We start from the raw sequence: 56216 nt of genomic DNA on the forward strand, positions 1-56216 counted from the left end.
ACGAAGGCCTCCGGGCGGTGACGTGGTTCCTAGACAGCTCCACTTCACATCCGGAGGCCTTCACCTGTCTGCACGACAGGCCGTCACCGGGTCACCTCAGCTCGGGACAACGTCCCTGAACATCACATCTAGACCAGCAGGGAGAGGGGGAGGATCAGGGCGATCGCCACCACCGAGATCAGCGTCTCCATCACCGACCAGCTCTTCAGGGTCTGGCCCACCGAGAGCCCGAAGTACTCCTTCACCAGCCAGAACCCGGCGTCGTTGACGTGCGAGAAGAACAGCGACCCGGCGCCGATCGCCAGGACGAGCAGTGCGCTCTGCGACGGGTCCATCCCCGCCGCCAGCGGGGCCACGATGCCCGCCGCCGAGACCGTCGCCACCGTGGCCGAGCCGGTGGCCAGGCGGATCGCCACCGCGACCAGCCAGCCGAGCAGGAGCGGCGAGAGGTTCGCGTCCTTGGCCAGGCCGGTGATGACGTCGCCGACGCCGGCGTCGACCAGGGTCTGCTTGAAGCCGCCGCCCGCGCCGACGATGAGGATGATGCCCGCGACCGGGCCGAGCGAGTCACCGACCACAGTGGACAGCTTGTCGCGGCCGAGCCCGGCCGGGCGGCCCAGCAGCACCATGCCGACCAGGACCGCCACCAGCAGCGCGATCAGCGGGTCGCCGACGAAGTCGAGGATCTTGCGGGCCTGGCTGTCCTTGGCCAGCAGGATGTCGGAGAGCGCTTTCGCCAGCATGAGCACGACCGGCAGCAGCACCGTCGTGAGCGTCGCGGCGAAGCTCGGGCGCGGCTTGCCGGTGTCCGCGCGCTCGGGGACCAGGCGCTCGGGCGGCGCGGCGTCCGGCACCAGCCGGGCGGCCAGCTTGCCGAACAGCGGGCCCGCGATGACCAGCGTCGGGATGCCGACGAGCAGGCCGAACGCCAGCGTGATCCCGACGTTCGCGTTCAGCGCGCCCGCCGCGGCGAGCGGGCCGGGGTGCGGCGGGACGAGGCCGTGCAGCACCGAAAGCCCGGCCACCGCGGGAATTCCCAGCAGCATCAACGGTTTCCCGGTGCGCTTGACCGCGAGCAGCACCACCGGGATCAGCATGACGAGCCCGATCTCGAAGAACATCGGCAGCCCGATCAGCGCGGCGACGAGCGCCATCGCCCACGGCAGGCTCTTGTCGCGGGCTTTGCCGAGCACGGTGTCGACGATCTGGTCGGCGCCGCCCGAGTCGGCCAGCAGCTTGCCGAGCATCGCGCCGAGCGCGATCAGGATGCCGACCGACGCGACCGTGCTGCCGACACCGGTCGTGAAGCTCTTGAGCAGCTTGTCGACCGGCATCCCGGCGGTCAGCCCGAGCACGAGCGAGCCGAGCACCAGCGACAGGAACGGGTGCAGTTTCACCTTGGTGATCAGCACGACGATGACGGCGATCGCGACGACGGTCGCGGCGATCAGGCGGGTGTCGTGGCCGGTCCAGGCGGCGGCGAGGGTGGTCATGAGTGCTCCTGGAAAGCGGTGAGGGCGGCGTCGGTGATGGCGGCGGGCGACTCGCGGATGTCGAAGATCGCGCCGGGCTCGTCCGGTTCGAGGGGTTCGAGGTCGGCGAGCTGGGAGTCCAGCAGCGACACCGGCATGAAGTGACCCGAGCGCGACTGCATGCGCTCGGCGAGGACCTCGCGGTCCCCGTGCAGGTGGGCGAACCAGACGTTCCCGCCGGTCCGCAGCACGTCCCGATACCGGCGCTTGAGCGCGGACGACGTCACGACACCCCCGGCGGCCTGGTGCTCCCGGATCCAGCCGGCGATGGCCTCGAGCCAGGGGGCGCGGTCCTCGTCGGTCAGCGGGTGCCCCGCGGTCATCTTGTCGATGTTGGCCTTCGGGTGGAACGTGTCCGCCTCGGCGTATTCGACGTCCAGCGCCCGCGCGAGCGCGGTCCCGATCGTCGTCTTCCCGGAGCCTGACACCCCCATCACCACGATGACGGTCATCCGCACCTCCCACGTCGTTGTGCCCAGGAGAGTCAAACTCAAAAGTACTACTTATTCAAGATGAAGTACTACTTAATCGAGTCAGATGACTAGGTTGGGTGAGGTGAGGCACGAGCAGGTACTGGACGAGCTGGGCGCGGCGATCGCGAACGGATCGCTGCCCCCGGGCACCGTGTTGCGCTCCGAAGAGCTGCAAGAGCGCTTCGGTGCTTCGCGGACGGTGGCCCGCGAGGTCGTCCGGGTCCTGGAGACGATGCGGCTGACGAGCAGCAAGCGCCGGGTCGGGGTGACCGTCCGCGAGACGGCGGAGTGGAACCACTACGACCCGCGGCTGATCCGCTGGCAACTCGACGGGCCGGGCCGCCCGGCGGCGCTGGCCACGCTGAACGAGCTCCGGTCGGCGATCGAACCCTGCGCGGCCCGGTACGCGGCTTTGCGGGCGACACCGGAGGAGCGGGGTCGGCTCGGGGCGTTGGGGGAGCGGCTGGCGCGGACTGCCCGGGCGCGGGACCTGCCGACTTTTCTCGAGTTCGACATCGCTTTTCACGACCTGTTGCTGAGCGCTTCGCGGAACCCGATGTTCGCGCAGCTGTCGGAGGTCGTGGCGGAGGTGCTGACGGGGCGGACGGGGCACGGGTTGATGCCCCCGGAGCCGCAGCCCGAGGCGGTGGCGCTGCACTTGGAGGTGGCGGCGGCGGTGGCGGCGGGGGAGGCGGACCGGGCCGAGCGGGCGATGCGGGACATCGTGGTGCAGGCGCGTGAGGAGATCGCGGCCCTGGTGGAGTAGTCCGAGGCCGGCGGCGGATGGGGTGGGCCGTCGTGCGAATGCCGGCCAGGCGGGCCCCAGATGGGGTGCTCGGGCGGTTGGTGGGAGTGGACCGTCGTGCGGATGCCGGAGAGGCGGGCGCTCGTGTCGCAGCCGGGCGGTCGGTCGTGCGGCGCCGATGAGGTGGGTCCCGCGGTCGTCGTGCGGTGCGTGAGCCGAGGCGGACATCGGCCGGGTGGCGGTCGCGCGCGAGGCGAGTGCAGGTGGTCGTCGTGCGAGCCGGTGGGGCAGGCGGACACGCCGCGAGGCGGGTTCCGGGGTCGAGTAGCCTCCTCAGGAACTGCAGTTTTCTTCCGCCGGGGGGCACGGGTGAGCGCGGCGCGCGCGATCGGACTGGTCTTGGGTGTGGCGGCCGACGGCGCCCTCGGCGACCCCCGCCGCCGTCCGCCGGTCACGGCTTTCCGGCGGCTCACCCCCGGCCGTGGCGCTCTCGTCGCGGGTGCCGCCGTCGTGGGTGGCGTGCTGCTGGAGCGGGCCGGTCGCGGGCGGCCGCTCGTCCAAGCCTCGGCGACGGCCGTCACGACGTGGGCGGTCCTCGGGGCCGCCGGGCTGGCCGTGCAGGGCACCGAACTCGCGCGTGACCTCGAAGAGTGCCGCTTCGAGCCGGCGCGCGCGACACTGTCCGAATTGGACCCGCGGGTCGCCGACGGCCTCGGGGCGATCGCGTTGTCCCGCGCCTCCGTCGAGACGCTGGCCGAAAACACCTCCGACGCCGTCGTCGCCCCGCTGGTGTGGGGCGCGCTCGCGGGCGTTCCCGGGCTGGCCGGGGCGCGCGCCGTGAGCCTGCTGCGCCGGGCCCGCGTCGGGCGGCGGGGGCACTGGGCGATCGATCGGCTCGACGAGCTTGTCCACCTGGTCCCGACCCGCGTGGCGGCGGCGTTGACCGTCCTGGCGGCCCCGGTCGTCGGCGGCTCGGCCGGTGGCGCGTGGCGCGCGTGGCGCCGTGACACGATCGCCCACCCGAGCCCGAACGCGGGGCGCGTCGAGGCGGCGTTCGCGGGTGCGCTGGAGGTCCGCGTCGGCGGCCGGACGGTGTACCCGCACGGCGTGGCCGAGCTGCCGGTCCTCGGCGTCGGGCGCAACCCGGACGCCGGGCACGTGACGCGGGCGGTCGAGCTGTCCCGGGTCGTCGGCTGGCTGGCCGCCGTGACCTCGGTGGTGCTGGCCGTCGCGGCGGGCTTGCGGCGCCGCTCGCGCTGAGCTGTCCACAGGGGCGGCCGGGTGTGGACAACCGGGCGGCTTCGCTTGCGCTGGGGCGGTTTTGTCCTGGGGCACCGATAGACTGGCCTAGGGGCCGCCCCCAGGGATAGGGCGGGGGCCGCTCGTGCTTGGCCGCCGTGGCACAGCCGACAGCGTCGGCAGCATGGGCACCTCGTGGACGCTCAAGTCCGAGCACGACGACGACGGCCCGGGCGGCTCGTTCGTCGTCGGCGAGGAGTTCGAGATCCACACGAACGTCGCCGGTCAGGTCTGGACGATCACCTTCGCCGACAACGGCCTGGTCTTCTTCACCGGCGACGACGTCTCGACGCCCACCGGCATCCGGGAGCAGCACCCGACCGCCAACCGGCCCGGCCGGGTCCAGCACATGACCGTGCACGCGCTGAACCACGCCACCGGCGAGACCATCGACGGCGACCTGGCCGTGCAGCCGGTCGCGGCCTGCGGAGGCTGAACGAAGCGCGGCTGAGGGGGAGTCCCCTCAGCCGCGGCGGCGCAGCTGCGTCACCGCCTCCGCGTCCAGCCGCCCGCCGCGCGCGGTCAGCCGGGCGCCGATCCGGTCCCGGTCCTCGGCCGTCTTGTTGCCGCCGAACTTGAACTTCGCCCGGACGCCGGTGATCGTGAACTCGATCCCGCGGATCCCCGGCAGCAGCCGCTTGTCCGGCGCCTCCGTGGCGCTGACCGCGGCCCGCGCGCCGTCGGGCTCGAAGTGCCGCAGCTGCTCGTCCAGCAGCGCCGCCTTCGCCGCCGGGTCGTCGACCAGCCGGACGTCGCCCTCGAGCTGCACGGTCGCGTAGTACGACGTCGGCACGCCGCGCGCCGGGTCCGCGGTCGTGTTCCAGTCCGCGCGGATGTAGGTGTAGTCGTCGACCACCGTCAGCAGCGCCCGCGGGTGCTCCTCCAGCAGCGGCCAGATCGGGTTGGGCCGCGCCAGGTGCGTGACGACCGTGCGGTCGCCGTCGAACGCGAAGTGCGCCGGGGCCACCACCGGCAGGTCGCGGCCGGTGCCGCCGGCGATCAGCTGGCCGAAGTCGTGCGAGGACAGCCACTCCCGCCATTCGGAGTCGTCGGCGGCGTCCCACGGGTGGATCAGCATGCCCGCAGTGTCACCCGGGCAAGTGGCCGCGCCGAAGGGCCATTTCCGGCTTACTTCTGATGGCCACTTTCGGCGAGTTCGTCCTCGGCCAGGATCTCCGCGACCGACTTGCGGCGCGCCGGCGTCGGCGACGAATCGAGCGCGCCGCCGGGCTTCAGCTCGCGCACGGTGAAGTACAGCCAGCCGAGCAGCGCCATCGCGCCGAACGCGATCCACTGCAGCGCGTACGAGAGGAACGGCCCGGAGTCCGTCTGCGGCAGCGGCAGCGCGCCGAGCACGCCGGGCTGGCCGGTGTCGAGCTGGAAGTAGCCCGGCCGGATGTCGAGCTTCGCCGCCCGCGCGACGACCCGCGAATCGACGACGTAGCTCTGCAGCCGCCCGCCGGTCGACGCGTCGGCGAACGCGTCACGGTTCTTCGGGTCCGTTTCGTCGGCGCGCGCCCGCGCGGTCACCGTCACGACGCCGGGTGGCGGCGGCGCGAACGGCAGCGCGCCGGACTTGCTGTCGAGCCGGACGTAGCCGCGGTCGACGAGCACGACGGTGCCGTCGGTGGTCTGCAACGGCGTCAGCACCTCGAAGGCGCCCTCGCCCTGCACCGTCCGCAGCCGCGCGACGACCTCCTTGTCCGGCAGGTACCGGCCGGTGATCGAGACGAGGTGCCATTCGGTCTGCGGGCCGATCACGCTCCCCGGCGGCAGCAGCTGCGTCAGCGGCAGCGGCGCGGCCGTGAACGACGTCTCCAGCGCGGAGTTCTGCTGCTCGCGTTCGGTGTTGCGGCTGAACTGCCACGGCGACAGGAGCGTGAAGCAGCAGACGGCGAAGGTGAACACCACCGCCGTCAGAGCCAGCCACCCGGGCTTGAGCAGGAACCGCAACCGCACCCCACCACGGTAGGCCGTGCCCCGGCCCGGCCGCGTCCCGGCCTCCGCCACCTGTGACGGAGGCCGGGACGAACGGGACTCAGCGGTCGAGCCGCCACTGCTGGCTCAGGTTCCCGGCGACGCAGGCGGCCGTGATCACCCGCGTGCCCGGGTCGTTGGAGCCCAGGTCGGCGCACAGGCCGTTGTGGTTGCGCAGCGTGCCGTCGCCCGGCGCGGTCCACTGCTGGCTGACCGCGCCCGCCCGGCACGCGACCATGATCACCCGCGTGCCGGGGGCGTCGGACCCGAGGTCGGCGCACAGGCGGTTGGTGTTGACGAGCGTGCCGCCGAGGAGGCCCCAGCGCTGGCTGACCAGGCCTTCGCCGCAGGTCACGACGGTGATCGGGGTCTTCTCGGCGTTGGAGCCCAGGTCGGCGCAGAGCCCGTTGTGGTTGCGCAGCGTGCCGTCGCCCTTGAGGAACCACTGCTGGCTCAGGTTGCCGGCGACGCAGCCGGTGACGAGCAGCGCCGCGCCCGCCGCGTTGCTGCCGATGTCGGCGCAGGCACCGCCCGCCGTCCGCAGCGTGCCGTCGCCGGGGAAGCGCCACTGCTGCTCCGGGACCCCCGTGCAGGCGGCGGTCCCGACCGACGTCCCGGTCACGGCGAGGCAGAGGCCGGCCGCGGTGCGGACCGTGCCGTCCCCGGGGAGCGTCCACCGCTGCCCGGTGTTGTCCGCCGCGCACGCCGCGGTGGTCACCTGGGTGCCGGCGCCGGTGCACAGGCCGTTGAAGTTGCGGATCGCGTACGGCGGGATCTGGGCGCGCACCCAGTCCGTGAGGTCGTCGAGCCGGGTTTCCGTGGTGCCGTTGCGCGTTTCGGTCTCGCCGATGCAGCCGTGCTGCCACGACGCGTTGTTGATCGCGACCAGTTCGGTCGCGCCGCCGGTCTCGCGCAGCGCCGGACCGCCCGCGTCACCCTTGCAGGTGGTGGCGTCGGCCGTGACGTTCAGCGTGGTCGCGGTGCTCGAGGCGACGGTGAACGTGGCGGTCGACAGCCGGTCCGGCACCCATTCGGTCGCGGTCCGGCCGTAGCCGGCGAGCCGCAGGGTTTCGCCGGTGCTGACGGGCGAGGTCCCGAGGGCGACCGGCGCGACGGTGAAGACGGGCGCGTCGAGCCGGGCCAGGACGAGGTTCCGGTCCGGCCGCGGCACGAGCGAGGCGACCGCGGTGGTCCGGCCCCCGACGGTCACGGTGGCCGCGGCCGGCGGCGGGCCCGCGGGCGTCGCGGCGTCGCCGAAGCAGGTCGTGGCGGTGAGCACCCACTGCGGCGCGACGAGCGCCCCGGTGCAGCCCCGCCCGGCGGTGTTCACCTTGGCGACGTACGAATAAGTTCCTTCGGCGGCTTGACTTCCCCCGGCGATCGCTCCGGCCGGACCGGCGGCCACGAACCCCGCCGCGGTCACGAGCGCCAGAACGCCCGAAATCCTTTTGAGCACGCGTTTTCCCCTCATCGACGACGATGCCGGAGGGCTTATCGGGCGCGGCCCGCTCAACCGTACGAAGATCGGCTGTGACGCCGGTCACCGCTCGGCGCGGACCCAGTCGAGCAAGCCGGGCACCGCGCGTTCGACCATGCCGAGGACGTCCTCGAAGCCGTCGTCACCGCCGTAGTAGGGGTCCGGGACCTCGGCGCCTTCGGGCGCGGACGGGTCGAACGAGCGCAGCAGCCGCACCTTGGCGGGATCCTCGACCCGCGACCGCAGGAACTCGGCGTGCCCTTCGTCGGCGGCCAGCAGCAGATCGGCGGCGAGGTCTTCGCCGGAGACTTCGGAGGCCACGTGAGAGGTGGGGTAGCCGTGCGCTTTCAGCGTCGCGCGAGCACGTTTGTCGGCGGGCTCCCCGGCGTGCCACGGCCCGGTACCGGCACTGGTGACGCGGACGGCATCGCCGAGGTGAGCTTCTTCGAGCTTGGCCCGGAACACCAGTTCGGCCATCGGGGAGCGGCAGATGTTGCCGGAGCAGACGAAGACGATGTGGGTCACGTCCGCGAGCGTAACCGTGACGGTCGGCGAAGCGATCGCGTAACACGACTGCCGGTCGGCGCGACCAGTGCGGCAACATCCTCGGCACCGCTGGAGAACCGCCATGACGCCTCGCACATTCGTCGCCGTCGCCGCTCTCGCCGTCGCCATCGGTGCGCTGATCCTGCTCGGGACCACCGTGAAGGCGACGGCCGCGGGCGGGCAGTCCGTCGTGTGCGGGAGCGGGTTCAAGACCGACATGAGCCAGACGGCGCACGACTCGAACGTCAACGCGCTGACGAACGCCTACGCGGCCGACGCCGGCGCCGGCTGGGCGCTACCCGATCGCACCGAGGGCTATCAGGTGGCGTGCGACGCCGCGTTGTCCCTGCGCCGCGGCTTCGGCTGGGGCCTGCTCGCGGTCGGCGGGCTCGTGTTCGTCGGCGCGCTGGTCGTGCGGCGGCCCGAACAGGCCGACCGCCCGCCGGCGGCGACCGCGTAGTCGGCGGGCCGCCCCCTTCGCCTGCGTAACCGGCTGGTTCACCCGGTCACCCGCTCACTCGGCGGTACCCGTGGCCCGCGACCGGCACTTAGCGTGATCACGCGAGGACGCGAACCGGAAGGAAAGCGATCATGCACGGATGCTGCTCGAAGTGCACCGGTCAGGGCTGCGGCTGCTGCGGCAACTGCAACTGACGCCCCACGCGGCGCTCACGGCGGCGGCGGCCAGACGCCGCCGGGGCGCCTCCCCCGGCCCGCACGAACAGCCGCTGCCGAGGGTCCCTCAGCCCAAGCAGGTAGCCGACGTCGCCGTGCCGAGGGCGCGGGTGTGCAGTGCGTCGAAGTGGTGGACGACGTCCGCCACCCCGGCGGCCACCAGCTGACGCGCCGGGCACGAATGCGCCGCCCGCACCGCCGAAGTCGCCGCCAGCTCCGTCAGCAACCCCGTGTTCAGCCGGTCGATCACCGGGCGGATCACCGCGAGATCCGGCCGGGGCGAAGGAACTTCCGCCGGGTGGGCGTCCCAGCGCGTGTAAAGCCCGCGCTGCACCACCTTGTTCGCCTCGATCTGCGCGCGGAAGAACCGCACCGCGTCCGCCGGGTCGAGGCCGAGACCCGGGGCGCGCGCCGAAACCGAGTCGTAGATCTGCTGTTCGCGCACCGGGTCGTCGATCGGTGACGGCGTTCCGTACTTCGCCGCCGCCACCTGATCGGCTAGTTCCACGCGCTGCGCGGCCAGGTCGGTGAGCCGCCACAGGCCAGGGGGAGAAGCCGACGCCGGGAGCGCCGCCACCAGGAGACCGGACACCACCGCGAAGAGCACAGCCAGTACTCGCATGGCGCACGACCGTACATGCGAAGATCCCCGGATGCCCGCACTCTCCGAAGTCATCACCGTGCTGGAGCAGGCCTACCCGCCCGCGCTCGCCGAGTCGTGGGACGCCGTCGGCCTCGTCTGCGGCGATCCGGCCGAGCCCGTCACACGCGTGCTCTTCTGCGTCGACCCGGTCGCCGAGACCGTCGACGAAGCCGCCGACCTCGGCGCGCAGCTGATCGTCGCGCACCACCCGCTGCTCCTGCGCGGAGTGCACGGCGTCCCGGCCGACACCGCCAAGGGTGCGCTCGTGCACCGGATGATCCGCGCCGGTATCGCCCTCTACTGCGCCCACACCAACGCCGATTCGGCCGATCCCGGTGTCTCCGACGCGCTCGCGCAGGCGATCGGGCTCCGCGTGACCGGCCCGCTCGCGCCCAACGCCGACGGCGTCACCGGCATCGGCCGCCTCGGCGAGCTGCCCGAGCCCGAGCCGTTCGCGATGTTCGTGCAGCGGGTCGCCGACGCGCTGCCCGAGACCGTGCCCGGGGTGCTCGGGGCGGGCGACGAGGACCGCTTGATCCGCACCGTCGCCGTCTCCGGCGGGGCCGGCGACTCCTACCTGAAGCAGGCCACCGCGGCCGGGGTCGACGCCTACGTCACCGCCGACCTGCGCCATCACCCCGCCGGTGAGCACCTCGCGGGGGCGCACCCGGTGCCCGCGCTGGTCGGGCTGACCCACTGGGCCAGCGAATGGCCGTGGTGCGGGCAAGCCTCGGCGGTCGTGGCGCGAGCGTTTGCGGGTAACGTCGACATCTGCGTCTCCACGCGGTGCACCGACCCGTGGAACGTCCGCGCCGAGCGCACATCGAATTAAGAGGAGCACCGTGAAGGCCGAACCCGCCGTGCAGCGCCAGTTGCTCGAGCTCGCCAAGGTGGACGCCGAGCTCTCGCGCACCGCGCACCGCCGCCGCACCCTGCCGGAGCTGGCCGAGATCGACGCGGGAGAGAAGCTCGCCCGCGAGCGCCGCGACGCGCTCGTCTCGGTGGAGACCGCCGCCTCCGACCTGGACCGCGAGGTCGCCCGGCAGGAGAAGGAGATCGAGTCGGTGCGCGCCCGGGAGGACCGCGACCGCAAGCTCCTCGCGTCCGGCTCGGTGAACTCGAAGCAGATGACCGACATCGAGCACGAACTGCAGACGCTCGAACGGCGCCAGCGCGCGCTCGAGGACGACCTGCTGGAGCTGATGGAGCAGCGCGAGGCGCTGGGCCTGGACGCGCAGCGCACCGGCGCCGAGGTCGACAAGGCCGAAGCCGAGGTCGCCGCCGCGATCGTCCGCCGCGACGAGGCGTTCAAGGACCTCGACACCATCCGCGCGCGCCGCGACGAGGACCGCGCGAAGCTGCTGCCGCGTTTCCCGGAGCCGCTGCTCAAGCTGTACGAGCGGGTCCGCGAGCACAAGGGCATCGGTGCCGCCCTGCTCCGCGCCCGCCGGTGCGGTGCCTGCCAGCTGGAGATGGACCGCAACACCGTCAACGAGATCAAGGGCTCGCCCGAGGACGAGGTCATCCAGTGCGAGAACTGCGGCGCGATCCTGGTCCGGACCGTGGAGTCGGGTCTGTGACCTCGCACGTCGTGATCGAGGCCGACGGCGGATCCCGGGGCAACCCGGGCCCGGCCGGCTACGGCGCCGTGGTCAAGGACGCCGACGGCGAGGTGCTCGCCGAGCGCAAGGAAGGCCTCGGCGTCGTCACCAACAACGTCGCCGAGTACCGCGGGCTGATCGCCGGGCTGGCCGCCGCGGCCGAGCTCGGTGCGTCCACTGTGGACGTCCGGATGGACTCGAAGCTCGTGGTGGAGCAGATGTCCGGGCGCTGGAAGATCAAGCACCCGGACATGCAGCCGCTGGCCGAGCGGGCCAAGGAGCTGGCCGCCGGGTTCACGCGCGTCAAGTACGAGTGGATCCCGCGCGCGCAGAACTCCCACGCCGACCGCCTGGCCAACGAGGCCATGGACGAAGCCGCCGGCAAGCCCGCCACGGCGAAGCCGCCGAAGCTGCCGACCCGCAAGCCGGACCGCGCGACGGTGGCCTGGACCGGTGCGAAGGGCACGCCGACCCGGCTGCTCCTGCTGCGCCACGGCCAGACGGAGATGTCGGCGCTGCGCCGCTACTCCGGCCGCGGCGACGTCCCGCTCACCGAACTGGGCCGCGCGCAGGCCGCGGCGGCGGCTAAGCGGCTGGCCGCGATGGACGGCCTGGTCGTCGACGGCGAGGCCGTCCCGATCATCTCCTCGCCGCTCACGCGCACGAAGCAGACCGCGCAGGCCGTCGCCGACGCGCTCGGCGGCCGCGTCGAGACCCACCCCGGCCTCATCGAGACCGACTTCGGCGACTGGGAAGGCCTGACGTTCGCCGAAGCCGCCGACCGCGACCCCGAGCTGCACGGTTCGTGGCTGGGCGACAGCGCGGTGCCGCCCCCGGGCGGCGAGAGCTTCGACGTCGTCCACCGGCGCGTCCGCAAGGCCCGCGACGAGCTGATCGCCGAGCACGGCGGCCGGACGTTGCTGCTGGTCAGCCACGTGACACCGATCAACACGCTGCTGCGGATGGGCCTCGACGCCGGCCCGCAGCTGCTGTTCCGGCTGCACCTGGACCTGGCGTCGCTGTCGATCGTCGAGTTCTACCCGGACGGCAACGCGTCGGTCCGCCTGGTCAACGACACCTCGCACTTGTCCTGACCGGTCGAATGTGGGGTGGATCACGCTCAATGCCGACGCGTGGCCGACCCCCGATGGGGTATTGGCTACAGTGTCTCGACCGCGTCGCCGCGGTGGCGGGTCTCCAGCTCGACCCACTTCAGGGGGCGCCGGCTCGCGCGTATCCCACCGGCAGAAGCCTGCGGGCGGAACAGTGACGAGGACATGACGGCTAGCGCACTCACCGAGACCTCTCCGAGCGACGTCCCCGAGGACCCCGTGCCCGCGACGACCGCGCGGAGCTGGGGCGCGCGGCTCGCGCCGGTGCTGGCCGTGCTCACCGGCGTCGCGGCGGTCGCCGCCCACGCCACGCGCTACGGCCACTGGATCGTCGACGACGCCGCCATCACGTTCTCCTACGCCCGCAGCTTCGCCGACGGCCTCGGCCCGGTGCTGCAGCCGGGCGCCCCGCCGGTCGAGGGCTTCTCCGACCCGACGTGGATGGTGCTGCTCGGCCTCGGCAAGCTCGTCGGCCTCTTCGACCACGGCTCCCTCTTCGGGCTGCCCGACTACGTGCTGTTCCCGAAGGTGCTGGGCCTGCTGTTCACCGGCGGCATCCTGACCGCGTGCCACTTCGCCGCGAAGCAGATCTTCACCCGCTTCGCGTGGCTGGCCACGCTGATCGCCGGCCTGACGCTGGCGACGATCCCGTCGTTCGTCATCTGGGTCGTGTCCGGCCTGGAGAACTCGCTGTTCGCGTTCGCGGTGGTCACGCTGGGCGTGACGCTGTTCATCGCGGTGCGCAACGACCGCCTGCTGACCCCGAAGGTCGCGATCTGGGCGGGCGTCATGGTGGCGTTCGCCGCGCTGACCCGGCCGGAAGGCCTGATCTACGCGGGCGCGTACCCGCTGGCGGCGCTGTTCCTGCTGCGCGGCGGCCTGTTCTGGAAGAGCTTCCGCCTGGCCCTGCTGTCGGTGGCGGCGTTCGCGGTGCCGTTCGGCGCGTACGTCGTCTGGCGCCACGCCGAGTTCGGGCGGCTGCTGGCCAACCCGTCGGTGGCGAAGCAGCAGGGCCTGCCGGGCTTCGACGCCGTGAAGCGCCCCTTCGAGCTGGTCGGCTACGCGGGCTGGGCCGGCGTGGCCGTGCTGGCGCTCGTGCTCGCGTTCGCGCTGGTCAAGGCCCCGTGGCGGCGTTCGCTGATCGCGCTGCTGGTGCCGCTGGGGCTCGGGATCGTCGCGTACGGCGTGATGGTCCCGGACTGGATGTACCAGCACCGCTTCGCCAGCCCGATCTGGCCGCTGGCGGTCATCGCGGGCACGCTGTCGGCTGGTGAGCTGCTGCGCCACCGCCAGGCCCTGCTGCGCGTCGGCGTGGTCGTGGTCCTGGTGGGCGCGTTCATCCCGTCGGCGATCGGCTTCGCGTCGGCGGCGGACAAGTTCGCGAAGAACCCCAACATCACGGCGTGCCTGGTGGCGGACCGCTTCGGCCGCGGCTTCAACACGTACGCGGACATCCTGGGCATCCAGAAGGCGTCGCTGCTGCTGCCGGACCTCGGTGGTTCGTCGATGACCAGCCGCCTGGAGCTGGTCGACATGGCGGGCCTGGTCAACAAGCCGATCGCGGACCTGGTCCACGACAACGACCTGGCGGGCCTGCGCAACTACGTGTTCGACACGGTGAAGCCGACGTTCATCCACTCGTGGGGCCCCTGGGCGGCGGGGAACGGCATCGCTCTGGACCCGCGCTTGGACCGCGACTACGTGCTGATCTACAGCTCGCCGATCGAAGGCCTGCGCAACGGCGACTGGGTCCGCCGCGACGCGGTGACGGACCCGGCGAAGCTGAAGGCGGCGCAGGACTACGCGGCGAAGACGATCCCGGCGGTGGCGGCGGACCGCTTCGGCGGGCCTTTGGACGACTGCGGGGCGACGATGAAGCCGGGCCAGACGATCACGATGCCCAGCTGATTCAGGGGTTGTGCGCGGCGCGGAAGGCGTCGATCTGCCGCTGGACGCTCTCCAACCGGCGGGACCTTCAGCAGGGCGACGAGCAGGTCACCGGGGTGGAAGTCGCCTTCGGCGAGCGGATCCCGCTCCAGGAGGTCGAGCGCGAGGGGCACCAGCAGCTCGGCGCTCGTGCGCGGTCCGGACCAGCCGGGTCGCGTCGGCGGGCGGAGCGTCCCAGGTGTGGCCCTCGAGCTGTTCGAGGCTCAGCGACATGTCGACCACGGCTCAGCTCGCCAGGCCCAGGCTCAGCCACAACGCCCCGGTCGCCGCGGCCAGGCACAACGGCGTCGTGATGATCCCCAGCGCGTGGAACGTCTTCGCCGACGGGGGTGCCGGGAGCGTCCGGCGCCACAGCAGCGTCGCCAGTGAGCCCAGATAGGTCGCGTTCGGGCCGATGTTCACGCCCAGCAGGACCGCCAGCAGCACGCCCGGGGCCGGGTGCGGGCCGAGGACCGACAGCAGGATCAGCGTCGCCGGCAGGTTGTTGACCAGGTTGGCCAGCAGCGCCGCCACCCCGGCCGCGATCAGGAGGTCCAGCAGGCCGGTCGACGTCGGCAAGAGGTCGCCGAGGAGGCCGCCCAGGACGTGCTCCGACACCGCCTCCACCACGACCGCCAGGCCCAGCACGAACAGGCACAGCTGCGGCGACGCCTCGGTGACCAGCTGCCACGGCCGGATCTTGCCCCTCGCCAGTGCCCGCACGCCCAGGATCAGCGCCGCGAGCGCCGCGATCCACACCGGCTCGACGTGGCCGAGCTGGCCGACGCCGAAGCCCGCCAGCGTCAGGACGAGGACGACGAGTGCGAACGTCGGCGTTTCGAGGTGCTGCTTCGGTTCGGCGGTCTCGCGGGGCCGCAGGTCGGCGGCGAAGAACCGCAGGAAAACCGCCAGTTCGATGGCGATCGTGACCAGCCACGGCAACGCCATCAGCGCGGTGAACCCGGCGAACGTCAGCCCCGACGCGGCGAACGCCAGGAGGTTCGTCAGGTTGGACACCGGCAGCAGCGTCGACGCGGAGTTGGCCAGGTGCGCGCACGCGTAGACGTGCGGGCGGGGCGGGAGTTCGAGGCTCTTCGCCGTCGCGAGGACGACCGGGGTGAGCAGGACGACGGTGGCGTCCAGGCTGAGGATCGCGGTCACCCCGGCCGCGGCGGCGAAGGTGAGCACCAGCAGGCGCCGCGGTTTGCCGTGGCACGCCTCGGCCAGGCGGTTGCCGAGCCAGCTGAAGACGCCGTCGACACTGGCCAAAAAGGACAACAGGAGAATGGCGGCCAGAAAGCCCAGCGTCGGGAGGATCTCGACGGCCCGGTCGCCGGCCGCTTCGGGTCGCACGAGCCCGAGCAGCAGGGCGAGCCCCGCGGCCGGCACCGCGGCGACGGCTTCGGGCCACCCGCGCGGCCGGACGATGGCGAAGACCAGCACGACGGCCAGCAGCGCGAGGCTGCCCGCCCCTGCCCAGAAGTTCACGTGCTCACGCTAATCGACGCCCGCCGACGCGCCCCGCCTGACCACGGCGGCGGCCGGAGTGGTGGCGGCGCGATTCTGTCGGTGCTCCCGGGTAGCGTGGAAAACGGGGGCGCCCCCGCGGGCGCTCAGACCCCCAGCGGCTCCGGCGTCGCCGCACCTCGCGCCAGGTCCTGCTCCTTGGCCCGGATCACCGGCAGCACCTCCTTGCCGAAGTGCTCGACGTCCTCGAGGTAGTGCAGGAACCCGAGCAGCAGCAGGTTCGCCCCGCGCTTCTTGTACTCGATCGCCCGGTCGGCGATCTGCTCCGGGGTCCCGATCAGCTTCGTCCGGAACCCGTCATTGTACTGCACCAGGTCCTCGAACTCCGAGTCCGCCCACATCCCCTTCGAGTCCGAAGTGGACTTCCCCGCCTGCGCCACGGCCGACCGGAACCCTTCGACCGCCTCGACGTTGGCCTTGGCGACGATCTCCTTCAAGACCGCGCGGGCCTCGCTCTCGGAAGAACGGGCGATCACGAACCCGTTCAGTCCGAACCGGACAGTCCGGCCCGCGGAAGCCGCGTAGCCGCGAACCTCGGAAACCTGCTCGCTGAACCCGTCGAAGTCCTTGCCGTTGCTGAAGTACCAGTCCGACACGCTCCCGGCGAGCTTCCGCGCCGCCGTCGAATTTCCGCCCTGGAAGATCTCCGGGTGCGGGGCCGCCACCGGCTTCGGCTTGATGTCGAAGTCGTGGATGCGGTAGAAGTCCCCGCGGAACTCCGCGTGGTCGTTGGTCCAAAGTTCGCGCAGGACGCGGATGAACTCCTCCGACCGCCGGTAGCGCTCGTCGTGCTCCAGCCACGGTTCGCCGAGGCCGGTGAACTCGCCCTTGAACCAGCCGCTGACCACGTTGACCGCCGCGCGGCCGCCGGAAATCACGTCGGCGCTGGCGATGAACTTCGCCAGCACGCCCGGGTGCCACAGTCCCGGGTGGACGGCCGCGATCACCTTCAGGCGCTGCGTCGCGAGCAGCAGGGCCAGGCTGAACCCGGTCGATTCGTGCTGGTAGGAGGCACCGTAGCTGGCGGTGTAGCGAACTTGGGAAAGCGCGTACTCGAAGCCGCTGTTCTCGGCCAGCACGGCCAGCTGCCGGTTGTACTCGTAACCCCAGTCCGTCCGCTGCTCGATGTCGGACGTGACGAGGCCACCGCTCACGTTCGGGACCCAGTAGGCGAATTTCAACGGCTCTTCGTACGACATGGCCCGAGTAGAGCAACGACCCGGAGACGGGTCAACGCGCGTCCGCACGGTGGGACTTGGCCAGCGCGCCACCGAGTTCCGCGCGGCCGGGGATGCCGAGCTTGCGGTACGCGCCCGACAGGTGCAGCTCCACCGTGCGCCGGGTCAGGTGCAGCGCCGTCGCGATTTCGCGGTTGGTCAGGCCCTGCGCGGCCATCACCGCGATGCGGTTTTCCTGCCGCGTCAACCCGTGTTCGTTGTCCTTGGCCGGGGTGAGCGCACGCCGGGACGAGCGCAGCTCCTCCGCCGCGCGCCGGGCGAGCGGGCGGGCGCCGCAGTGCTCGCTCAGCTCCACCGCCTGCCGCAGGGTTTCGATGGCCTTTTCGGACTGGCCGTGCCGCGCCTGCAGGCTGCCGAGCTCCGTCAACGCCGTCGCCAGCTGCAGCCGCGCCGGGGACGTCCGCAACGTCGTGATCGCCTTGGTCAGCGCGCGCTCGGCTTCGTCGTCCTCGCGCACGAGCCCCAACGTCGTCAGCGCCGTGCCCAGCGGCCGCGCCGCGCCCCAGCGGGCCGCCGCCGTGCTGTCCTCTTCCGCCAGCCGCGCCGCGTCGTCGGCCTGGCCGAGCGCCAGCGCCGCCCGCGCGGCGTGCGCGCGCCACGGCACGAACCCAGGGAACCGCATGCCGTGGTGGGCCAGCCGGCGCCCGCAGCTGAGCAGGTCCTCGAACCCGAACCGGGTGTACCCGGTGGCGACGCGCAGGCGGCCTCGCGCGTACAGCAAGTAGGTGTGGGTGAACAGGCCCTGGCTGGCGACGAAGTCCATCCGGTCCAGCAGCGACGTCGCCGCCTCGAACCGGCCGAGGTCCACCCAGCACTCGACGAGCTTCGCCGCGCACAGCACGCCGACCGGGCACGTCGTCGTGCCGCCGCGCTCGTCGAACCGGCGCAGCAGCGATTCGAAGTGGACGCTCGCGCGCTGCAGGTCGCCGCTGGCCTGCAGCGCGATCCCGCGGGCCAGGGTGGGCAGCGCGCCGTGCGGCACGTGCACGTCCCACGGCTCGCGCTCGACGTCGAGGGCGCGGCACAGCCGGTCGACGTGCGCGGGCTCGTCCGCGAGCACCGCGGTCGCCAGCGTGAAGAAGTAGTGCTGCTCGAAGAGTTCGCTGTCGTCGCCCGACAGCGCGTCCGCGAAGTGGCCGAGGGCGTCTTGCGCCGACTCGCCGCTGCGGACGGCGTCGAGCGCCAGCAACGCCGAGCGGCTGCGCTGCGCCGCCGGGTCGGTCAGCGGCGCCCACTGCTCCTCGAAGTCGCGGAACTCCGGGGGCGGGCCCAGCCGGCTGCCCGCTTCGGCGAGGTAGGTCACGCACAGCAGCGGCCACACGGCGTCCGGGCCGCCGGCGTCGAGCCGCGCCGCGATCTGGCCCGCCGCGCTGATCCCGAGCCGGGCGTCCTGCCCGCCGCAGAGCGACAGCAGCATCGCCGTGGCGATGACCGCGGCGGTCTCGCGGTTGCCGATCGTGTCGACGGCTTCCCGCACCCGCTTCGCCGCGGCCGGCGGGTCGACCTGGAACTCCGCGTGCGCCAGCTGCAGCAGCACGGCGACCCGGCGCCCGGACGACAGCCGTTCGGCCAGCGCCCGCCGCAGGTGCCGCGCGGCCAGCTCGGGCCGTCCGGAGAACACGGCGTCGCGCGCGCTCAGCCGCAGCACGTCCACGCCCCACGGGATTCGGATCGACGTCGCTTCCAGCAGGTGCGCGGCGACGCGCTCGACCGGCGCGCCCGTCTCCGACAGCAGCTTCGCCGCCCGCCCGTGGTTGACCGCGCGGGTCGTCTGCGGCATGTCCTTGAGCAGGGAGTTGCGGACGAACGAATAGGTCAGCACCGGCTGGTTGCTGTTGGTGAGCACGTGCAGCCGGACCATCGTGTCGATCGCCTGCAGCGCGTCGAGCTCGTCGACGCCGGCGAGCTGGGCCAGCAGGTCGAACCCGGCGTCCTCGCCGAGGATGGCCGCCGCGTGCAGGATCTCCGCCGCGTGCGGGAACTCCTGCATCCGCGTGTGCAGCACCTGGCCGATCAGCGACGAGCCGAGCTCGTGCGGGTCCGCGCCGGGCAGCAGCCGCGGGCGCAGGGCCTGCAGCAGGTACGGGTTGCCGCCGGTCGCCTCGCGGCAGGCGGTGGCGAGCTCGCCGGGGGCGAGACCGAGGATTTCGGCCGCGGCGGCGTCGCCGAGGCCGTTCAGGGTGATCGACGCCGGCGTGCAGCCCGCCATCTCCAGCAGCGCGACGTCGTGGTGCGGCGGGTGCCCGGTCAGCGCGGTCAGGACGATCAGCACCGGCAGGTCGAGCACGCGGTTGCGGATGTAGGCGAGGCACCGCATGGACCAGGCGTCGGCGAGGTGGACGTTGTCGATGCCGAGGAACAGCGGGCCGCGGCCGGCGGCCTCGCGGACGAGCCCGAAGAAGAGTTCGAGCGCTTCGCTCTCCCCGGCCGGTCCGCACAGCTCGGTGGCGCTCGGGCGCGGCGTGCCCGGGGCGCTCAGCGCGTCCGCGAGCTGGCGGGCGAGCCCGCCCGGCAGGTGGCTCTCCAGCCGCGACCCGGTGGCGATCGCGACGGTGAAGCCCGCGTCCGCGGCCAGCGTCGCGACGGTGTGGAGGGTGGCGCTCTTGCCCATGCCGAACTCGCCGACCAGGACCGCGCTGGCCGCGCGGCCGCCGAGTGCGGCCGGGAAAAGGCTGGTCAGGCGGCTGAGCTCGGGTTCGCGGCCGGGGAGCCGCGGGGCGGGACGCTTCGGTACCGAAGCCCCGCTGACGGGGTGCTCGGGATTTACTTCGGTATCCACCGTAAGGACTTTCATGTTGGGTTGGGGCAGACTACTGGAATCCGGCCGACCAGGGGAGATCCCGCGGAGCGCGGCCGGACCCGCCCACGACACGAGCAGGGGAGCCGATGGACGCAGCCGATGCGAACCGGTCCTCCCCGCCGGCACTTCCGTCGGGCAGCGGGTAGCCGGCTCCGGCCGGTCGCTCCGGAACGCCGGCCGCCGGTGCGCCGCCGCGGGGGAGGTACCCGAGCCGGACCGCCTCCGCCAGCGCTTCGCCCACCGACCGGAACTCGGTGACCCGGACCCGGCAGCGGGCACAGCCCCGCAGGTGCGTTTCGAACTCCGCCGGGTCGTCGAGGACGCCGAGCCCGTGCGCCGCGGCGTCCCGGTGCTTCCCCGTCATCGCACCGCCACTTCACCGAGCGTCTTCCGCAATTGCCGCATCGCCGTGTACAACCGCGATTTCACGGTTCCTTCCGGAATTCCCAGAATTTCCGCCGCCCGCCGAACGGTGTTTCCGGCGAGGTAGGTCTCGTAGATGACGGACTGGTATTTCGCGTCCAGTTCCCCCAATGCCCGAGTAATCGTTAGTGCGGCTAACGAACTGTCCGCGCGATCGGCGGACTCGGCGTTTTCCGGGATGTCCAGAGCAACCTCCTGCGGGCGGACCCGGCGATTTCTCCAGCCGTCGATGACGATCCGGCGGGCCACCGTGAGCAGCCAGCCGCGCAGCATTCCGGGCTCGCGTTCGAGGGTGTCCGAGTGTTGCCACGCGCGGATCATGGTCTCCTGCACCACATCCTCGGTCCACTGCCGGTCGTGGTTGGTCAGGGACAACACCTGTGCGAACAGGGTGGCGCGGAAGTCCTTGTACAGCAACGGGACGAGATCGTCCGCCGGGTCGACCGCGGTGGTGGACGAGGCGTAACCGACGTGGCCGCGACTTTCTCTGCCCAGTGCTTCCATAAAGCTCGCAACCTCACCTGACTGGCGGACCGTGGGGCCATCGGAGCGTAGCGCAAAACAACTTAATAGGCCATATGCATTAGTTTCGGTGCCCCATTAGCGACGGCCGCAAACGACACCCGTTCAAGATCGGTTCAGAATGTGTCTTGTGATGCACATCACAGGTCACTAAAAGGTGACGGCGAGAACCGGATCGCACCTTTCTCCCGTAGCTCACTGTGAAGCCTCCTTCGCGAAGGGACACCGGGATGCCGCTCCGATTCGTGGCGCTGCTGGCCGCCGCGGCCGCGCTCGTGCTCGGCTGCGCCCTTCCGGCGTCGGCCGGCGAACTGCAGCAGACCGACCGCGCGCTGCTGACCCGGCTGAAGCAGCACACGCTGTGGGCCGGGCCGTCGAGCAGGCTGGCCGCCGAGCGGGCCACCAACCGCCGCGTCCGCGCCGTCGCCGTCCGCATCACCGACGACCAGGCCCGCCTCGACGTCGCACTGGGCGCGGTGGCCGACCGGCTCGCGATCACCCTCCCGGGGGAGCCGACCGAGCAGGAGCGCACCTGGGCGGACGAACTCGCCGCGGCCGGCGGCGACGCGTTCGACCGCGCCTACGTCAACCGGCTCCGCGCCGAGTACGGCAGCCTCTTCGCGCTCGCCTCCGACGTCCGCGCCGGCACCCGCGACGACGACGTCCGCGCGTTCGCCCAGACCGCCGTCGACACCGCGCTCGGGCACCTGACGCTCCTGGAGAGCACCGGGCTCGCCGAAACCACGTCCCTGCTCGTCTCCGCCACCGAGGACGACACCCTCGGCGGCGGGGACCTCGCCGCCGCCGCCGTCCTCGTGGCCCTCGCCACCGTCGCCACGTTCGGCCTGCTCCGCCTGCTCGGAACTCCCGGCAGGACCCCGCCGCGCACCCGGAGGTAAGCCGCTCCATGTCCCCCTCAGCCGCGCTGATCCCGGTGTCGCCGCACGACACCGGGATCGCCGAGGCGGCCGCGCTCTCCGGCCGCCTCACCTACCTCTGCATGTGCCTCACCCTGTGCTGGGGCGTGCTCGCCGCCACCGGCTGGGTCCGCCGGTTCAGCGGCCGGGACGCGCTGCGCACCGGCCACACCCTGCTCGCCGCGTTCACCCTCGCCACCGGCACGCTGCACGGGCTGACCTTCCTCTTCCTCGAGGACGACCCGTTCGGCGTCGCCGACCTCCTGCTCCCCTTCTACGACGGCACCCCGCGCCACGCGCTCGGCATCGCCGGCCTGGAGCTGGTGATCGCCGTGTCCGTGACGGCGGGCCTGCGCCGCGCGAGGGAAGGGCGGTGGCTGCGCTTCCACCAGGCCGGCTACCTCGCCATCGGCCTGCTCGCCGTGCACGCCTGGCTCGGCGCCGTCTCGAGCGGGCACCTGGCCGTCGTCTGGCTGGCCGGGATCACGCTGCTCGTCCCGCCGGTGCTGCTGTCGGTCCTGCGGGTGCTGCCGCCCGCGTTGCTCGCCCGCGCCGGGCTGGTCACGCCGCCCGAGCCGGAGCCGGCCGCCCTGCGCGTCGACGTCGACAGCCGGCGCTGCCACGCCTACGGCGTCTGCCAGAGCGAGGCGCCGCAGGTGTTCCAGCTCGGCCAGGACGGCCGGCTCGAGTACGAGAAACGCCCCGAAGCGGAGGAAGTCCCGAACGTCCGCGCGGCCGCGCGCGCCTGTCCCATGCGAGCCATCCACCTGCTGGGAGCGATCTGATGACCGAACGCATCGTCATCGCCGGAGCCGGACTGGCCGGCCTGCGCGCCGCCGAACGGCTGCGCGAACTCGGGTTCGACGGCGAAGTCGTCGTCCTCGGCGCCGAACCCGGCATCGCCTACCACCGGCCGGCGCTGTCCAAGCAGCTCCTCACCGGCGCGGTCAGCCGCGCCGACACCCTCCTCGCCGACCCCCTCGAAGTCGACGCCGAATGGCGGTTCGACACGCCGGTCACCGCGCTGTCGCCGCACCGGCAGGTCGTCCACCTGCGCGACGAGGAACTCCGCTACGACGGCCTGGTCATCGCCACCGGCGTCGAACCCCGCCGCATGCCGGGCGCGCCGCACGGCCACCAGCGCGTGGTCGTCGTCCGCACCCTTTCCGACACCGTCGCGCTCCAGCGGGCGCTGACCGGCAACCCCGGCCCGGTCGCGGTGATCGGCGACGGCTTCATCGGCTGCGAAGTCGCTTCCAGCCTCCGCGAAACCGGCCGCGGGGTCGTCCTCTTCGGACGGTCGCGCCCGCTGCTGGCCGACGTCCTCGGCCCCGACATCGGCGACTGGCTCACGGCGTTGCACGCGGCCCGCGGCGTCCACCTCGAACTCGGCACCACGATCCGCCGCTGGCGTCCCGGGCCGACGTCGGTCGGGCTCGAATTCGCCGACGGCCGCGCGCTCGACGTCGCGTGCGTGGTGGTCGCCGTCGGCAGCGTCCCGGCGGTGTCCTGGCTGCGCGGCGCCAAGCTGCCCCTCGACGACGGCGTCGTCTGCGAACCCACCTGCCACGTCGTCGGCTCGTCGACGATCGTCGCGGCGGGCGACGTCGCCCGCTGGCCCAACCTCCGCTACGACGTCACGCCGCGGCGCGACGAGCACTGGCTCAACGCCGTCGAAATGAGCCGCGCGGCCGCCGAGAACCTCCTCGCCGGCCCGCGGGGCTCGCGGCCGTACACGCCGGTGCCGCGCTACTGGTCCGAGCAGCACGGCGTCCGCATCCAGGTCGCCGGCCGCCCCGCACTCGGTGCCGACACCGTCCTCCTGGAGAGCCCGGTGGCCGGCACGCGGCCCATCACGGGGTTCGTCCGCCACGGCAAGCTGGTCGGGCTGATCGGCCTGGACAGCCCCGCCGCGGTGCTGCACTGGACGGCCGAACTCGCCCGCCAGCACCCCGCGCCGGCGGTGGTCCGGCCACGCCACCACAGCGAGGCGGCGGCCGGCTGCTGAGCTACGATTCGGCCTGCGGACGAGCTGGCAGGGCGGTCGCGGGCCGGGGTGACCCGGCCCGAGGAAAGTCCGGACTCCACGGGGCAGGGTGGTTGCTAACGGCAACCCGGGGCGACCCGCGGGAAAGTGCCACAGAAAACAGACCGCCCCCGCTTTCGGGCGGGGGTAAGGGTGAAACGGTGGTGTAAGAGACCACCAGCGTCCCGGGTGACCGGGACGGCTAGGTAAACCCCACCCGGAGCAAGGCCAAGAGGGAGCTCTCGAGCTCCTGCGCAGGCGTTCGAGGACGGCCCGTCCGAGTCTGCGGGTAGGCCGCTGGAGCCTGCCGGCGACGGCAGGCCGAGATGGATGGCCGCCGCCCCGGAAGCCGCAAGGCGACCGGGGAACAGGATCCGGCTTACATGCCGGCTCGTCCGCCCCACTGCCCGCCGTGAGTGTCCAGGGCGGTTCCAACCGCCCTGAACACTCACGACCGAGGGGTGCCGGCAGTGGTTACCCGGTAGTAGGGTGCCGCTATGGCGGGTGACGAGAAGCGGTTCAAGTCGGCGTTCGATTCCCTGCACGCCCTGGCGTACTTCGCTCCCGAGGTGGACGAAGCGCTCACCGGTGCCGGGCTCCGGCCCGGGCGGATGCCGTACTTCGCCGGGCGGTCCGCCGCGATGGGCGCGGTCGGGCCCGAGGTCGTCGCGGCCACCTTCTACAACTTCAACCCCGAGGTCGTCGCGCGCGTGATCCCGCGCGCCTGGACCCTCGCGACGCCGGAACAGGTCCTCGAAGCCCGCGTCGACGGGGTCGACAAAGCACTGACCCGGCTGCTCGGCGACCACGTCAAGAGCGACGAGGTCGCCGAAGCCGCGGAGCTCGCGCGTGAAGCCGCCGCCGGGTGCACCGCCGAGGGCCGGCCGCTCTACGCCGCGCACGCGGGGCTCGGCTGGCCGGGGGAGCCGCACCTCGTGCTCTGGCACGCCGTCACCCTGATCCGCGAGTACCGCGGCGACGGCCACATCGCCGCGCTCGTCCTCAACGGCCTCAGCGGCGTCGAAGCGCTCGTCACGCACGTGGCCACCGGCCGCGGCTTCCTCACCGCCACCGCCAAGCTGACCCGCGGCTGGAGCGACGAGCAGTGGGCCGCCGCCGAAGCCCGCCTCGTCGAGCGCGGGCTCTTGGACGCCGAGAGCCTGCTGACCGACGAAGGGGCCGCCGTCCGCGACCGCGTCGAGGTCGCCACCGAGGCCGCCGCGCGGGGGCCGTGGGAGCACCTCGGGGCCGAGCGGACCGCCCGGCTCGAAGAGCTGTGCCGCGGGCTCAGCCGGCTCGTCGTGGAGGCCGGTGCCTTCCCGGACGGGGTCTTCGCCAAGCGTCGCCCTTAGCACATCAAGATCACGCTATGTAGTGAAAAACTTGTGAAGTTCTGAGCCGCCTGTGACGGACAGCGCAGGGGTTCAAGATCGATATGGCCGCCGACCGGCCGAGGGGCCGTCACGGAACGGACTCGTGCGACGCGGCCGTTCGGGTCATGTCACACTGTTCCAGGCCTCACGAAGGCCACGGCGCCAGTACCCACAGTGAGCAAATCCCGGGCATAGGGGTGAGTTCGTCAGCACACTGAGAAGTATGGGTGGCCGGGGTTCAACCCGAGGGCCCTTGCCGCGATGATGGTGGGCGTGGAGTTTTCGTGTACCCCGCGCACCGCGCCGGTTGAAGAGGCAGCCGGTATTCACGCAGCGCGCTTTGACCACTACCCCTCGTAGCCCCCATGATGTTGTTCGAAGCACCGCCTGAGCCAGAACCGCGCGGCCCCCACCGCGCACCGGGAGTATCGCGATGACGACCTTGACCACCCTCGACACCCTGGCCGCCGGCGAGCTGGGCACGGGAAACGTGCGCACCTGGCTGATCGACAACATCATTCCCCTGGTGCTGCTGGCCGTAGCGCTCCTCCTGCTCTGGCTCGGTGGCGGCAAGGGCGACAACGCCGGTGTCATGCGCCGCCTCGCCGGTGTGGTCATCGCGCTCGCCATCATCGGACTCGCGGTCAGCGGCGTCGGCGTCAACGTCGGTCAGTGGATCGCCGGCCTGTTCACCGGCTGAGGCGGGGCCCGCGTGCGCATCAGGACGGATGACGAGGTCTACCGGGTCGACGCCGTGTGGCTCGGCCCCCCGAAAGCGACTTTTCCCTGGAGAGCCCGGTACGTCGCCTGGCTCATCGGCATCCCGACGTTCTTCGTCGTGCTCGGCGTCGAACGCTGGGCCGGCTGGAGCTTCGGGTTCTTTTCGACGGCGTGGGCGTTCGTCGCCACCATCGTCGTCACCCGGCTGCTGACCGCCAAGATCAGCCACGAGCGCCCGCTGGGCACCGTGGTCGCGATGGCGGGCCGCGAGCTCAACACCCCGAGAGAACTGACCACGGGCACGGGCGGCGCGGTGAGCGCCAGCCGGGTCCGGGTGCGGGCCGAACGCCCGTTGCCGAAGCACCGCCGGAGGCGGCAGTACCAGCACCACGGCGGCCAGCCGGGTGCCGCGCCGCCCACGCCACCCTCGACGGGGGCGCGCCGCGCCGCCGCGCCGGTTCACCAGGGAGCACCACGAGCGCGCCGGGGCCGCGGCAACGCGGCCCGGGCCGGGAGGTAGTCGTTGTTCGGTCGCGGCGATAGCCGAGGAAAACGGGGTCGGGACGCACACTCGGGCGCGTGGCAACCGCCCGAGCAGGTCCGCGCGTCGCGGAACGGCTCGGGCGGCAAGGCCCGGCGCCTCACCGGGGAGCAGGCGATCCCCGCGTACACCCCGTCGATCGCGGTGCGAAGCATCGACGGGCACCTGGTCCGCACCGGGTTCGAGGTCTACGCCTGGTACCGGCTCGCGCCGCAGCGCTGGTCTTTTCGCTCGGACTCGCAGCGGCGCGACCTGATCGCGGCCATCGCCGGCCAGTACGCCGAGCTGCAGGGCCGCTGGCTGCACCTGCGCGTGACGAACCGGCCGTACCCGATCCGGATGTGGGCCGAGGCGCACGTCTACAACGCGCACGGCCGCCCCGCCGACGTCCCGGGCGCGATGTCGTTCGACGACTACCTGATCGGCGAGCAGCAGCAGCTGATGGGCCGCTCGATGGCGGAAAAAGAGGTCTACATCGGGGTCCAGGTGCAGACCCGCCGGATGGTCGACCGCGCGGTCGAGCGCGCCGCGCCGGTGCTGCGCAAGATCCTGCCCGAGGCCGTCGACGCCGAGCTGACCGCGCTGGACTCCGAGGTCGAGCACCTCGACCAGGTCATCGGCAGCGCCGGGCTGGAAGGCCGCCCGGTGCACGCCGAGGAGATGTCCTGGCTGATGCACCGCTCGTGCTCCCTGGGCCTGCCCGCGCCGCGGAACATGCCCGCCGTGCCGGGCGCGGCCTGGGAGCCCGAAGACCTGGCCAGCTTCACCGACGCCGCCGACTTCTACGCCGAGCCGTACGCGCCGACGGTGACCGTCCGCGGTCGCACCGGTTCCAACGCCGGCGTCTCGCGGCACCTGGCGGTCCTCACCGTCGGGCAGATGCACGGCCTGCAGATCCCCGAGGTCGACGACCCGTGGATCCAGCACGCCGACCGCCTGCCCGCGGCCGTCGAGGTGTCCGCGCGGATCTACGTCCGGCGCCCCGAAGAGGTGGCCGGCGAGCTGCAGCGCCAGATGAACAAGGTGCGCTCGCAGGTCAAGCACTACACCGACGAGCACGAGCTCGAGCCGCCGCAGTCGCTGTCCCGGCAGGCCGGGCGCGTGCTGGAGATCGACGACGAGATGACGTCGGGCTTCACCGCGCTCGCCACCCGCGTCCGCTCCTGGTGGCGGCTGGCGGTGTCCGGCCCGACCGAGCGCGACGCGCTGCGCCTGGCCCAGCAGCTGCTCGACCTGTACAAGCCGAAGATCGCCATCGAGCACCCCGAAGCCCAGTACGCGCTGGCCAGGGAGTTCATCCCGGGCGAGCCACTGGCCTCGGCGGCGTACATGCGCCGCGGCTCGGTCGTCTGGAGCGCTTCGGCGGTCCCGACGGCGACGGCGGAGGTCGGCGACCGCCGCGGCATCCTGCTCGGCGAGACGTGCACGGCGACGCGCCGCCCGGTGGCCTGGGACCCGTGGATGGCCCAGGAGATCCGCGACGGTTCCGGCCTGACGGCGATGGTCGCGGGCCTGGGTGGCGGCAAGTCGTTCCTCGGCGGCGGCATCGTCTACAAGACGTTGCGGGCCGGCGCGAGCTGGACGATCCTCGACCCGTCCGGCCCGCTGTCGCGGCTGTGCGACCTGCCGGAACTGCGGCCGTACGCGCGCCCGATCAACCTGCTCAACGCCCAGCCGGGGATCTTGAACCCGTACCGGGTGGTCGCCGAGCCGCTGATCGAGCACTTCATGGACGAGGACGACCCCGAGCGCTCCTGGCGCCGCGAGAAAGCCCTCGCGGGCGCGACGCGGCGCCGTCTGGTGCTGGACGTCCTGTCCGGTGTGCTGCCGTACGAGGTGTCGCGGATGGCGCAGACGCGGATCGTGCTGCTGCGCGCGGTCCGCACGGTCGGCGGCCGCTTCGACGCGGATCCCGGCCAGGTGATCGACGCGCTCAGGCGGGATTCGAGCGAGCACCACGAGCACGCGGGCGTCGTCGCGGACTTCCTGGACGAGATGCGCGAGCGGATGGCGCTGCTCATCCCGGAGACCGACGCGGACCCGTACTCGGAAACCCGTGACGACCGCTTGACGGTCCTGACGATGGCGGGCCTGACCCTGCCGAAGGACGGCGTCCCCCGCGAGTACTGGACGGACGCGGAGTCCCTCGGCGTCGAGATGCTGAACCTGGCGGCGTGGCTGACCCAGCGGTCGGTGTACGAGAAGCCCAAGGAGATGCGCAAGGGCGTCTGGATCGACGAGGCGTTCTTCCTGTCCGAGGTCCCGACCGGGCGGGTGCTGATGAACCGCTTCGCGCGTGACTCGCGCAAGTGGAACGTCCGCGTGCTGCTGTCGTCCCAGATCCCGGCGGACTTCCTGAAGATCCAGGGTTTCGTGACCCTGCTGGACTCGGTGTTCGTCGGGCGGCTGGACGACGACGACGCCCAGGCCGACGCCCTGCGGCTGCTGAAGGTGCCGGTCGGAGTGGGCTACGAGCAGGTCGTCGCGGCCCTGGGCCGCCGTCCCGGCGCGCAGCAGCGCGGCCTGGAGCGGGACGTGGAGCCCCGCCAGTTCATCTTCGGCGACGGCGCAGGCGGAGTGGAGCGCATCCGCGTCGACTTCTCCGGCCCGCACCTCGACCACCTGCGAGCGGTCATGGACACGACCCCGGGTTCGAAGGACGCGGCGCCCTCGCGGCGACCGGGCAACGAGCTGGCGCTGCCGGCGGACGAGAAGAAGCCGTACGTGGCGGTCCCGCCGGAGGACGACATCGAGCTGGAGCAGGACTTCGAGCTGGCGGCGGAACTGGAGGTCGGCCTGGCCGACGAGAACCTCCTGGGCGCGCCCGACCCATTGGCCGCGGAGACCGGCGAGGTGGAGGGCGGGGTCCAGCCGTCCAACGGGCAGCAGCAACACGCCCGCACGGGTGGAAAGGGCGGCACCGGCCGGGACGCCGCATGAACACCGTGCTGACGCTCGCGGTCCTGCTGACGGTGGCCGCGGGGTGGCACGCGCTCAAACGGCGGATCAAGGAAGGCCCGCGACCGGGCCGGCGCACGCCCGGGCGCAAGGCGACGATGTTCGCCGTGATGCTCGTCCTCGGCCTGCAGGCGATCGCAACCGCCCCGGCAGCAAGCGCGGCGGCCTGCGGCGAAGCACCGAACCCGGAACGCCCCGGCGCGGGCATGGTCGGCGCGATCGACCCGCCGGAGAGCTCCCACGGTGAGGGCTTCAGCCCTTATCGGGCTTACGGGTACGCCGGCATGGTCTGGGACACGTTCCAGACCGACTGCGGCCCGCTGGCGGGACTGGGGTCGCCGAGCGCTTCGATCGACACGTGGGCCGGCAACCAGCTGTTCAACCTCGGCAAGAACGTCGTCGGTGCCACCAATTCACTGCACTACACCGTGTTGCAGGGCAGTCTGCTGAGTCCGCTGTACAACGCGGTCAAGTCGGGCGCGGACAAGATCTACAACAACATCTACGCCCAGTTGTTCGGCCTGGTCGCGTTGCTCATGTCAATCATGATGTTCCGCAACATCTGGCGCGGTGACCTGGCAGCGGTCAGCAAACGCGCCCTCTACGGGCTCGCCGCGATCTGGCTGGCGGCCTCATCGTTGGCGTTGTTGCGCTATCTGGACCCCATCGACAACGCGATCGTGAAGACCACGACCAACATCCAGGCCGGTTTCGTCGACGCCGGAGCGCCGGCGGCGCCGCCGGCTCAGAGCCCGACCCCGGCCCAGATCACGTGCAAGAACAAGGGAACCACGGCGGGCCGGCCGACCTGGGACATCCTGCCTACGGATCTGCACTGCCAGATCGTCTACGAGAACTGGCTTCGCGGCGAGTTCGGATCCTCGACAGCCCCTCAGGCACAACAGTTCGGTGCGCCGTTGCTGGACGCGCGTGCGTTCACCTGGGAGCAGATCCAGCAGGGCGGGGACGCCGACGCGGGGCTGGTCGACTCGAAAAAGGCCGCGTTCAAAGACATCTCCACCAAGCTCGGCCCTGCCACCGGCTACTTCACGGGTGAGGCCGGTGGGCGCACCGGTGCCGGGTTCCTGTCGCTCGGCCAAGCGCTGGTGTACTCGTTGTTCCAGCTGCTGGCGAAGGCATCGATCCTGCTCGCGCAGGTGCTGATCCGGCTGCTCGCCCTGACCGCACCGTTGATCGGCCTGGTCGCGCTGCTCCAGCCCCAGATCCTCCACCGGGTGCTGAAGGTCGCGGGCGGAATCGCGTTCAACCTGATCGTCCTGTCGGTCCTCGCCGGTGTGCACATGTTGTTGCTGCAGGCGATCTTCGCGGCAGGTGACTCGCTGAACATGCTCACGCAGATGGTCCTCGCCGGGCTCATCACCGTGCTGCTGTTCATGGTCGGGCGGCCCGTGCGCCGCCTTTGGCAGATGGTCGAGATGTCGGTCAGCATGGTCGGCGCCGCCGTGCCGTCGCCCGGGGGCGGGATCTTCTCCCGCTTCAAGCGCAACCGCAACGGGCCGACGCCGCAGGACGAGTTCTGGCAGAACGTGCGGGACACCGACGACGTCGTCGACGGTGAGCAGCGCGGGCCGCTCGGGGCGACCGCCGGGGGTGGGCGGTTCCGGCCGGAGGCCACGATCTTCGCCAACGCCCAGCGGCTCGATAACACTTCGGGCGCCGCCCGCCCGGCCGCGGCCTGGTCCGGGGCCTGGCCGGGAGCCGTCGGCGGCGGCGGATCCGCGGGCGCGCTGCCCTCGGGCGGCCGGCCCGGCTCGCCGGTGTTCGGCCAGTACAACCCGGCCAACGGCGACCCGGGTGACTACGTCGTCGTCGGGTCCAACGGCCGGCCGACCACGCGGGAGGAGAGCCGGCGCGTCGACACCTCGCCGGTGGCCGACCGGCGGTGGAACGACGAGCCCGAGCCCGTCGTCGTGCCGTCCGACCTGCGCGCGCCGGAATCCGGCTTCAGCGACTACCCGGCGCAGGACGCGCCCCGGGCGCCGGGTGTGCGCGCCCAGCCGCGTCGCGTCGACCCGGAAGTCGTCGCCGGCAAGCCCGTGTTCGTGCTGTACCGGCCTTCGCGGGGCATCGAGGTCCGCGAGGAACCGCGGGACACCGACCACGTCATGGGGCGGTGACCGATGCCGATCCGCACCAACCGCGGCCGCGCCGCGGTCTACCGGCGCCTGTGGGGCTGGCCGCTGCGCTCGCCGCGCCACCTCATCGGCGCGTTCGTGGTCCTCGCGATCCTGATCACCGCGCTCGGCATCGTGCTGCCCAAGGTCGTCGGCAAGCCGCAGGCCAAGGCCTCGCCCGCCACCGGGACGACGACGTCGGTCACCAAGACCGCGCCGGGCGTCGCCGCGCCGGTGCCGACGTCGAACCTGCCGACGCGGCTGTCCACGCCGCTGGCCACGCCGACCCCGGCCCCGCCGAACGCCGACGCCATCCGCGTCGCCAAGGAGTGGGCCGCGGCCTGGGTGAACCACCCGGCGGGCATGACGTCCGAGCAGTGGCTCGCGCAGCTGAAGCCGTTCACCACCGAGGAGTACCTGCCGGTGATGGGCACGGTGGAGCCGGCGAACATCCCGGCGACGAAGGTCACCGGTGAGCCGGTCGTCGGCACGTCCTACCCGAACTCGGTGCAGCTGACCATCCCGACCGACGGGCCGAAGCTCGCCATGACGGTCATCAGCACCAACGCCGGCTGGCGCGTCGCCGACTACGACCAGGCGAGCTGAGCGTGCGGCGCCTGGGGTTGTGGCTGGGGCTGATCGTGTTCGTCGCGATCGGCGCACTGGTCGTGACCGCGGTCGCCGCGAAGGTCGTCATCGACAACCAGCAGGCCCAGGCGGGGGGCATGTCGCTGATGAGCTGCGACGCCTCGGTCGGGCCGACCCAGCCCGGCCAGGGCGAGCGCGGCACGGTCGACGCGTCCAAGCTCGACGACGAGCAGCGCGGCATCGTCGCGGTGATCATCTCGGTCGGCAAGCAGCGCTCGCTGGCGCCGCGCGCGTGGCAGGTCGCGATCCAGGCCGGGATGACCGAGTCCGGGCTGCACAACCTCACCTACGGCGACCGGGACTCCCTCGGCATCTTCCAGATGCGCCCGTCGATGGGCTGGGGGACGGTCGCGCAGGTCACCGACCCGACGTACGAGGTCAACAAGTTCTACGACGTCCTGCTCGCGGTCCCGGACTGGGAGAACAAGCGCCCCGGCGACGCGGCGCAGGCGGTCGAGCGCTCGGGCTTCCCGGACCGCTACCACAAGTGGGAGCCGATGGCGGCGACGCTGGTGGAGAACGTCGGCCAGGTCGTCGACGTCGTCGCCTGCGGGACGGGCCTGGGCCAGCTGCTGCCGCCGAGCCAGGCCGCGGCGAAGGCGATCAGTTTCGCGCTGGGCGAGCAGGGGAAGCCGTACGTGTGGGGCGCGACGGGCCCGAACTCGTACGACTGTTCGGGCCTGATGCTCCGCGCGTACGAGTCGGCGGGGATCATCCTGCCGCGCGTGTCCCGCGACCAGTACCACGCCGGCGCGTTGCTGCCGGTCCGCGAGGCGCAGCCGGGCGACCTGATCTTCCTGGCCACCGACCCGTCGGACCCGAACAGCATCCACCACGTGATGATGTACCTGGGCGACGGCAAGGTCGTCGAGGCCCAGCAGACCGGCGTGCCCGTGCACACGAGGCCGTTCGAGTTCGACGAGGCGGAAGTGGTTCCGCAGGCGGTCCGCCCCGGCGTTTAGCATGGGTCGCAGAGGGCCTTGACACGAACCGGCCGATTCACCCGACGTCGCGGCGCTTCCACGAGCAGGTGGCCGCGAGCTGGCAGAGGATGAGCACGTGGGACGGAAATTCGGCAAGCGAGGCAAGTCCGGCGGCGGCGAGCCCCAGGACCCGGCGTCGCTGTTCGGCGCGCCCCAGCCCCCTCGCCAATCGGCGCGGCCGGCGTCGAGCACGCCGCTGGCCGACCAGCTGAGCCAGGGCTACCCGGGCGTGGACGCGGGGTACGTCGTCCTGCCCAGGTCATTGGCCGAGGGGATGTCCCTCCCGTGGCAGCACCAGATGGCGGCGTTGCTGGCCCAGTTCCACGCCGAGCACGCGCGGCTGGCGTGGCCGATCTATCGCGTCGTGCCTTCGCGGTACGAGAAGCTGGCGGACCTCGACGAGGAGCAGCTCGCGGAGGCGGGCTACCTGGTGGAGATGGACGCCGACGGGGAGATGGTCTACCGGGAGCGGAGTGGCCGGAAGGTCGACGACCCGTTGAACACCACGGTGCTGGTGTCGTCGTTGGACCCGATTCCTAAGCCCGTCGCGCGTCCGGCTCCGCCGCCTCCTGGGGCGCGTCCGGCGCCAGGGGCACCGGCCCCGATGAACATCGGGCCGGCGCCGGTGTGGCGGACGGTGGCGCAGCCGCCGGGGACGCCTGAGCAGCAGGGGCCTTGGGGGCGTCCGGAGGAGGAGGGGCCGCAGTCTTCGGCTTCGCCTCGGCATGCGGCTCCGCCTTCGCCTGGTGTCGCTCCTTCGGCGGCGGGGGAGATGCCGGTCCACCCGGTATCTCCCGATTTCCAGGCCGGGCCGCCCACGATGCCGGCTGGCGTGGCTCAGGGGCAGCCGCAGGTTCCTGCTGCACCGCGGCAGTCGGCGCCTGCTGTGCCGCAACCACCCGCTGTGCCGCAACCGCCGGCTGAGGTGGAGCAGCCTGCGGTGCCGGAGCCTCCCTCGCCCGTGGCGCAACCGTCCGCCGAGGTGGAATGGTCTGCGCCGCATCCGTCGCTTGCTGTGCCGCAGCCGCCGGCCGCACCGCCACCGTCGGTTGAGGCGGAGCAGCCCGCGGCGCTACGGCCGCCGCTTGCCGAGCCGCAGTCGCCAGTTGTGCCGCAACCGTCCGCTGAAGCAGAGCAGCCGCCAGCCGCACCGCCACCGTCGGCTGAGGGGGAGCAGTCCGCCGAGTCCCGACCGCCGACCGCGGCGGAGGAGCCCGCGGTGCCGACGCCGTCGGTTGAGGTGGAGCAGCCCGTTGTGCCTCAGCCGTTCACTGAGCCTGAGCCGGTTGCGGCCTCGTCGCAGGCACAACCGGAGCGGCCCGCCACCGCCCAGCACCAGCAGTCCGCCGAGGTGGAGCAGTCGACCTCGCCCGAGCCGCCCGTCGCTGTTGAGGCGTCTGGAATGTCGCAGCCGTTTTCTGCCGACGTGCAGCAGGAAACGTCCGGTGCGCCGTCTACGGCCTCATCGGTTGATGAGCCCGCCGATGACCAGGTCGCCGCGCCGGGTGCCGGTGTGGAGTCGTCCGAGGATTCGGCTCCGGAGCAGGCCGACGAACTGCCCTCGGATGGTGAGCGGCCGGTTGCCGGTGCGGAGTCACAAGCCGGCGAGCCTGCTGCTCCGCCGACAGTGATCGGCTCGCACCTGCCCAGGCCGCCGTGGGGGAGCGCCGACCTGCCGTTTTCCGGCAACCCGGCGCATGGCCCTGCGACCCCGGCGCACCCCCAGGGATCGGTTGCCGGGCCCGGTTCTGCGCAGGCACAGGGACTCGGCGCCGCGCACGCACAAGGACCGGCCGATCCCATTCCGGCTTCCTCGGAGCCGCTACCCGGGAACAACCCGGCCTCGCCGCAAGCGACTCCGCTCCCGGGGAGCACTTCGGCCGACCCACAAGCGCCGACCGCGGCACAAGCACCGGCCACGCCCCAAGGGCCGCCACCTACGCAGGCACCGGCTCCCGCGTCGGCCAGCCGGCAAGGGCCGCCGCCAGTGCAATCACCGGCCTCCGCTTCGACGCAGGCTGGCCCACAAGGCCCGCCTGCAGCGCAGACACCGGCGCCGGTCGTGCCGCAAAGGCCGCCGAGTGCGCAAGTACCGACTCCGGCTCAAGCGCCGGCCGCGCCGCAAGGGCCGCCGGGCTCGTCGGCATCGACTGCTGGGCAAGCGCCGGCCGCGCCGCAAGGGGCGCCCTTGGCGCAAGTACCGAGCCCTGCGCCGGCTGGCTCACCAGGCCTGCCGTCCGCACAAGGGCCGCCGTCCGGGCAGGTGCCGACTCCGGTTCAAGCGCCTGTTACGCCGCAAGGGTTGCCGCCCGCGCAGCCAACCGCGCCTGCCACGCCGCAGGGGCCCCCGGTCGGGCAGGTACCGGCTCCTGCTCAAGCCCCGGGTGCCCAGCAGGGCCCCCCGCCCGCGCCTGCCCCGCCGCAGGGGCCCCCGCCCGTGCAGGCACCGCCTCCGGCGCAAGCCCCGGCTGCCCAGCAAGGGCCGCAGCCCGGGCAAGCGCCGCCCCCTGCCCAAACGCCGCCAACCCCCCAGGGCCCGCCACCGGCGCAAGCGCCGGCCACCAACCCACCCCAGCCCTCCCGCTCCAAGCCCGTCTTCCCGGGCCCGGAGTCCACCCCCCAGCCGTTCCCCGCCCGCCACGCCGCGCCCGCCCGTCCCGTCTTCCCGGGCCCCGGGACCATGCCCCCGGCCCCACCTGCGACCGCGCGGCCCGTCTTCCCCGGCAAGGACACCCCGCTCCCGCAACCCACCACCCGCTCCGAGCCGGAAACCCCACCTCGGGGGACTCCGCGCGGGTGGTTCGACGAGCTGCCCGGACAGCAGGAAAACCAGCAGGAAGAAACCCAGGACTTCGGCCCCACCGGGCAACCCACCGAGATCCCCTACAAGTACAAGCGCTGACAGCCGGCCGAGCACCTGCCAGGCTGGGGACATGTCCAAAGACCCGAACCCCGACCAGGGGTGGTACTACAACACCCGCACCAACCAGGTCGAGCACCTCGAGCGCAGCCGCAGCGTCGACCTGCTCGGGCCCTACCCCGACGAGGCCACCGCCCGGCGGGCGCTCGACATCGCCAAGGAACGGACCCGGCAGGCCGACGCCGCCGACGACGACTAGACCGGCAGCCGCGGTCCCAGCACGAACTCCGGGTCCACCTGCGCGGCCAGGTCCGCGCCTGCCCAGGCGCGGACGTTGCGCAGGTGGAACTCGACCGCTTGACGCTGGTAGCGGGCCCAGTCGCGGTGCTCCGCGTCCACCGTCGCCTGCATCGAACGCAGCGTCGAGAGGTTCCGGGGCTCCAGCTCCGTGATCGGGCGGGTCGCGCCGCGCTCCGCCGCGCGGACGTGGCCGGACGCCGACAGCCAGCCCAGCAGGGCGTCGCCGACCTGGTCCTGCAGGAACTCGACGTCCTCCGCGTCCGTGACCTTGTTGCCCACCACCACGAGCCGGACGCCGAAGTCGCGCGCGTAGTCCGCGTACTGGCGGTACACGCCCACGCTGCGGATCGTCGGCTCGCACACCAGGAACGTCACGTCGAACCGCGTGAACAGCCCTGATGCGAACGCGTCCGCGCCCGCCGTCATGTCCATCACGACGTACTCGCCGTCGACGTCGACGAGGTGGTTCAGCAGCAGCTCCGCGGCTCCCACCTTCGAGTGGTAGCACTTGACGCCCAGGTCGTCCTCGTCGAACTGGCCCGTGACGCCCAGCCGGACGCCGCCCAGCTGCCGGAAGCACGTCGCGAACACCGGGTTGTCCTCGAACGGCCGGACCAGGCGGGAGCCGCGGCCCGGCGGGGTCGTCTTGATCATCGACGCCGCGTCGGGGATGCGCGGGTTGTCGCCGCGCAGGTAGTCCTTGATCAGGGCCATGTTGTCCCCGAGCGTCGGCCAGGCCAGTGCTTCTTCCTCGGTCGCGCCGAGCGCGACCGCCAGGTGCTGGTTGATGTCGGCGTCGATCGCCAGCACCGGCAGGCCGGCGTCGGCGAGGTACGCGACGAACAGTGACGAGAGCGTGGTCTTGCCGCTGCCGCCCTTGCCGACGAACGCGATCTTCACTTGTCGGGCACCCTTCTGATAACGATGACGGTTTTCATTATTGCCGGACAACGTACACCCGACCGGCCCGCGCCCGATCGGGCGATCATCGGCCCCTTCCGGGGTTAGGGTTGGGGGGTGCCTCCCCTGGTGATCAGGACACACTCGGCGGGCGGGGACTTCGGGCCCCTGCGCGCCGAGTTTTCGCTGCCGGAGTCGTTCGGGCCCGACGTGCTGGCCGAAGCGGAGGCGGCGGTTCTCGACCCGCTGGCCGAGCCTCGCGAAGACGCGACCGACCTGCCGTTCGTCACCATCGACCCGCCCGGTTCCAAGGACCTGGACCAGGCGATGGTCGTCGAAAGGACCACGCGCGGCTTCCGCGTGCACTACGCGATCGCCGACCTCGCCGCGTTCGTCCCGCCCGGCGGCGCGCTCGACCGCGAAGCGCGCCTGCGCGGGCAGACGCTCTACCTGCCCGACGGCAACGTCCCGCTGCACCCGCCGGTGCTGTCCGAAGGCGCCGCGAGCCTGCTGCCCGGCGAGGTCCGGCCCGCGGTGCTCTGGACCATCGAGACCGACGACGCCGGCGAGCTGACGTCCACCCGGGTGCGCCGCGCGCTGGTCCGGTCCACCGAGCAGTTCGACTACGAGACGGTGCAGGCCGCGCTCGACGCCGGTCACCCGCACCCGTCCGTGGCGGCGCTGCCCGAGCTCGGCCGGCGGCGGCGCGAGCTGGCCGTGCGCCGCGGCGCGGTCGAGCTCCAGCTGCCGGAGCAGGAGATCAGCGGCAACCCGGACGGCGGCTGGGTGCTCGCGCGCCGGCCGCGGACGGTCGTCGACGCCTGGAACGCCGAGATCTCGCTGCTCACCGGGATGGCGGCGGCGCGGATCATGATCGACGCGCAGGTCGGCGTCCTGCGCACGCTGCCCGACCCGGAACCCGAGGCCGTCGACTGGCTGCGCCGCTCGGCCGACGCGCTGGGCATCGCCTGGGCGCCGGAAGCGACCGTCTCGGAGTTCCTGTCCCGATTGGATCCCGGGCAGCCGGCCTCGATGGCGCTCTACGCCGACACGACGCGGCTGCTGCGCGGCGCGGGCTACACGGCGTTCGACGGCGAACTGCCGGCGCTGACGACGCACGCGGGCATCGGCGGCGCGTACGCGCACGTGACGGCCCCGATCCGGCGGCTGGTGGACCGCTTCGCGACGGAGATCTGCCTCGCCGTTTCGGCGGGGCGCGAGGTCCCGGCGTGGGTGCGCGCGGCGCTGGCGGACGTGCCGGAGCGGATGAGCGCGTCGGACACGCTCGCCGCGAAGGTCGAGCGGGCGTGCATCGACCAGGTCGAGGCGTGGGTGCTGGCCGAGCACGTCGGCGGCGAGTTCAGCGCGGTGGTGCTGCGCGCGGACGAGAACAAGGCGGAGATCCTCGTGGAAGACCCGACGGTGATGGCGAAGTGCGCGGGCGAGAAGCTGACCGCGGGGGAGCGGATCGACGTCCGGCTGACCGCGGTGGACGTCGAGCAGCGGAAGGTGTCGTTCGAACGCGCATGACCCACCTCGTCGACGACCTCGGGGAGCCGGTCCCGCTGTCCGGTCCGGCCGCACGCGTGGTTTCGCTCGTGCCGTCGCTGACCGAAGCGCTCGAAGTGAGCGCGCCCGGACGCCTGGCCGGTGCCACCGACTACTGCACGCACCCGTCCGCTTTGGACGTGCCGAGGGTGGGCGGGTCGAAGTACCCGAAGCTCGACCGGGTCCTGGACCTGGCGCCCGACCTCGTGCTGGCGAACTCGGAGGAGAACCGCCCGGAGGACGTGGAACGCCTGCGCGCCAACGGGATCCCGGTCTGGGTGATGGCCGCGGCGGCGTCCGTGCCCGCCGCGCTGGGCTCGCTGCGCCGGATCCTCACCCAGGCGTGCGAGCTGGACGAACCGGAGTGGCTGGTCGCGGCGGAGGAGGTCTGGCGCGAGACCGCGCCGGTGCGGTTCCACGCGGTGGTCCCGGTCTGGCGCAAACCGTGGATCGTCCTGGGCCGCGACACCTTCGGCGGCGACGTCCTGCGCCGGGTGGGGGTGGCGAACGTGTATGCGGGTTCCGGCGAGCGCTACCCGCGGCCGGACGTGGAGGAGCTGCGGGCGCACTTGAGGGCGGACGCCGATCTGCTGGTGCTGCCGGACGAGCCGTACTCGTTCACCGAGGAGGACGGTCCGGACCACTTCCCGGACGCGCGGTACGTGCTGGTCTCGGGACGGCACTTGACTTGGTACGGACCTTCGCTGGTGGAGGCGCACGCCGCGTTGACGGCTGCGCTGGGACAAGGCTAAGCCCGCGGCCAGGCAGGCTTCGTGTCGAGCGAGGAACGCCCAGGCGGCGGGGTGCAGGTCGAACCAGGCCGACGATCGGCTCGCCGCGCACTCGGGCCCGAACTTCCAGGTCGGCTGCGCGCCGGCGAACTCGAGCGCCCGATCGCCTGGCCGTCCGCCCAGGTCGGCTCCGCGTTCGCGGCACCGGCTGGCGCCGGCAGCGCGGGGTCGCGCCGGGTTGAGCCAGATCCGCAGCCGGCGTGCGAGGAAGCAGGCGACTTCGTGTGGCGGGCCACGGCCCTCGGGCTCGGCGGGCCGTCCACACCGTGCGCTCCGGTGCCATTGCGCCGCACGCGCCGGGCTGGCACCGTGGGCCGATGCTGAACGAAGTGGCCGAGGGTGTCTGGGTGCGGCAGAGCACCTGGGTCTGGAGCAACACCACCGTGATCCGCGCCGACGACGGCCTGCTCGTGGTCGACCCCGGCATCGAGGGCGCCGAGCTGGTCGAGCTCGCCGACGACCTCGACCGGCTCGGCGCGCCCGTGGTCGCCGGGTTCTGCACGCACCCCCACTGGGACCACCTGCTCTGGCACCCCCGCTTCGGCGACGTCCCGCGCTACGCCACCGCCGCCTGCGCCCAGATGGCCGGGGAAGTGCGGGAACGGGCGCAGGCCATGGCCGCCGAGACCGCGACCGGTGTCCCGCTCGACGTCGTCGCGCTCCTCACCCCGCTGCCGGCCGACGGCAACCCCGTCCCGGGTGAGGTCGTCGAGCACGACGCGCACGCCGTCGGGCACGCCGCGCTCCTGCTCGCGGACCGCGGCGTGCTGCTCGCCGGGGACATGCTCTCCGACGTCCTGATCCCGCTCCTCGACCCCCGCCGCTCCGGTCAGCAGGCCGCCTACGAGGCCGCGCTCGACGTGCTCGAAAAGGCCGCCGAGCACGTCGACGTCCTGATCCCCGGTCACGGGGCCGTGGCCACGGGACCGGAGATCGCGGCCCGCTTCGCCACCGACCGTGCCTACCTCGAAGCGCTGAGCCGCGGCGAGGAACCGGACGACGAGCGGTGGGGGAAGCGCCGGTAGCTCAGAGCGTCAGTCCGGTCAGGACGGTCACCCGCTCCTCGGTGAAGTCCGCCATCGCCGACGCCGGGCCCTCGCGGCCGACGCCGGAGTCCTTCACACCGCCGTAGGGCATCTGGTCGGCGCGGAAGCTCGGGACGTCGCCGACGAGCACGCCGCCCACCTTCAGCGCCGCCGACACCTCGAACGCCGTCGGGAGGTCGCGCGTGAACACGCCCGCCTGCAAGCCGAAGCGCGAGGCGTTGATCCGGGACACGCCGTCGGCGACCGAAGCCACCCGGACCAGCGAAACCACCGGCCCGAACACCTCCTCGGCCATCACCGACGCGTCCTCCGGGACGTCCGCCAGGACGGTCGGCTCGACCGTCGCGCCCGACCGGCCGCCGCCGGTGAGCAGGCGGCCGCCCGCCTCCACCGCGGCCGACACCCACGATTCGACGCGCGAAGCCGCGTCGGTGGTGATCAGCGGACCGACGTCGACGCCGTCGGCGCGCGGGTCGCCGGTCCGCAGCGCCTCGACCTGCTCGAGCACCTTCGCGGCCAGCGCGTCGAACACCGAGTCGTGCGCGTAGACCCGCTGCACCGAGATGCACGACTGGCCGGCCTGGTACATCGCGAACGTGGCGATCCGCTGCGCCGCGAAGTCGAGGTCCGTCCAATCCGGACAGACGAGGACCGCGCCGTTGCCGCCGAGTTCCAGCGCCACGTGCTTGCGTGGGACGCGGTCGCGGATGGCCCAGCCGACCGGGACCGAGCCGGTGAACGACACGACCGGCAGCCGCGGGTCCTCGACCAGCCGCGACGACGTCTCGTTGTCCACCGGCAGGATCGACCACGACCCCGCCGGCAGGTCCGTCTCCGCCAGGATCTCGCCCAGCAGCAACGCGGTCAGCGGCGTGGCGGGCGCGGGCTTGAGCACGATCGGCGCGCCGACCGCGATCGCCGGCGCCACTTTGTGCGCCACCAGGTTGAGCGGGAAGTTGAACGGCGTGATGCCCAGCACCGGGCCGCGGGACACCCGCCGCACCAGGGCGATCCGGCCGGTGCCGCCCGGGTCGGTGTCGAGGCGCTGCAGCTCGCCCGAGAACCGGCGTGCTTCCTCCGCGGCCCAGCGGAACGTCGAGACCGCGCGGCCGACCTCGCCGCGCGCCCACTTCAGCGGCTTGCCGGATTCCGCCGTGATCAACGCGGCGATCTCTTCGGACCGCTCGCCCAGCGCGCGGGACACGTGGTCCAGCGCGCCGGCGCGGACGTGCGCGGGCAGCGTCGCGAACTCGTCGGCGACGTCGTGCGCGGCCTGCACCGCGGCCTCGACGTCCGAGGCCGAAGGCACGAAGTGCGAGCCCGCGGAGGAACCGTCGTAGGAGTGCCGGACGTCGGCGGTCGAGCCGCCGGTCACCGGCTTTCCGGCGACCCAGAACGGGAAAGTCATGCGAGAGCCTCCGTGCGGACAGCGTGCTCGAGGACCGAGAGGCCCTCGTCGAGCAGGTCGTTGGAAAGGGACAACGGCGGCAGCAGCCGGACGACGTTGCCGTAGGTGCCGCAGGTCAGCACCACCACGCCGGCCCGGTGGCAGGCCGCCGCGACGCGCTTGGTCAGGTCGGCGTCGGGTTCGGTGGTCCCCGGGCGCACGAACTCCGCGGCCAGCATCGCGCCGCGCCCGCGGACGTCGCCGATGACACCGGTCTCGGTGGCCAGCGCACGCAGCCGGGGCAGCACAACGCCTTCGATGCGCTTCGCCGACGAAGCCAAGTCCTCGATCTTCATCGTCTCGATCGAGCCGAGCGCGGCGGCGCAGGCGATGGGGTTGCCGCCGTAGGTGCCTCCCAAACCGCCAGGCGCCACCACATCCAGGAGTTCCGCGCGGCCGGTGACGGCGGACAGCGGCAGGCCGCCCGCGATGCCCTTCGCCGTCGCGATCAGGTCCGGCACGACGTCCTCGTCGGTGGAGGCGAACCAGGAACCGGTGCGGCAGAAGCCGGTCTGGACCTCGTCGGCGACGAACACGACGCCGTTTTCGCGGCACCACGCGGAAATCGCGGGCAGGAAGCCGCGCGCGGGCTCGATGAACCCGCCCTCGCCCTGGATCGGCTCCAGCACCACCGCGGCGACCTGGTCGCCGCCGATCTGCTTCTCGATCCGGTCGATGGCCAGCGCGGCCGCTTCGGGGCCGGACAGGCCGTCGCGGTAGGGGTAGGAGCCCGGCACGCGGTAGACCTCGGGCGCGAACGGGCCGAAGCCGTGCTTGTAGGGCACCGATTTCGCGGTCATGCCCATCGTCAGGTTGGTGCGGCCGTGGTAGGCGTGGTCGAACACGACGACGGCCTGGCGCCCGGTCGCCGTGCGCGCGATCTTCACGGCGTTCTCGACGGCTTCGGCGCCGGAGTTGAACAGCACGGACTTCTTCGCGTGGTCGCCCGGCGTCAGCTCGGCCAGTGCCTCGCAGACCTCGACATACCCTTCGTACGGCGTGACCATGAAACAGGTGTGGGTGAACCAGCACGCCTGCTTGCGGACGCGGTCGACGACGGCCGGCGCGGAGTGCCCGACGTTGGTCACCGCGATGCCGGAGCCGAAGTCGATCAGGACGTTGCCGTCGGCGTCGGTGAGCAGCCCGCCGCTGGCTTCGGTGACGTAGACGGGCAGCACCGAGCTGACCCCGGCGGCGACGGCGTTCGCGCGGCGCTCCTGCAGCTCGCGTGAGACGGGGCCGGGGATCTCGGTGCGCAGCCTGCGCTGCCGGGGCGCCGGCGCCTGCGGCTCGGCGGTGGTGCTTGCGGTCACGGCGTGCTCCTGCGGACGCGGACGGGGGACGTCCTCAGGATGAGTGCCGCGGCGACCGCCGTCAGCTGGCCGTTCTGGACAGTTCGGCGCGTATACTTGTCCGTTGTGGCACTCACGCTGGCCGGACTGGCCGCCGAGCGCCCGCTGGGACTGCGGGCGCTGACCGGCGATGATCTCCTGGATCGCCCGATCGGGTGGGTCCACCCGACGGAGCTGACCGACCCGCAGGCGTTCCTCGAAGGCGGCGAACTGCTGCTGACCACCGGGCTGGCCCTGGACGAGGAGACGTCGCCCGCCTACGTGCGGCGGCTGGTGGCCGCGGGGGTCGCCGGGCTCGGCTTCGGCGTCGGGCTGAGCCACGACGCCGTCCCGCGGTCGCTCGTGGCGACGGCGGCCGAGGTGGGGCTGCCGGTGCTGGAGGTGCCGCGCGAGACGCCGTTCATCGCGATCACGCGCGCGGTCTCGCGGGCGGTGGCGGCCGACGAGTACGCGGCGACGGTCCGGATCGGCCGCGCCCAGCAGGAACTGACCCGCACGGCGGTCGGCAAGGGCGGCCCGGCCGGGGTGCTGCGCAAGCTGGCGAAGCTCGTCGACGGCTGGGTGCTGCTCTTCGACCGCACCACGGTCGTCGAGGCCGCTCCGGCGAACGCGCGGGCGTACGGAGCTTCGCTGCGAGAAGAGCTGGAGCGCCTCCGTACCGGCACGCGGGTTGTCGAGCTCGACGGGCAGGAAGTCGTCCTGCAGACGCTCGACACGAGCGCACGCCGGGTGCTCGCCGTCGGGGCGTCGCTCGACACCGCGGGGCACCACATCGTCAACACGGCGGTTTCGGTGCTTTCCCTGGCGCTGGAACAGGATCGCGCGCAGGCCGCGGCGCGCCAGGCGTTGCGCACCGGGGTGCTGGAGCTGCTCGTCGGCGGTCAGGGCGAGCTGGCGCTGCGGGTGCTGACCGCGTCCGGGGCCGAGCCGCCGCCCGCGCCGTGGTCGGTGCTGGCGTTCACGGGCGCGCCCGCCGCGCGGCGCAAGCTGCTCGGCGCGCTGGAGAGCGAGCCGGTGTTCGCGGCGCGCCGCGGTCCGTCGGTGGTCGCGTTCGGCGCGCCCGACGCCGTGACGGACGCGGCGCTGCGGATCGGCGGCCTGCACGGCGGGCTGGCCGGGCCGGTGTCCCCGGCGGGTTTCGCGGCCGGTCTGGAACAGGCGGAGCTGGCGGCCGGGGTGGCGGAGGCGGAAGGCAAGTTCCTGGTGTCGGCGGCCGAGCACACGGGCCGCGGACTGCTCTCGCTGATCGAACCCGCGGTGGCGCAAGCGTTTGCGCGTGGGCTGCTGACGCCGTTGCGGGAGCACGACGAGACCGGCCGCGGCGACCTGGTGGATTCGGTGCGCTGCTGGCTCGAGCACCACGGCCACTGGGACGTCGCCGCCGCGCGGCTCGGCGTCCACCGGCACACGCTGCGGAACCGGATCAAGAAGGCCGAGGAGCTGCTCGGCCGGGACCTCGACTCACCCGGCGTCCGCGCGGAGCTCTGGGTCGCGCTCCAGGCTCGTGAGTGAGAAACAGGGTTCTAACCCTGTTTCTCACTCACGAGCACGAGGGGGGAGTCGCCGCAGCGGCGCAGCGTCGGGCCGGGTTCCGCGCCCGCGGACCACCAGGCCGGGACGCCGGCCTCCCGCACCAGCGAGCCCGTCGGCTGCCGCACGCTGTTGGAGACGATCACCCGCCCCTGCGCGTTCAGCAGCGCCGCGCCGCGGCCCAGCGCGCGCAGCCGCGGCCGCACCGCCCGCTCGAACTCGCGCACGTAGACGTCCGCGCCCACCACGCCCGCGAAGGAACCCGAAAGCACCACCGGGATCGTGAACGTCAGCGTGTACTCGTCGGTGCACAGGTAATCCACGTACGGGCCGTTGATGTGCCGCCGCCCGGTGTCGCGCGGGACCGTGAACCACGACTGGCGCGTGTAGTCCAGGAAGTTCTCCGCGGCCGGGTCCAGGCTGATGAACAGCTGCGCCGGCGGCGAACCGGCCGTCCACCACTCGAAGCCGAACTCGGAATCGGTGAGCACGCGGGGTGCGCTGACGAACCCGGCACCGATGATCAGGCCGCCCAGGGCTTCGGTGACCTGCGGGCGGATCCGGTGCAGGGCCGCCGCCGACGGGGCTTCCGCCAGCACCGACTCGGCCGCCGAGTGCAAGGGCTTCAGGCGTTCGAAGACCCCTTCCACCAACGCCGAGACCTGCTCGACGACCTCGTCGCCGGCCAGCGTGCGGGTGTCGTTCACGGTGCTCACCTCGATGCGCGGAGTAATGCGGAGTTTAGGGGGCGAGCAGGCCGAGGTGCACGTCCGCGAGCCGGTCGAGTGCGCCGAGGAGGTGCTCCTCGGTGAGTTTGCGGGCCAGTTCGCCGTCGGCCGCGTCGATCGCGGTGGTGATCGCCGCGTGCTCCGCGCAGGAGTGTGCCCCGGGTTCGAACGGCAGCCACAGCAGGCCGCCCAGTTCGCTCTGCAGGTGGACTTCTTCGTGCGTGAGCCGCGGGGACTGCGCGGCCGCGGCGACCTCCAGGTGGAACTGGCGCTCGGCCCGCGTGAAGTCGATGCCGTGCGCCGTGCGGAGGTCGTCGGTCGCCAGCCGCAGCCGGGCGATGTCCTCCGGGGAGCTGCGTTCGGCGGCCAGCTTGGCGGCGGCGCCGGCGATCGCGAGGTAGTGGTCGCCGACGTCCCGGAGGTCGGACAGCGACACCTCGCGCAGCCGCGCGCGCCAGGCGTCCGACGGCGGGTCGGCCGGCGCGCGGACGAAGCTGCCGCCGCTGCGGCCGCGGCGCGTCTCGACCAGCCCCTGCTGCCGCAACGCCACGAGCGCTTCCCGGACCGTCACGGTCGAGACGCCGAACTGCGCGGCCAGGTCGGCCTCGCTGGGCAGCTGCTCTTCGTCGGCGAGGAAGCCGAGCGTGATGGCGTCGACCAGCCGCGCCGCCACCGCTTCCGCCCGCCCGACCTGGCCGAGCGGCGCGAACATGGCGGACCGCGCGCTGTGCGACATGCCCTGGCGCATCGTGCCCCTTCGCGTCGGTGACTACCCGTTCGCACCAATCTTGCCTGATCCTCTTGTCCTATTACATATGGACTTATATGTTTTAGCCCCGCCAGCACCGAGGAGACAACCGTGCAGGAGCTGAAGCACTACATCGGCGGCGCGTACGTCGAGTCCGAATCGGGCCGGACCGCGGAGATCGTCGACCCGGTCACCGGGCGGCCGTACTGCACCGCCCCGATCGCCGGGCCCGAGGACGTCGACCACGCGCTGCGGGTCGCCGCGACCGCGTTCGAGACCTGGCGCGAGACGACGCCCGCCCAGCGCCAGCTCGCGCTGCTCAAGATCGCCGACGCGCTCGAAGCACGCGCGGACGAGATCGTCCGCGTCGAGTCCGCGAACACCGGCAAGCCGATCGCGCTCACCACCGCCGAAGAGATCCCGATGGTCCTCGACCAGGTCCGCTTCTTCGCCGGAGCCGCGCGCGTGCTCGAAGGCCGCTCGGCCGGCGAATACCTGGAAGGCCACACGTCCTTCGTCCGCCGCGAGCCCGTCGGCGTGTGCGCGCAGGTCACGCCGTGGAACTACCCGCTGCTGATGGCCATCTGGAAGATCGCGCCCGCGCTCGCCGCCGGCAACACCGTCGTGCTCAAGCCGTCCGACACCACCCCGGCGTCGACGCTGCTGCTCGCCGAGATCGCCGGCGAGTTCCTGCCGCCGGGCGTCTTCAACGTGATCTGCGGCGACCGCGGCACCGGCCGCGCGCTGGTCGAGCACGACATCCCCGCGATGGTGTCGATCACCGGCTCCGTCCGCGCCGGCATCGAGGTCGCTCGCAGCGCTGCGAACGACGTCAAGCGCGTGCACCTGGAGCTGGGCGGCAAGGCGCCGGTCATCGTGTTCGGCGACGCCGACCTCGACGCCGCCGCCGAAGCCATCGCCGCCGCGGGCTACTTCAACGCGGGCCAGGACTGCACGGCCGCCACCCGCGTGCTGGTCGCCGACGACGTCCACGACACCTTCGTCGCCGCCCTCACCCGCCAGGCGCGGGCCGCGAAGACCGGCAAGCCCGACGACGAAGACGTCGCCTTCGGCCCGCTCAACAACGCCGACCAGCTCGCGAAGGTGGCCGGGTTCATCGACCGGCTGCCCGGCCACGCCACCGTCCACTGCGGCGGCCATCGGGTCGGCGACGAAGGCTACTTCTACGAGGCCACCGTCGTTTCCGGGCTCGGGCAGGACGACGAGCTGAGCCGGCACGAGATCTTCGGCCCGGTCATCACCGTCCAGCGGTTCTCCGGCGAAGCCGAGGCGCTGAAGGCCGCGAACGCCGTGCAGTACGGGCTCGCGTCCTCGGTCTGGACCCGCGACCACCAGCGCGCCATGCGCCTGTCGGCGAAGCTCGACTTCGGCTGCGTCTGGATCAACACGCACATCCCCCTGGTCGCCGAGATGCCGCACGGCGGGTTCAAGAAGTCCGGCTACGGCAAGGACCTCTCGCTCTACGGCCTCGAGGACTACACCCGCGTCAAGCACGTGATGAGCGCACTGTGAGGCTCGCGATGCCCAACCAAGCACCGTCCGAGACGCGGGACGAGCCCGCGGCGCCCGGAAGCGCGGGGCCGGCCATCCGGCTTTCCGGGCTGCGCAAGCACTTCGGCGACGTCCACGCGGTCGACGGCGTCGACCTCGACATCCCGCCCGGCGAGTTCTTCTCGATGCTCGGCCCGTCCGGCTCCGGCAAGACGACGGTGCTGCGCATGATCGCCGGGTTCGAGCTGCCCACCGAAGGCACCATCGAGCTCGAAGGCCGGGACGTCAGCCGGCTGGCGCCGTTCGAGCGCGACGTCAACACCGTCTTCCAGGACTACGCGCTCTTCCCGCACATGTCCGTGCTGCAGAACGTCGAGTACGGCCTGAAGGTCAAGCACGTCCCGAAGCAGCAACGCCGGGAGCGCGCGCTCGAAGCGCTGAAGACCGTGCGGCTGGCGGACTACGGCTCGCGCAAGCCCGCGCAGCTGTCCGGCGGGCAGCGCCAGCGCGTCGCGCTCGCCCGCGCGCTGGTCAACCGGCCCAAGGTGCTGCTGCTCGACGAACCGCTCGGCGCGCTGGACCTCAAGCTGCGCCAGGCGATGCAGCTCGAGCTCAAGCAGATCCAGCGCGACGTCGGCATCACGTTCGTCTTCGTCACCCACGACCAGGACGAAGCCCTCACCATGAGCGACCGCATCGCGGTGTTCAACGACGGCAGGATCGAGCAGGTCGGCCCGCCCGAAGAGGTCTACGAGCGCCCGGCGAGCGCGTTCGTGGCCGGCTTCGTCGGCACGTCGAACCTGCTCGGCGGCCGCGGGGCCGAGACCGTCATCGGCCGGCCGGGGATGTTCAGCATCCGGCCGGAGAAGATCCGCATCGACGGCGAGCTGTCCGAGCCCGCCGCGGTGGGGGACACCAGCGCGACCGGCACGGTCACCGACGTCGTGTACGCCGGCGCGACCGTGCGGTACGCGGTCGCGCTCGACGCCGGCGGACAGCTTTCGGTCGTCCAGCAGAACACCGAAGGCGCCTTCGCGGGCGGCCGCGTCCGCCTCAGCTGGCGGAACGAGCACAGCTTTCAAGTCCAGTAGTACCTCGAAAGGGTTGCCATGAAGAACAGGAAGACGCGGCTCGCCGGGCTCCTCGGCGCCAGCCTGCTGTTGGCTGCATGTGGCACGTCGGGCTCGAACTCGGCCGCGCCGCCCGGCGCGCAGGGGTTCACCCCGCCGAAGCTGGAAGCGCTGAAGGCGCTCGGGCAGCCGGAAGGCGCGCTGAACGTGCTCGCCTGGCCGGGGTACGCGGAGAACGGTTCGAACGACCCGAAGGTCAACTGGGTGACGCCGTTCGAGCAGCAGACCGGCTGCAAGGTCAACGTCAAGCCGTTCGGCACGTCCGACGAAGCCGTGACGCTGATGAAGACCGGGCAGTACGACGTGATCTCGGCATCCGGTGACGCGTCGCTGCGCCTGGTCGCTTCCGGGGACGCCGAGCCGGTGAACACCGCGCTGGTGCCGAACTACGCCGACGTCCAGCCGTTCCTCAAGGACAAGTCGTGGAACAGCGTGGGCGGCACGGCCTACGGCATCCCGCACGGCTGGGGCGCGAACCTGCTGACCTGGCGCACCGACAAGGTGACGCCGGCGCCGACGTCGTGGTCGGTCGTGTTCGACGCGAACTCGCCCTACAAGGGCAAGGTGATCGCCTACGACTCGCCGATCTACATCGCCGACGCCGCCCTGTACCTGATGGCGCACCAGCCGGACCTGGGCATCAAGAACCCGTACGCCCTGGACGACAAGCAGTTCACCGCCGCGGTGAACCTGCTCAAGCAGCAGCGTCCGCTCGTGTCCGAGTACTGGTCGGACTACCTCAAGGAGTCGCAGGCGCTGAAGAACGCCGACGCCGTCGTCGGCACCGCCTGGCAGGTCACGGTCAACCTGACCAAGGGCGAGGGCGCGCCGCTGGAGTCGGCCGTGCCGAGCGAGGGTGCGACCGGGTGGTCGGACACCTGGATGGTCGCGGCGAAGTCGGCGCACAAGACGTGCGCGTACAAGTGGCTCGACTACATCATCAGCCCGAAGGTCAACGCCCAGGTCGCCGAGTACTTCGGCGAGGCGCCGGCGAACCCCAAGGCGTGCGCGGAGATGACCGACAAGACCCTCTGCGACACCTACCACGCCAACGACGCCGGCTACGCGTCGAAGATCGCGTACTGGACCACGCCGATCCAGCAGTGCCTCGACGGCCGCACGGACGTCAAGTGCAAGGACTACGGCGAGTGGACCAAGGCCTGGACCGAGATCAAGGGCTGACGGTGACATGACCGCGCTCTCGGCCTTCTTCTACCGGAAACCCAAGCTTCGCCTGGGTTTCCTGCTCTCGGCGCCACTGCTCTGGCTCGGCCTGGCCTACCTGGGTGCGCTCGCCGCGCTGTTCGTCACGGCGTTCTGGCACACCGACGCGTTCACCGGCCAGGTCGCGATCGAGTGGTCGCTGGACAACTTCAAGACGTTGTTCAGCGACGCGGTGTACCGCACGATCACCTTCCGCACGGTCGGGATCGCGGCGCTGGTGACGGTGATCGACGCCGTGATCGCGTTCCCGATGGCGTTCGCCATGGCCAAGCTCGCTTCGCCGCGGGCGCAACGGATCCTGGTGATCGCGGTGATGACGCCGCTGTGGGCGAGCTACCTCGTCAAGGCGTACGCGTGGCGCTCGATGCTGTCCGGAAACGGCGCGCTGAGCTGGCTTTCGCCCGGGTACGGCGTCACGGCCACGATCATCACGCTGTCCTACCTGTGGCTGCCGTACATGATCCTGCCGATCTACGCGGGCCTCGACCGGCTGCCGGATTCGCTGGTGGACGCCTCCGGTGACCTGGGCGCCCGCTCGTTCCGGACGTTCCGCTCGGTGATCCTCCCGCTGACGTTCCCGGCGATCGTGGCCGGTTCGATCTTCACGTTCTCGCTGTCGCTGGGCGACTACATCGCGGTGAAGATCGTCGGCGGCACGTCGCAGATGCTCGGCAACGTCGTCTACGACAACATCGGCGCCGCCAACAACCTCCCGTTCGCGGCGACGGTGGCGACCGTGCCGGTCGTGATCATGCTCGTGTACCTGGCCGCGGTGCGCCGCACCGGCGCGCTCGACAACCTCTAGGAGCCCTCGGTGCGGACGTCTCGGGCACTGCTGTGGACGGCGCTGGGCCTCGGCCTGGCGGTGATCTACTTCCCGCTGGTGGTGGTGCTGCTCAACTCCTTCAACGCGGACACGACGTTCGGCTTCCCGCCGACCCGCTTCACGCTGGAGTGGTGGAGCCGCGCGGCTTCGAACGACGGCGCCCGGCACGCGCTGTGGACGAGCGTGGAAGCCGGTCTGGCGGCGACGGCGATCGCGCTGGTGCTCGGCACGATGGCCGCGTTCGCCCTGCAGCGCTACCGGTTCTTCGGCCGCAACCCGGTGTCACTGCTGATCATCCTGCCGATCGCGCTGCCCGGGATCGTGACGGGCATCGCGCTGAACAACGCGTTCCGCACGATCCTGGGCATCGACCTCGGCCTGCTGACGGCGATCATCGCGCACGCGACGTTCTGCATCGTGGTGGTGTTCAACAACGTCGTCGCCCGCCTGCGCCGGATGGGCGGCAACCTGGAGGAAGCGTCGATGGACCTCGGCGCGACGGGCTTCACGACGTTCCGCCTGGTGACGTTCCCGATGCTGCGTTCGGCGTTGCTGGCCGGCGGGCTGCTGGCGTTCGCGCTGTCGTTCGACGAGATCATCGTGACGACGTTCACGCTGGGCACGGGCATGGAGACGCTGCCGATCTGGATCTACAACAACCTGTTCCGGCCGAACCAGGCCCCGATCGTGAACGTCGTGGCGGCGGTGCTGATCGTGGCCTCGACGGTCCCGGTGTACCTGGCCCAGCGCTTGTCGGGCGACACGGCGTCGGGCGGGCGGCTCTAGTGGTGATGTCCAGGGACTGGCCGAGGGATGGGCCTATGCCCTCAACCGGCGGCAAGCCGCCGGTCACCCGGCTGACCGACCTCCCCGGACATCACATCTAGTGGACCGACCGGATGGTGCCGCCGTCGACGCGGATCGTCGCGCCGCTGACGTAGTCCGCCGCCGGGCTCACCAGGTAGCCGACCGCGGCCGCGATCTCTTCGGGACGGCCGAAGCGGCCGACGTCGTTGGGCACCAGCTCCTGCGCCGCGCGCTTTTCGATTTCCTCCCACGAGCTGCCCCAGCCGTGGTCCGGGGCGATGCCGGTGAGCAGCTCGCGCACCGAGTCCACCAGGATCGCGCCGGGGGAGACGACGTTCGACGTCACGCCGGTCCCGGCGAGTTCGCGGGCCAGTGACACCGCGAGGTTGTGCCGCGCGGCGAGCGTCGCGGTGTAGTGCGGCTGCGTCGCCATCGGCTGGATCGCCAGGCCGCCGCCGATCTGGACCACCCGGCCCCAGCCGCGCGAGCGCATGCCCGGCACGAACCGGTGGACCATCCGCACCGCGGAGACGACGTTCGCCTGGTACATCGCGCTCCAGGCGTCCGGCGTCGCCTCGGTCCAGGTGAGGTGGTCGTACGCGCCGGCGTTGTTGACCAGGACGTCGATCTCCCCGGTGGCCGCCGCCACGGCGTCGGCGCCCGCGTCGGTCGACAAGTCACCCAGTGCCACGCCCGCCGCGCCGATCTCCTCAGCGACCTTCCCGGTGCGGGCCGCGTCCCGGCCGTGCACCACCACCGAGGCGCCTTCCGCGGCCAGCAGCCGGGCGATCGCCTCGCCGAGGCCCGCGCTGGAACCGGTGACCAGAACTCGCTTGCCGGCCAATTCGAGGTCCACTGTGCACTTCCCATCATGTCTACACTCGTATACTTACTAACCAAGTCTACACTCGTATACATGAGAGCCCGCAACGCCGCCGCCACCCGCGAAGCGATCCTGAACTCCGCGCTCGAAGCCTTCACCCGCGCCGGGTACGACGGTGTCGGCGTGCGCGAGATCGCCGAGTCCGCCGGGGTCACGGCGATGCTCGTGAACCGCTACTTCGGCTCGAAGGAGGGGCTCTTCGCCGAGGTCGTCGAGGCGGCGATGGCCGAGCGGACCGTGCTGACCGACGACCCCGCGACGCTCGCCGCGGACCTCGCGGCCGCGCTCGTGCGCCGGACCGGGCCGGACGCTGGCCGGCTCGACCCGTTCCTGCTGATGCTGCGGTCCGCGCCCAACCCGCGCGCCGCCGAAATCCTGCGTGCGGGCATCGAGCGGCACGTCGAGAAGCACCTCACCGACGTCCTCCCGGCGACGGCGGGCACCGAAGGCCCGGCGCTGGTCCTGTCCGTGATCGCCGGGTTCTGGGTGCTGCGCACGCTCATCGGCAGCACCGAGCTCGCGCGCGCCGACGAAGCCGTCGTCAAGCGCAAGCTGGAGATGGTGTTCGCCGTGCTACTGGCGGAATGAGTCCGTCGCCGCCCGCAAAGCGGCGAGCACGCCGGGGTCGGTCACCGCGTGGCCGGCGCCTTCCAGCAGCTTCAGCTCCGAGCCCGGCCACGCCTGGTGCAGCTCGTACGCCGTGATCGGGGGACACACCGTGTCGTAGCGGCCCTGCACGATGACGCCCGGGATACCGGCCAGCTTGCCCGCGTCGCGGACCAGCTGGCCGTCGGCGAGCCAGGCGCCGTGGCGGAAGTAGTGGACGGCGAGGCGGGCGAAGGTCAGCGCGAACGCCGGTTCGGCGTACTGGCGGACGAAGGAGTCCTGCGGCACCACCGAAACCGTCGCGCCCTCCCAGGTGCTCCACGCGATCGCCGCACGGTGCCGGACCTCTTCCGACGGGTCTTCGAGGAGCGTGGCGTACGCCGCCAGCGGGTCGTCGCGGAGGGCGGCCGGGAGCGGGGCGAGGAAGGCCTCCCACTCGCGCGGGAACAGGTTGGCCGCGCCGCCGCGGTAGATCCAGTCGAGCTCGCTCGGGCGCACGGTGAACACGCCGCGCAGGATGATTTCGCTGACGCGCGAAGGGTGCGTCTCGGCGTAGGCGAGGGCGAGCGTCGCGCCCCACGAGCCGCCGAAGAGCTGCCAGCGGTCGATGCCGAGGCGTTCGCGCAGGAGTTCCATGTCGGCGACCAGGTGCCACAGGGTGTTGGCGCGCAGGTCGTCCGCGCCCGGCGTCGACTGCCCCGACCCGCGCTGGTCGAACAGGACGATCCGGTACGCCGCGGGGTCGAAGTGCCGCCGGGCCATCGGCGCGATCCCGCTGCCGGGGCCGCCGTGCAGGACCACCACCGGCTTGCCGCCGGGGTTGCCCGCCTCCTGGCACCGGATCCGGTGGCCGTCGCCGACGTCCAGGAACCCTTCGGCGCGCGGGGGGATCGGCGGGTAGAGCTCGTCCATGCCCGTCACTGTGCCGGAGGGCCCCGGCCGTCGCCCCGACACCCCGCCGCCAGGGGCCGGGACGACGACCAGGAAAGGTGGGAGCCCGCCCCCGCCGCCGGGCTGAGCGGGCTCCCGCTCGGGGGGCGTCAGCCGCCGCGGGGAACCGTGGTCCGAAGAGAGGCGCCGTCGGGGTGGTCACGACGGCCGGCGATCCGCACCCGCATTCCCGTCCTCCTCGTCGAGGTTCGTTCCGTTGCGTCGTGGCGGCGACGGGCTAAACGCTAAGCCACGAGTCGAACACCAGTCAAGAACATGATTGATGTTCATGCATGTGAACGCCCGCTGTGAGGACGCTGAGTGTGCCCATCCCCCTTGCCCGGGGTTAACGAATGGGCCGGTACTTTCCGGTGTCGGCCTTGCTCGAAAAGGGGACGGAAAGGCACGGAATGTCCGCGGTGACCTATGTCGAGGCGATTGTCGTCGGCGCCTTGCAAGGGGTGTCGGAATTGTTTCCGGTGTCCAGTCTCGGCCACAGCATCCTGTTGCCCGCCTGGCTCGGCGGACAGTGGCAGCGGGACCTGAGCATCGGGAAGGATTCGCCGTACCTCGCGGTGCTCGTGGCGATGCACGTCGCCACCGCGCTCGCGCTCGTCCTGTTCTTCCGCAAGGACTGGATCCGGATCATCGGCGGCCTGTGGACGTCGATCCGCCACCGCGAGGTCCGCACCCCCGACCAGCGCCTCGCGTGGCTGCTCGTGCTCGCCACGGTCCCGGTCGGGCTGGCCGGGTTGCTGTTCGAAGGACTGCTGCGCGACTTCCTCGGCAAGCCCGTCCCGGCGGCGATCTTCCTGACGCTCAACGGCGGGGTGCTCTACGCCGCCGAGAAGTTCTCGCACCGGAAGCCGCCGGGCGACGACGACACGGTGGACTTCTCGACCGAAGAAACCCTCGTCATGCGGGCGGTCACGGTCGAGGAGAAGACCGACGTCCGGCTGGCGAAGCTGGGGGTGGGCGAGGCCGTCCTGATCGGCGCGGCGCAGATCTTCGCGCTGCTGCCCGGCATCAGCCGCTCGGGCATCACGATGGTCGCCGGCCTGCGCCGCGGCCTGGGTCACGAAGACGCGGCGCGCTTCGCGTTCCTGCTCGCCACGCCGGTGATCCTCGCCGCGGGCGTGCTCAAGATGCCGACGCTGTTCGCCACGGAGAACCACGCTTCGCTCGGCCCCGCGCTCGTCGGCAGCGTCATCGCCGGGATCGCTTCGTACATTTCTGTCCGGTTCCTCACCGGATACTTCGAAACGCGCACTCTGACCCCGTTCGCCATTTACTGCGTGCTCGCCGGAATCGGCAGCCTGATCTTCTTCGCCGTCTGACGTGCTCGACGTCCCGGCGCTGCTCGCCGTGCTCGTTCTCGGCACGCTCTACGTCCGCGCGGCGCACGGGCGCGGGTGGCCGCGCGGCCGCACGACGGCGTTCCTCGCCGGGCTCGTGACCGTCTTGCTGGTCACCTGCTCACCGCTGGCCGTCTACGACACGACGTTCTTCTGGGTCCGCGCGGTCCAGACGGTCACGCTGCTCATGGTCACGCCGCTGCTGCTGGCCCTGGGCGCGCCGATCCGGCTCCTGCTCGACACGCGGCCCGCGGCCTGGCTGCGGCGCCACGGCCGCGGAAAGGTGGCGCGGGCGCTGACGTTCCCGCCGGTCGTCACGCTGACGCTGGTCGTGCCGGTGCTCGTGCTGTACCTGACCCCGCTCTACGACCTGGTGCTGCGGTCGTCGCTCGCCGACGGCCTGGTCCGGCTCGCGCTCGTCCTGTCCGGCTTCACGTACTTCTGGACCCGGCTCGGCCTCGACCCGACCCCGCGGCGCGACCCGCACCTGGTGTCGGTGTGGATCGCGTTCACCGAGGTGATCTTCGACGGCGCCCTCGGCCTGGTCCTGTGGCTGGGCCCGCTGCTCGCGCCCGCGCACTACGCGGCCGCCCACCCCGGCTACGGCCCGGACCCCCGCACCGACCAGATCATCGGCGCGGGGGTGCTGTGGATCGGCGGTGACGTCGCCGGCCTGCCGTTCGTCGTCGCGTTGTTCGTGCGGTGGGCCCGAGACGACGAACGGCGCGCGAAGCAGATCGACGTCCAGCTGGACGAAGCGCCCGCGACCGGGCTGTGGTGGGAGAACGACCCGGCCCTCGCCGAGCGGTTCAGGAACCGGGGTTAGTCGTGGAACGCGTGTTCCGGCGCCGGGAACTCGCCGCGGCGCACGTCCTG

Annotated in this window: 52 protein-coding genes and 1 other RNA gene (1 of these 53 running past the window's edge); 32 read left to right on the forward strand and 21 right to left on the reverse strand. The window is 72.1% G+C overall.

The genetic code is table 11. The features are described from left to right. Positions 1-128: 128 nt before the first annotated feature. Both ACLJQM_RS47100 and ACLJQM_RS47105 read right to left on the reverse strand, forming a co-directional pair. Positions 129-1493, reverse strand: coding sequence for a gluconate:H+ symporter (locus tag ACLJQM_RS47100; RefSeq protein ID WP_410636538.1), 1365 nt, complete (start codon positions 1491-1493; stop codon positions 129-131). After that, positions 1490-1984 (reverse strand): gluconokinase, encoded by a 495-nt coding sequence (locus ACLJQM_RS47105; protein ID WP_410636539.1) that lies wholly within the window; start codon positions 1982-1984, stop codon positions 1490-1492. The genes ACLJQM_RS47100 and ACLJQM_RS47105 overlap by 4 nt, the downstream gene beginning before the upstream one ends. Before the next feature lie 85 nt (positions 1985-2069). On the opposite strand from ACLJQM_RS47105, the gene ACLJQM_RS47110 reads away from it, so the two are divergent. From ACLJQM_RS47110 to ACLJQM_RS47120, 3 genes are all read left to right on the forward strand, one after another. Then, positions 2070-2771 carry a FadR/GntR family transcriptional regulator gene (locus tag ACLJQM_RS47110; protein ID WP_247014448.1) on the forward strand — a complete coding sequence of 234 codons (702 nt, stop codon included), beginning with the start codon at positions 2070-2072 and terminating at the stop codon, positions 2769-2771. 348 nt (positions 2772-3119) lie between these two features. Continuing rightward, on the forward strand, positions 3120-4010 hold the full coding sequence (locus tag ACLJQM_RS47115) for a cobalamin biosynthesis protein (protein WP_360772185.1): 891 nt from the start codon (positions 3120-3122) through the stop codon (positions 4008-4010). Positions 4011-4173: 163 nt separating this feature from the next. Continuing rightward, a complete protein-coding gene (locus ACLJQM_RS47120) occupies positions 4174-4485 on the forward strand; it encodes a hypothetical protein (protein WP_410636540.1) in 312 nt (103 codons plus the stop codon). A 27-nt stretch (positions 4486-4512) separates the two neighbouring features. Here the strand turns inward: ACLJQM_RS47120 and ACLJQM_RS47125 are convergent, their stop codons facing one another. The 4 genes from ACLJQM_RS47125 to ACLJQM_RS47140 all read right to left on the reverse strand — a co-directional run bounded on the left by ACLJQM_RS47125 (position 4513) and on the right by ACLJQM_RS47140 (position 8028). Beyond that, positions 4513-5127 (reverse strand): FMN-binding negative transcriptional regulator, encoded by a 615-nt coding sequence (locus tag ACLJQM_RS47125; RefSeq protein WP_410636541.1) that lies wholly within the window; start codon positions 5125-5127, stop codon positions 4513-4515. A 50-nt stretch (positions 5128-5177) separates the two neighbouring features. Further along, complete coding sequence (locus tag ACLJQM_RS47130; protein WP_247014444.1) at positions 5178-6008, reverse strand: SURF1 family protein; 831 nt, start codon at positions 6006-6008, stop codon at positions 5178-5180. A 79-nt stretch (positions 6009-6087) separates the two neighbouring features. Further along, positions 6088-7482 carry a ricin-type beta-trefoil lectin domain protein gene (locus tag ACLJQM_RS47135; protein WP_410636542.1) on the reverse strand — a complete coding sequence of 465 codons (1395 nt, stop codon included), beginning with the start codon at positions 7480-7482 and terminating at the stop codon, positions 6088-6090. An 84-nt stretch (positions 7483-7566) separates the two neighbouring features. Further along, positions 7567-8028, reverse strand: coding sequence for a low molecular weight protein-tyrosine-phosphatase (locus tag ACLJQM_RS47140; RefSeq protein ID WP_360772173.1), 462 nt, complete (start codon positions 8026-8028; stop codon positions 7567-7569). Positions 8029-8131: 103 nt separating this feature from the next. Between ACLJQM_RS47140 and ACLJQM_RS47145 the strand changes: the two genes are divergently transcribed. After that, entirely contained in the window at positions 8132-8509 is a 378-nt protein-coding gene (locus ACLJQM_RS47145) for a hypothetical protein (RefSeq protein WP_410636543.1), read from the forward strand. A 282-nt stretch (positions 8510-8791) separates the two neighbouring features. Here the strand turns inward: ACLJQM_RS47145 and ACLJQM_RS47150 are convergent, their stop codons facing one another. Further along, complete coding sequence (locus ACLJQM_RS47150; RefSeq protein ID WP_410636544.1) at positions 8792-9346, reverse strand: chorismate mutase; 555 nt, start codon at positions 9344-9346, stop codon at positions 8792-8794. A 31-nt stretch (positions 9347-9377) separates the two neighbouring features. Here ACLJQM_RS47150 and ACLJQM_RS47155 point away from each other — a divergent pair, with 31 nt between their 5' ends. From ACLJQM_RS47155 to ACLJQM_RS47170, 4 genes are all read left to right on the forward strand, one after another. Next, positions 9378-10199: a Nif3-like dinuclear metal center hexameric protein gene (locus ACLJQM_RS47155; RefSeq protein WP_247014439.1), complete on the forward strand. Its 822-nt coding sequence runs from the start codon at positions 9378-9380 to the stop codon at positions 10197-10199. Positions 10200-10209: 10 nt separating this feature from the next. Next, entirely contained in the window at positions 10210-10947 is a 738-nt protein-coding gene (locus ACLJQM_RS47160; protein WP_247014438.1) for a zinc ribbon domain-containing protein, read from the forward strand. Then, on the forward strand, positions 10944-12062 hold the full coding sequence (locus ACLJQM_RS47165) for a bifunctional RNase H/acid phosphatase (RefSeq protein ID WP_410636545.1): 1119 nt from the start codon (positions 10944-10946) through the stop codon (positions 12060-12062). The genes ACLJQM_RS47160 and ACLJQM_RS47165 overlap by 4 nt, the downstream gene beginning before the upstream one ends. Before the next feature lie 183 nt (positions 12063-12245). Continuing rightward, complete coding sequence (locus tag ACLJQM_RS47170) at positions 12246-13988, forward strand: hypothetical protein (protein WP_410636546.1); 1743 nt, start codon at positions 12246-12248, stop codon at positions 13986-13988. Here the strand turns inward: ACLJQM_RS47170 and ACLJQM_RS47175 are convergent. The 6 genes from ACLJQM_RS47175 to ACLJQM_RS47200 all read right to left on the reverse strand — a co-directional run bounded on the left by ACLJQM_RS47175 (position 13880) and on the right by ACLJQM_RS47200 (position 20498). Beyond that, a complete protein-coding gene (locus ACLJQM_RS47175) occupies positions 13880-14140 on the reverse strand; it encodes a contact-dependent growth inhibition system immunity protein (RefSeq protein ID WP_410636547.1) in 261 nt (86 codons plus the stop codon). The two genes, ACLJQM_RS47170 and ACLJQM_RS47175, sit on opposite strands and share 109 nt — an antisense overlap. A 112-nt stretch (positions 14141-14252) precedes the next feature. Beyond that, on the reverse strand, positions 14253-15494 hold the full coding sequence (locus ACLJQM_RS47180) for an SLC13 family permease (RefSeq protein WP_410636548.1): 1242 nt from the start codon (positions 15492-15494) through the stop codon (positions 14253-14255). 125 nt (positions 15495-15619) lie between these two features. Continuing rightward, entirely contained in the window at positions 15620-16732 is a 1113-nt protein-coding gene (gene sfnG / locus ACLJQM_RS47185; protein ID WP_247014434.1) for a dimethylsulfone monooxygenase SfnG, read from the reverse strand. A 31-nt stretch (positions 16733-16763) separates the two neighbouring features. After that, positions 16764-19550: an AAA family ATPase gene (locus tag ACLJQM_RS47190; RefSeq protein WP_410636549.1), complete on the reverse strand. Its 2787-nt coding sequence runs from the start codon at positions 19548-19550 to the stop codon at positions 16764-16766. Between the two features lie 31 nt (positions 19551-19581). Beyond that, positions 19582-19935 (reverse strand): hypothetical protein, encoded by a 354-nt coding sequence (locus ACLJQM_RS47195; RefSeq protein ID WP_247014432.1) that lies wholly within the window; start codon positions 19933-19935, stop codon positions 19582-19584. After that, on the reverse strand, positions 19932-20498 hold the full coding sequence (locus ACLJQM_RS47200) for a sigma-70 family RNA polymerase sigma factor (protein ID WP_410636550.1): 567 nt from the start codon (positions 20496-20498) through the stop codon (positions 19932-19934). Before ACLJQM_RS47200 ends, ACLJQM_RS47195 begins: the two co-directional genes overlap by 4 nt. Positions 20499-20746: 248 nt before the next feature. Here ACLJQM_RS47200 and ACLJQM_RS47205 point away from each other — a divergent pair, with 248 nt between their 5' ends. From ACLJQM_RS47205 to ACLJQM_RS47260, 12 genes are all read left to right on the forward strand, one after another. Next, entirely contained in the window at positions 20747-21415 is a 669-nt protein-coding gene (locus tag ACLJQM_RS47205) for a DUF4142 domain-containing protein (RefSeq protein ID WP_247014430.1), read from the forward strand. Between the two features lie 8 nt (positions 21416-21423). After that, on the forward strand, positions 21424-22218 hold the full coding sequence (locus ACLJQM_RS47210; protein ID WP_410636551.1) for a 4Fe-4S domain-containing protein: 795 nt from the start codon (positions 21424-21426) through the stop codon (positions 22216-22218). Beyond that, positions 22218-23441, forward strand: a complete 1224-nt coding sequence (locus ACLJQM_RS47215) for an NAD(P)/FAD-dependent oxidoreductase (RefSeq protein ID WP_360772144.1) — start codon at positions 22218-22220, stop codon at positions 23439-23441. The genes ACLJQM_RS47210 and ACLJQM_RS47215 overlap by 1 nt, the downstream gene beginning before the upstream one ends. 20 nt (positions 23442-23461) lie before the next feature. Next, positions 23462-23857: RNase P RNA component class A (gene rnpB / locus ACLJQM_RS47220), an RNA gene on the forward strand. A 99-nt stretch (positions 23858-23956) separates the two neighbouring features. Then, a complete protein-coding gene (locus tag ACLJQM_RS47225; protein ID WP_360772141.1) occupies positions 23957-24811 on the forward strand; it encodes an SCO6745 family protein in 855 nt (284 codons plus the stop codon). Between the two features lie 454 nt (positions 24812-25265). Further along, positions 25266-25532, forward strand: a complete 267-nt coding sequence (locus ACLJQM_RS47230; RefSeq protein WP_410636552.1) for a hypothetical protein — start codon at positions 25266-25268, stop codon at positions 25530-25532. A 12-nt stretch (positions 25533-25544) separates the two neighbouring features. Next, positions 25545-26072 carry a hypothetical protein gene (locus tag ACLJQM_RS47235; protein ID WP_247014425.1) on the forward strand — a complete coding sequence of 176 codons (528 nt, stop codon included), beginning with the start codon at positions 25545-25547 and terminating at the stop codon, positions 26070-26072. Between the two features lie 3 nt (positions 26073-26075). After that, positions 26076-29033 carry an ATP-binding protein gene (locus ACLJQM_RS47240; protein ID WP_360772137.1) on the forward strand — a complete coding sequence of 986 codons (2958 nt, stop codon included), beginning with the start codon at positions 26076-26078 and terminating at the stop codon, positions 29031-29033. Further along, positions 29030-31189 (forward strand): magnesium transporter, encoded by a 2160-nt coding sequence (locus ACLJQM_RS47245; protein WP_410636553.1) that lies wholly within the window; start codon positions 29030-29032, stop codon positions 31187-31189. Before ACLJQM_RS47240 ends, ACLJQM_RS47245 begins: the two co-directional genes overlap by 4 nt. A gap of 3 nt (positions 31190-31192) precedes the next feature. After that, positions 31193-31792: a hypothetical protein gene (locus tag ACLJQM_RS47250; protein ID WP_360772131.1), complete on the forward strand. Its 600-nt coding sequence runs from the start codon at positions 31193-31195 to the stop codon at positions 31790-31792. Between the two features lie 2 nt (positions 31793-31794). Beyond that, complete coding sequence (locus tag ACLJQM_RS47255; RefSeq protein ID WP_247014421.1) at positions 31795-32796, forward strand: C40 family peptidase; 1002 nt, start codon at positions 31795-31797, stop codon at positions 32794-32796. Between the two features lie 2954 nt (positions 32797-35750). Next, the gene (locus ACLJQM_RS47260) at positions 35751-35936 is read left to right on the forward strand and encodes a hypothetical protein (protein WP_360772128.1); all 186 of its coding nucleotides are present in this window, start codon (positions 35751-35753) and stop codon (positions 35934-35936) included. Here the strand turns inward: ACLJQM_RS47260 and ACLJQM_RS47265 are convergent. Continuing rightward, positions 35933-36877: an AAA family ATPase gene (locus ACLJQM_RS47265; protein ID WP_410636554.1), complete on the reverse strand. Its 945-nt coding sequence runs from the start codon at positions 36875-36877 to the stop codon at positions 35933-35935. The genes ACLJQM_RS47260 and ACLJQM_RS47265 overlap by 4 nt on opposite strands. Positions 36878-37006: 129 nt before the next feature. Between ACLJQM_RS47265 and ACLJQM_RS47270 the strand changes: the two genes are divergently transcribed. The 3 genes from ACLJQM_RS47270 to ACLJQM_RS47280 all read left to right on the forward strand — a co-directional run bounded on the left by ACLJQM_RS47270 (position 37007) and on the right by ACLJQM_RS47280 (position 40241). After that, positions 37007-38407, forward strand: coding sequence for an RNB domain-containing ribonuclease (locus ACLJQM_RS47270; protein ID WP_410636555.1), 1401 nt, complete (start codon positions 37007-37009; stop codon positions 38405-38407). After that, positions 38404-39177, forward strand: coding sequence for a helical backbone metal receptor (locus ACLJQM_RS47275; protein WP_410636556.1), 774 nt, complete (start codon positions 38404-38406; stop codon positions 39175-39177). Before ACLJQM_RS47270 ends, ACLJQM_RS47275 begins: the two co-directional genes overlap by 4 nt. A 356-nt stretch (positions 39178-39533) precedes the next feature. After that, a complete protein-coding gene (locus tag ACLJQM_RS47280) occupies positions 39534-40241 on the forward strand; it encodes an MBL fold metallo-hydrolase (protein ID WP_410636557.1) in 708 nt (235 codons plus the stop codon). Between the two features lies 1 nt (position 40242). On the opposite strand, the gene ACLJQM_RS47285 is transcribed toward ACLJQM_RS47280, so the two are convergent. Together ACLJQM_RS47285 and gabT are read right to left on the reverse strand one after the other, a co-directional pair. Beyond that, complete coding sequence (locus tag ACLJQM_RS47285) at positions 40243-41670, reverse strand: aldehyde dehydrogenase family protein (RefSeq protein ID WP_410636558.1); 1428 nt, start codon at positions 41668-41670, stop codon at positions 40243-40245. Next, positions 41667-43022 (reverse strand): 4-aminobutyrate--2-oxoglutarate transaminase, encoded by a 1356-nt coding sequence (gene gabT, locus ACLJQM_RS47290; protein WP_410636559.1) that lies wholly within the window; start codon positions 43020-43022, stop codon positions 41667-41669. The genes ACLJQM_RS47285 and gabT overlap by 4 nt, the downstream gene beginning before the upstream one ends. 105 nt (positions 43023-43127) lie before the next feature. Here gabT and ACLJQM_RS47295 point away from each other — a divergent pair, with 105 nt between their 5' ends. Continuing rightward, positions 43128-44573: a PucR family transcriptional regulator gene (locus ACLJQM_RS47295; RefSeq protein ID WP_410636560.1), complete on the forward strand. Its 1446-nt coding sequence runs from the start codon at positions 43128-43130 to the stop codon at positions 44571-44573. Positions 44574-44584: 11 nt separating this feature from the next. Here ACLJQM_RS47295 and ACLJQM_RS47300 read toward each other — a convergent pair whose 3' ends face one another. Continuing rightward, positions 44585-45298 (reverse strand): cache domain-containing protein, encoded by a 714-nt coding sequence (locus tag ACLJQM_RS47300; protein ID WP_410636561.1) that lies wholly within the window; start codon positions 45296-45298, stop codon positions 44585-44587. A 34-nt stretch (positions 45299-45332) separates the two neighbouring features. Next, the gene (locus ACLJQM_RS47305) at positions 45333-46067 is read right to left on the reverse strand and encodes a FadR/GntR family transcriptional regulator (protein ID WP_247014411.1); all 735 of its coding nucleotides are present in this window, start codon (positions 46065-46067) and stop codon (positions 45333-45335) included. Between the two features lie 111 nt (positions 46068-46178). Between ACLJQM_RS47305 and ACLJQM_RS47310 the strand changes: the two genes are divergently transcribed. The 5 genes from ACLJQM_RS47310 to ACLJQM_RS47330 are packed head-to-tail and all read left to right on the forward strand — an operon-like array spanning position 46179 to position 51545. After that, positions 46179-47600 (forward strand): gamma-aminobutyraldehyde dehydrogenase, encoded by a 1422-nt coding sequence (locus ACLJQM_RS47310; protein WP_410636562.1) that lies wholly within the window; start codon positions 46179-46181, stop codon positions 47598-47600. An 8-nt stretch (positions 47601-47608) separates the two neighbouring features. Beyond that, complete coding sequence (locus ACLJQM_RS47315) at positions 47609-48670, forward strand: ABC transporter ATP-binding protein (RefSeq protein WP_410636563.1); 1062 nt, start codon at positions 47609-47611, stop codon at positions 48668-48670. 18 nt (positions 48671-48688) lie between these two features. Then, positions 48689-49891, forward strand: coding sequence for an ABC transporter substrate-binding protein (locus ACLJQM_RS47320; RefSeq protein ID WP_410636564.1), 1203 nt, complete (start codon positions 48689-48691; stop codon positions 49889-49891). Positions 49892-49898: 7 nt separating this feature from the next. Further along, a complete protein-coding gene (locus ACLJQM_RS47325; protein WP_247014407.1) occupies positions 49899-50738 on the forward strand; it encodes an ABC transporter permease in 840 nt (279 codons plus the stop codon). Positions 50739-50747: 9 nt separating this feature from the next. Then, complete coding sequence (locus ACLJQM_RS47330) at positions 50748-51545, forward strand: ABC transporter permease (protein WP_247014406.1); 798 nt, start codon at positions 50748-50750, stop codon at positions 51543-51545. A gap of 97 nt (positions 51546-51642) precedes the next feature. On the opposite strand, the gene ACLJQM_RS47335 is transcribed toward ACLJQM_RS47330, so the two are convergent. Then, a complete protein-coding gene (locus ACLJQM_RS47335) occupies positions 51643-52422 on the reverse strand; it encodes an SDR family NAD(P)-dependent oxidoreductase (RefSeq protein ID WP_410636565.1) in 780 nt (259 codons plus the stop codon). 60 nt (positions 52423-52482) lie between these two features. Between ACLJQM_RS47335 and ACLJQM_RS47340 the strand changes: the two genes are divergently transcribed. Further along, positions 52483-53037, forward strand: a complete 555-nt coding sequence (locus ACLJQM_RS47340; protein WP_410636566.1) for a TetR family transcriptional regulator — start codon at positions 52483-52485, stop codon at positions 53035-53037. Here ACLJQM_RS47340 and pip read toward each other — a convergent pair. Then, on the reverse strand, positions 53023-53967 hold the full coding sequence (gene pip / locus ACLJQM_RS47345; RefSeq protein WP_410636567.1) for a prolyl aminopeptidase: 945 nt from the start codon (positions 53965-53967) through the stop codon (positions 53023-53025). The two genes, ACLJQM_RS47340 and pip, sit on opposite strands and share 15 nt — an antisense overlap. 428 nt (positions 53968-54395) lie before the next feature. Here pip and ACLJQM_RS47350 point away from each other — a divergent pair, with 428 nt between their 5' ends. Then, the gene (locus ACLJQM_RS47350; protein WP_410636568.1) at positions 54396-55322 is read left to right on the forward strand and encodes an undecaprenyl-diphosphate phosphatase; all 927 of its coding nucleotides are present in this window, start codon (positions 54396-54398) and stop codon (positions 55320-55322) included. 1 nt (position 55323) lies between these two features. After that, entirely contained in the window at positions 55324-56166 is an 843-nt protein-coding gene (locus tag ACLJQM_RS47355) for a cytochrome c oxidase assembly protein (protein WP_410636569.1), read from the forward strand. Here the strand turns inward: ACLJQM_RS47355 and panB are convergent. Next, positions 56163-56216: the 3' end of a 3-methyl-2-oxobutanoate hydroxymethyltransferase gene (gene panB / locus ACLJQM_RS47360; RefSeq protein WP_410636570.1), read on the reverse strand. It continues 885 nt past the right edge of the window; the window shows 54 of its 939 coding nt (coding positions 886-939); its start codon lies beyond the right edge, outside the window; its stop codon occupies positions 56163-56165. The genes ACLJQM_RS47355 and panB overlap by 4 nt on opposite strands.

The organism is Amycolatopsis sp. cmx-4-83 (assembly GCF_046548815.1).
Taxonomy (GTDB): Bacteria; Actinomycetota; Actinomycetes; order Mycobacteriales; family Pseudonocardiaceae; genus Amycolatopsis; species Amycolatopsis pretoriensis_A.

Coding starts and splice junctions, on each gene's coding strand:
- ACLJQM_RS47100 (WP_410636538.1), bottom strand. CDS start 1,493: ATGACCACCCTCGCCGCCGCCTGGACCGGCCACGACACCCGCCTGATC.
- ACLJQM_RS47105 (WP_410636539.1), bottom strand. CDS start 1,984: ATGACCGTCATCGTGGTGATGGGGGTGTCAGGCTCCGGGAAGACGACG.
- ACLJQM_RS47110 (WP_247014448.1), top strand. CDS start 2,070: ATGACTAGGTTGGGTGAGGTGAGGCACGAGCAGGTACTGGACGAGCTG.
- ACLJQM_RS47120 (WP_410636540.1), top strand. CDS start 4,174: ATGGGCACCTCGTGGACGCTCAAGTCCGAGCACGACGACGACGGCCCG.
- ACLJQM_RS47125 (WP_410636541.1), bottom strand. CDS start 5,127: ATGCTGATCCACCCGTGGGACGCCGCCGACGACTCCGAATGGCGGGAG.
- ACLJQM_RS47145 (WP_410636543.1), top strand. CDS start 8,132: ATGACGCCTCGCACATTCGTCGCCGTCGCCGCTCTCGCCGTCGCCATC.
- ACLJQM_RS47150 (WP_410636544.1), bottom strand. CDS start 9,346: ATGCGAGTACTGGCTGTGCTCTTCGCGGTGGTGTCCGGTCTCCTGGTG.
- ACLJQM_RS47155 (WP_247014439.1), top strand. CDS start 9,378: ATGCCCGCACTCTCCGAAGTCATCACCGTGCTGGAGCAGGCCTACCCG.
- ACLJQM_RS47170 (WP_410636546.1), top strand. CDS start 12,246: ATGACGGCTAGCGCACTCACCGAGACCTCTCCGAGCGACGTCCCCGAG.
- sfnG (WP_247014434.1), bottom strand. CDS start 16,732: ATGTCGTACGAAGAGCCGTTGAAATTCGCCTACTGGGTCCCGAACGTG.
- ACLJQM_RS47195 (WP_247014432.1), bottom strand. CDS start 19,935: ATGACGGGGAAGCACCGGGACGCCGCGGCGCACGGGCTCGGCGTCCTC.
- ACLJQM_RS47200 (WP_410636550.1), bottom strand. CDS start 20,498: ATGGAAGCACTGGGCAGAGAAAGTCGCGGCCACGTCGGTTACGCCTCG.
- ACLJQM_RS47205 (WP_247014430.1), top strand. CDS start 20,747: ATGCCGCTCCGATTCGTGGCGCTGCTGGCCGCCGCGGCCGCGCTCGTG.
- ACLJQM_RS47210 (WP_410636551.1), top strand. CDS start 21,424: ATGTCCCCCTCAGCCGCGCTGATCCCGGTGTCGCCGCACGACACCGGG.
- ACLJQM_RS47215 (WP_360772144.1), top strand. CDS start 22,218: ATGACCGAACGCATCGTCATCGCCGGAGCCGGACTGGCCGGCCTGCGC.
- ACLJQM_RS47225 (WP_360772141.1), top strand. CDS start 23,957: ATGGCGGGTGACGAGAAGCGGTTCAAGTCGGCGTTCGATTCCCTGCAC.
- ACLJQM_RS47230 (WP_410636552.1), top strand. CDS start 25,266: ATGACGACCTTGACCACCCTCGACACCCTGGCCGCCGGCGAGCTGGGC.
- ACLJQM_RS47245 (WP_410636553.1), top strand. CDS start 29,030: ATGAACACCGTGCTGACGCTCGCGGTCCTGCTGACGGTGGCCGCGGGG.
- ACLJQM_RS47250 (WP_360772131.1), top strand. CDS start 31,193: ATGCCGATCCGCACCAACCGCGGCCGCGCCGCGGTCTACCGGCGCCTG.
- ACLJQM_RS47260 (WP_360772128.1), top strand. CDS start 35,751: ATGTCCAAAGACCCGAACCCCGACCAGGGGTGGTACTACAACACCCGC.
- ACLJQM_RS47275 (WP_410636556.1), top strand. CDS start 38,404: ATGACCCACCTCGTCGACGACCTCGGGGAGCCGGTCCCGCTGTCCGGT.
- ACLJQM_RS47280 (WP_410636557.1), top strand. CDS start 39,534: ATGCTGAACGAAGTGGCCGAGGGTGTCTGGGTGCGGCAGAGCACCTGG.
- ACLJQM_RS47285 (WP_410636558.1), bottom strand. CDS start 41,670: ATGACTTTCCCGTTCTGGGTCGCCGGAAAGCCGGTGACCGGCGGCTCG.
- ACLJQM_RS47305 (WP_247014411.1), bottom strand. CDS start 46,067: ATGCGCCAGGGCATGTCGCACAGCGCGCGGTCCGCCATGTTCGCGCCG.
- ACLJQM_RS47315 (WP_410636563.1), top strand. CDS start 47,609: ATGCCCAACCAAGCACCGTCCGAGACGCGGGACGAGCCCGCGGCGCCC.
- ACLJQM_RS47320 (WP_410636564.1), top strand. CDS start 48,689: ATGAAGAACAGGAAGACGCGGCTCGCCGGGCTCCTCGGCGCCAGCCTG.
- ACLJQM_RS47325 (WP_247014407.1), top strand. CDS start 49,899: ATGACCGCGCTCTCGGCCTTCTTCTACCGGAAACCCAAGCTTCGCCTG.
- ACLJQM_RS47340 (WP_410636566.1), top strand. CDS start 52,483: ATGAGAGCCCGCAACGCCGCCGCCACCCGCGAAGCGATCCTGAACTCC.
- pip (WP_410636567.1), bottom strand. CDS start 53,967: ATGGACGAGCTCTACCCGCCGATCCCCCCGCGCGCCGAAGGGTTCCTG.
- ACLJQM_RS47350 (WP_410636568.1), top strand. CDS start 54,396: ATGTCCGCGGTGACCTATGTCGAGGCGATTGTCGTCGGCGCCTTGCAA.